Annotated in this window: 57 protein-coding genes (1 of these 57 running past the window's edge); 36 read left to right on the top strand and 21 right to left on the bottom strand. The window is 31.8% G+C overall.

Features of this window, described 5'->3' with window-relative positions; all coding sequences use genetic code 11:
* The 22 genes from AB8B90_RS08820 to AB8B90_RS08715 form a co-directional block, all read left to right on the top strand.
* Positions 1 to 755: the 3' portion of a glycosyltransferase family 2 protein gene (locus tag AB8B90_RS08820; RefSeq protein WP_405335802.1), read on the top strand. Its footprint begins 175 nt before the window's first position; 755 of the gene's 930 nt are visible here — the last part of the coding sequence; its start codon lies beyond the left edge, outside the window; its stop codon occupies positions 753 to 755.
* Between the two features lie 5 nt (positions 756 to 760).
* Positions 761 to 2,608: an asparagine synthase (glutamine-hydrolyzing) gene (asnB, locus tag AB8B90_RS08815; protein WP_405335799.1), complete on the top strand. Its 1,848-nt coding sequence runs from the start codon at positions 761 to 763 to the stop codon at positions 2,606 to 2,608.
* A 75-nt stretch (positions 2,609 to 2,683) separates the two neighbouring features.
* Positions 2,684 to 4,066, top strand: coding sequence for an asparagine synthase-related protein (locus AB8B90_RS08810; RefSeq protein WP_405335796.1), 1,383 nt, complete (start codon positions 2,684 to 2,686; stop codon positions 4,064 to 4,066).
* Between the two features lie 3 nt (positions 4,067 to 4,069).
* A complete protein-coding gene (gene asnB, locus AB8B90_RS08805; RefSeq protein WP_405335793.1) occupies positions 4,070 to 5,926 on the top strand; it encodes an asparagine synthase (glutamine-hydrolyzing) in 1,857 nt (618 codons plus the stop codon).
* Complete coding sequence (locus AB8B90_RS08800; RefSeq protein WP_405335790.1) at positions 5,902 to 7,035, top strand: glycosyltransferase; 1,134 nt, start codon at positions 5,902 to 5,904, stop codon at positions 7,033 to 7,035. The genes asnB (AB8B90_RS08805) and AB8B90_RS08800 overlap by 25 nt, the downstream gene beginning before the upstream one ends.
* The gene (locus AB8B90_RS08795; protein ID WP_405335787.1) at positions 7,028 to 7,948 is read left to right on the top strand and encodes a glycosyltransferase family 2 protein; all 921 of its coding nucleotides are present in this window, start codon (positions 7,028 to 7,030) and stop codon (positions 7,946 to 7,948) included. Before AB8B90_RS08800 ends, AB8B90_RS08795 begins: the two co-directional genes overlap by 8 nt.
* Positions 7,948 to 8,823 carry a sulfotransferase domain-containing protein gene (locus AB8B90_RS08790; RefSeq protein WP_405335784.1) on the top strand — a complete coding sequence of 292 codons (876 nt, stop codon included), beginning with the start codon at positions 7,948 to 7,950 and terminating at the stop codon, positions 8,821 to 8,823. Before AB8B90_RS08795 ends, AB8B90_RS08790 begins: the two co-directional genes overlap by 1 nt.
* Before the next feature lie 3 nt (positions 8,824 to 8,826).
* A complete protein-coding gene (locus tag AB8B90_RS08785) occupies positions 8,827 to 9,600 on the top strand; it encodes a glycosyltransferase family 2 protein (protein ID WP_405335781.1) in 774 nt (257 codons plus the stop codon).
* A gap of 103 nt (positions 9,601 to 9,703) precedes the next feature.
* Positions 9,704 to 10,579, top strand: a complete 876-nt coding sequence (locus AB8B90_RS08780; RefSeq protein WP_405335778.1) for a polysaccharide pyruvyl transferase family protein — start codon at positions 9,704 to 9,706, stop codon at positions 10,577 to 10,579.
* 75 nt (positions 10,580 to 10,654) lie between these two features.
* Positions 10,655 to 11,836, top strand: a complete 1,182-nt coding sequence (locus AB8B90_RS08775) for a glycosyltransferase family 4 protein (protein ID WP_405335775.1) — start codon at positions 10,655 to 10,657, stop codon at positions 11,834 to 11,836.
* Complete coding sequence (locus AB8B90_RS08770) at positions 11,833 to 13,014, top strand: glycosyltransferase family 4 protein (RefSeq protein WP_405335772.1); 1,182 nt, start codon at positions 11,833 to 11,835, stop codon at positions 13,012 to 13,014. The genes AB8B90_RS08775 and AB8B90_RS08770 overlap by 4 nt, the downstream gene beginning before the upstream one ends.
* Before the next feature lie 45 nt (positions 13,015 to 13,059).
* Entirely contained in the window at positions 13,060 to 14,109 is a 1,050-nt protein-coding gene (locus tag AB8B90_RS08765) for an exostosin family protein (RefSeq protein WP_405335769.1), read from the top strand.
* A 97-nt stretch (positions 14,110 to 14,206) separates the two neighbouring features.
* The gene (locus AB8B90_RS08760; protein ID WP_405335767.1) at positions 14,207 to 14,941 is read left to right on the top strand and encodes a class I SAM-dependent methyltransferase; all 735 of its coding nucleotides are present in this window, start codon (positions 14,207 to 14,209) and stop codon (positions 14,939 to 14,941) included.
* Positions 14,942 to 14,974: 33 nt separating this feature from the next.
* On the top strand, positions 14,975 to 15,697 hold the full coding sequence (locus AB8B90_RS08755; RefSeq protein ID WP_405335764.1) for a sulfotransferase family protein: 723 nt from the start codon (positions 14,975 to 14,977) through the stop codon (positions 15,695 to 15,697).
* Positions 15,698 to 15,760: 63 nt separating this feature from the next.
* Positions 15,761 to 16,594 (top strand): FkbM family methyltransferase, encoded by an 834-nt coding sequence (locus AB8B90_RS08750; protein ID WP_405335761.1) that lies wholly within the window; start codon positions 15,761 to 15,763, stop codon positions 16,592 to 16,594.
* Between the two features lie 23 nt (positions 16,595 to 16,617).
* Positions 16,618 to 17,922 carry a glycosyltransferase family 2 protein gene (locus AB8B90_RS08745; RefSeq protein WP_405335758.1) on the top strand — a complete coding sequence of 435 codons (1,305 nt, stop codon included), beginning with the start codon at positions 16,618 to 16,620 and terminating at the stop codon, positions 17,920 to 17,922.
* On the top strand, positions 17,919 to 19,019 hold the full coding sequence (locus AB8B90_RS08740) for a glycosyltransferase family 4 protein (RefSeq protein WP_405335755.1): 1,101 nt from the start codon (positions 17,919 to 17,921) through the stop codon (positions 19,017 to 19,019). The genes AB8B90_RS08745 and AB8B90_RS08740 overlap by 4 nt, the downstream gene beginning before the upstream one ends.
* Positions 19,019 to 20,155 carry a glycosyltransferase gene (locus AB8B90_RS08735; RefSeq protein ID WP_405335752.1) on the top strand — a complete coding sequence of 379 codons (1,137 nt, stop codon included), beginning with the start codon at positions 19,019 to 19,021 and terminating at the stop codon, positions 20,153 to 20,155. The genes AB8B90_RS08740 and AB8B90_RS08735 overlap by 1 nt, the downstream gene beginning before the upstream one ends.
* An 84-nt stretch (positions 20,156 to 20,239) precedes the next feature.
* Complete coding sequence (locus tag AB8B90_RS08730) at positions 20,240 to 21,049, top strand: hypothetical protein (RefSeq protein ID WP_405335749.1); 810 nt, start codon at positions 20,240 to 20,242, stop codon at positions 21,047 to 21,049.
* A gap of 72 nt (positions 21,050 to 21,121) precedes the next feature.
* Complete coding sequence (locus AB8B90_RS08725; RefSeq protein ID WP_405335746.1) at positions 21,122 to 22,477, top strand: O-antigen ligase family protein; 1,356 nt, start codon at positions 21,122 to 21,124, stop codon at positions 22,475 to 22,477.
* Positions 22,437 to 23,453 carry a glycosyltransferase family 4 protein gene (locus AB8B90_RS08720; protein ID WP_405335743.1) on the top strand — a complete coding sequence of 339 codons (1,017 nt, stop codon included), beginning with the start codon at positions 22,437 to 22,439 and terminating at the stop codon, positions 23,451 to 23,453. Before AB8B90_RS08725 ends, AB8B90_RS08720 begins: the two co-directional genes overlap by 41 nt.
* Positions 23,454 to 23,502: 49 nt before the next feature.
* Positions 23,503 to 24,897 (top strand): sugar transferase, encoded by a 1,395-nt coding sequence (locus tag AB8B90_RS08715; RefSeq protein WP_405335740.1) that lies wholly within the window; start codon positions 23,503 to 23,505, stop codon positions 24,895 to 24,897.
* Between the two features lie 2 nt (positions 24,898 to 24,899).
* Here AB8B90_RS08715 and AB8B90_RS08710 read toward each other — a convergent pair whose 3' ends face one another.
* Both AB8B90_RS08710 and AB8B90_RS08705 read right to left on the bottom strand, forming a co-directional pair.
* The gene (locus tag AB8B90_RS08710; RefSeq protein ID WP_405335737.1) at positions 24,900 to 26,069 is read right to left on the bottom strand and encodes a DUF4105 domain-containing protein; all 1,170 of its coding nucleotides are present in this window, start codon (positions 26,067 to 26,069) and stop codon (positions 24,900 to 24,902) included.
* Positions 26,070 to 26,082: 13 nt separating this feature from the next.
* Positions 26,083 to 27,120, bottom strand: coding sequence for a PorV/PorQ family protein (locus AB8B90_RS08705; RefSeq protein ID WP_405335734.1), 1,038 nt, complete (start codon positions 27,118 to 27,120; stop codon positions 26,083 to 26,085).
* 154 nt (positions 27,121 to 27,274) lie between these two features.
* Between AB8B90_RS08705 and AB8B90_RS08700 the strand changes: the two genes are divergently transcribed.
* The 5 genes from AB8B90_RS08700 (at position 27,275) to AB8B90_RS08680 (ending at position 32,448) form a co-directional block, all read left to right on the top strand.
* Positions 27,275 to 28,030 carry a CDP-alcohol phosphatidyltransferase family protein gene (locus AB8B90_RS08700; protein WP_405335731.1) on the top strand — a complete coding sequence of 252 codons (756 nt, stop codon included), beginning with the start codon at positions 27,275 to 27,277 and terminating at the stop codon, positions 28,028 to 28,030.
* 9 nt (positions 28,031 to 28,039) lie between these two features.
* The gene (locus AB8B90_RS08695; protein ID WP_405335728.1) at positions 28,040 to 28,849 is read left to right on the top strand and encodes a TerC family protein; all 810 of its coding nucleotides are present in this window, start codon (positions 28,040 to 28,042) and stop codon (positions 28,847 to 28,849) included.
* 25 nt (positions 28,850 to 28,874) lie between these two features.
* On the top strand, positions 28,875 to 29,552 hold the full coding sequence (locus AB8B90_RS08690) for a DUF4956 domain-containing protein (protein ID WP_405335725.1): 678 nt from the start codon (positions 28,875 to 28,877) through the stop codon (positions 29,550 to 29,552).
* Positions 29,553 to 29,642: 90 nt separating this feature from the next.
* Complete coding sequence (locus tag AB8B90_RS08685; RefSeq protein ID WP_405335722.1) at positions 29,643 to 31,805, top strand: right-handed parallel beta-helix repeat-containing protein; 2,163 nt, start codon at positions 29,643 to 29,645, stop codon at positions 31,803 to 31,805.
* Positions 31,786 to 32,448 (top strand): VTC domain-containing protein, encoded by a 663-nt coding sequence (locus tag AB8B90_RS08680; protein WP_405335719.1) that lies wholly within the window; start codon positions 31,786 to 31,788, stop codon positions 32,446 to 32,448. The genes AB8B90_RS08685 and AB8B90_RS08680 overlap by 20 nt, the downstream gene beginning before the upstream one ends.
* Before the next feature lie 8 nt (positions 32,449 to 32,456).
* Here AB8B90_RS08680 and lptB read toward each other — a convergent pair whose 3' ends face one another.
* From lptB to AB8B90_RS08660, 4 genes are read right to left on the bottom strand one after another with little or no spacing between them, the layout of a single operon-like run.
* Positions 32,457 to 33,200, bottom strand: coding sequence for an LPS export ABC transporter ATP-binding protein (gene lptB, locus AB8B90_RS08675; protein ID WP_405335716.1), 744 nt, complete (start codon positions 33,198 to 33,200; stop codon positions 32,457 to 32,459).
* Positions 33,201 to 33,251: 51 nt separating this feature from the next.
* Entirely contained in the window at positions 33,252 to 33,599 is a 348-nt protein-coding gene (locus AB8B90_RS08670; protein ID WP_405335713.1) for a carboxymuconolactone decarboxylase family protein, read from the bottom strand.
* Positions 33,592 to 34,419 (bottom strand): twin-arginine translocase subunit TatC, encoded by an 828-nt coding sequence (gene tatC / locus AB8B90_RS08665; protein WP_405335710.1) that lies wholly within the window; start codon positions 34,417 to 34,419, stop codon positions 33,592 to 33,594. The genes AB8B90_RS08670 and tatC overlap by 8 nt, the downstream gene beginning before the upstream one ends.
* On the bottom strand, positions 34,419 to 35,384 hold the full coding sequence (locus tag AB8B90_RS08660) for an SIS domain-containing protein (RefSeq protein WP_405335707.1): 966 nt from the start codon (positions 35,382 to 35,384) through the stop codon (positions 34,419 to 34,421). Before AB8B90_RS08660 ends, tatC begins: the two co-directional genes overlap by 1 nt.
* Positions 35,385 to 35,470: 86 nt before the next feature.
* Between AB8B90_RS08660 and recQ the strand changes: the two genes are divergently transcribed.
* Positions 35,471 to 37,672 (top strand): DNA helicase RecQ, encoded by a 2,202-nt coding sequence (recQ, locus tag AB8B90_RS08655; RefSeq protein ID WP_405335704.1) that lies wholly within the window; start codon positions 35,471 to 35,473, stop codon positions 37,670 to 37,672.
* A 3-nt stretch (positions 37,673 to 37,675) separates the two neighbouring features.
* Here the strand turns inward: recQ and AB8B90_RS08650 are convergent, their stop codons facing one another.
* The gene (locus AB8B90_RS08650; protein WP_405335701.1) at positions 37,676 to 38,131 is read right to left on the bottom strand and encodes a hypothetical protein; all 456 of its coding nucleotides are present in this window, start codon (positions 38,129 to 38,131) and stop codon (positions 37,676 to 37,678) included.
* A 158-nt stretch (positions 38,132 to 38,289) separates the two neighbouring features.
* Here AB8B90_RS08650 and AB8B90_RS08645 point away from each other — a divergent pair, with 158 nt between their 5' ends.
* Positions 38,290 to 39,222: a peptidylprolyl isomerase gene (locus AB8B90_RS08645; protein ID WP_405335698.1), complete on the top strand. Its 933-nt coding sequence runs from the start codon at positions 38,290 to 38,292 to the stop codon at positions 39,220 to 39,222.
* A gap of 46 nt (positions 39,223 to 39,268) precedes the next feature.
* Here AB8B90_RS08645 and AB8B90_RS08640 read toward each other — a convergent pair whose 3' ends face one another.
* From AB8B90_RS08640 to recF, 3 genes are read right to left on the bottom strand one after another with little or no spacing between them, the layout of a single operon-like run.
* Positions 39,269 to 39,565 (bottom strand): DUF721 domain-containing protein, encoded by a 297-nt coding sequence (locus AB8B90_RS08640; RefSeq protein ID WP_405335695.1) that lies wholly within the window; start codon positions 39,563 to 39,565, stop codon positions 39,269 to 39,271.
* Between the two features lie 6 nt (positions 39,566 to 39,571).
* On the bottom strand, positions 39,572 to 39,994 hold the full coding sequence (locus AB8B90_RS08635; protein WP_405335692.1) for a hypothetical protein: 423 nt from the start codon (positions 39,992 to 39,994) through the stop codon (positions 39,572 to 39,574).
* A gap of 3 nt (positions 39,995 to 39,997) precedes the next feature.
* Positions 39,998 to 41,077, bottom strand: a complete 1,080-nt coding sequence (gene recF / locus AB8B90_RS08630; protein WP_405335689.1) for a DNA replication/repair protein RecF — start codon at positions 41,075 to 41,077, stop codon at positions 39,998 to 40,000.
* A gap of 121 nt (positions 41,078 to 41,198) precedes the next feature.
* Between recF and AB8B90_RS08625 the strand changes: the two genes are divergently transcribed.
* From AB8B90_RS08625 to AB8B90_RS08595, 7 genes are all read left to right on the top strand, one after another.
* A complete protein-coding gene (locus tag AB8B90_RS08625; RefSeq protein WP_405335686.1) occupies positions 41,199 to 41,963 on the top strand; it encodes a tetratricopeptide repeat protein in 765 nt (254 codons plus the stop codon).
* A gap of 2 nt (positions 41,964 to 41,965) precedes the next feature.
* Positions 41,966 to 42,448, top strand: a complete 483-nt coding sequence (gene ribH / locus AB8B90_RS08620) for a 6,7-dimethyl-8-ribityllumazine synthase (protein ID WP_405335683.1) — start codon at positions 41,966 to 41,968, stop codon at positions 42,446 to 42,448.
* 384 nt (positions 42,449 to 42,832) lie between these two features.
* Positions 42,833 to 43,138 carry a hypothetical protein gene (locus AB8B90_RS08615; RefSeq protein ID WP_405335681.1) on the top strand — a complete coding sequence of 102 codons (306 nt, stop codon included), beginning with the start codon at positions 42,833 to 42,835 and terminating at the stop codon, positions 43,136 to 43,138.
* The gene (mutL, locus tag AB8B90_RS08610; protein ID WP_405335679.1) at positions 43,138 to 44,997 is read left to right on the top strand and encodes a DNA mismatch repair endonuclease MutL; all 1,860 of its coding nucleotides are present in this window, start codon (positions 43,138 to 43,140) and stop codon (positions 44,995 to 44,997) included. The genes AB8B90_RS08615 and mutL overlap by 1 nt, the downstream gene beginning before the upstream one ends.
* A 9-nt stretch (positions 44,998 to 45,006) precedes the next feature.
* On the top strand, positions 45,007 to 45,780 hold the full coding sequence (locus tag AB8B90_RS08605) for a rhomboid family intramembrane serine protease (protein ID WP_405335842.1): 774 nt from the start codon (positions 45,007 to 45,009) through the stop codon (positions 45,778 to 45,780).
* Positions 45,777 to 46,649, top strand: a complete 873-nt coding sequence (locus AB8B90_RS08600) for a rhomboid family intramembrane serine protease (protein ID WP_405335677.1) — start codon at positions 45,777 to 45,779, stop codon at positions 46,647 to 46,649. The genes AB8B90_RS08605 and AB8B90_RS08600 overlap by 4 nt, the downstream gene beginning before the upstream one ends.
* 14 nt (positions 46,650 to 46,663) lie before the next feature.
* Positions 46,664 to 47,686 (top strand): endonuclease/exonuclease/phosphatase family protein, encoded by a 1,023-nt coding sequence (locus AB8B90_RS08595; RefSeq protein WP_405335676.1) that lies wholly within the window; start codon positions 46,664 to 46,666, stop codon positions 47,684 to 47,686.
* A 2-nt stretch (positions 47,687 to 47,688) separates the two neighbouring features.
* Here the strand turns inward: AB8B90_RS08595 and AB8B90_RS08590 are convergent, their stop codons facing one another.
* The 11 genes from AB8B90_RS08590 to AB8B90_RS08540 form a co-directional block, all read right to left on the bottom strand.
* Positions 47,689 to 47,997, bottom strand: coding sequence for a DUF6122 family protein (locus AB8B90_RS08590; RefSeq protein WP_405335674.1), 309 nt, complete (start codon positions 47,995 to 47,997; stop codon positions 47,689 to 47,691).
* On the bottom strand, positions 47,997 to 48,617 hold the full coding sequence (locus tag AB8B90_RS08585) for a WbqC family protein (RefSeq protein ID WP_405335672.1): 621 nt from the start codon (positions 48,615 to 48,617) through the stop codon (positions 47,997 to 47,999). The genes AB8B90_RS08590 and AB8B90_RS08585 overlap by 1 nt, the downstream gene beginning before the upstream one ends.
* Positions 48,618 to 48,643: 26 nt before the next feature.
* Positions 48,644 to 50,224: a signal peptidase I gene (gene lepB, locus AB8B90_RS08580; protein WP_405335670.1), complete on the bottom strand. Its 1,581-nt coding sequence runs from the start codon at positions 50,222 to 50,224 to the stop codon at positions 48,644 to 48,646.
* A 58-nt stretch (positions 50,225 to 50,282) separates the two neighbouring features.
* Positions 50,283 to 50,984, bottom strand: a complete 702-nt coding sequence (gene dapB, locus AB8B90_RS08575; protein WP_405335668.1) for a 4-hydroxy-tetrahydrodipicolinate reductase — start codon at positions 50,982 to 50,984, stop codon at positions 50,283 to 50,285.
* Positions 50,985 to 50,987: 3 nt separating this feature from the next.
* Positions 50,988 to 51,578, bottom strand: a complete 591-nt coding sequence (locus AB8B90_RS08570) for a DUF5683 domain-containing protein (RefSeq protein ID WP_405335666.1) — start codon at positions 51,576 to 51,578, stop codon at positions 50,988 to 50,990.
* Entirely contained in the window at positions 51,568 to 52,467 is a 900-nt protein-coding gene (locus AB8B90_RS08565) for a ParB/RepB/Spo0J family partition protein (protein WP_405335664.1), read from the bottom strand. Before AB8B90_RS08565 ends, AB8B90_RS08570 begins: the two co-directional genes overlap by 11 nt.
* Positions 52,467 to 53,231 carry a ParA family protein gene (locus AB8B90_RS08560; RefSeq protein ID WP_405335662.1) on the bottom strand — a complete coding sequence of 255 codons (765 nt, stop codon included), beginning with the start codon at positions 53,229 to 53,231 and terminating at the stop codon, positions 52,467 to 52,469. Before AB8B90_RS08560 ends, AB8B90_RS08565 begins: the two co-directional genes overlap by 1 nt.
* Before the next feature lie 119 nt (positions 53,232 to 53,350).
* On the bottom strand, positions 53,351 to 55,474 hold the full coding sequence (scpA, locus tag AB8B90_RS08555) for a methylmalonyl-CoA mutase (protein ID WP_405335660.1): 2,124 nt from the start codon (positions 55,472 to 55,474) through the stop codon (positions 53,351 to 53,353).
* Between the two features lie 18 nt (positions 55,475 to 55,492).
* Complete coding sequence (locus tag AB8B90_RS08550) at positions 55,493 to 56,134, bottom strand: hypothetical protein (protein ID WP_405335658.1); 642 nt, start codon at positions 56,132 to 56,134, stop codon at positions 55,493 to 55,495.
* A gap of 11 nt (positions 56,135 to 56,145) precedes the next feature.
* On the bottom strand, positions 56,146 to 57,525 hold the full coding sequence (locus AB8B90_RS08545; RefSeq protein ID WP_405335656.1) for a methylmalonyl-CoA mutase subunit beta: 1,380 nt from the start codon (positions 57,523 to 57,525) through the stop codon (positions 56,146 to 56,148).
* Positions 57,518 to 57,649 (bottom strand): hypothetical protein, encoded by a 132-nt coding sequence (locus tag AB8B90_RS08540; protein ID WP_405335839.1) that lies wholly within the window; start codon positions 57,647 to 57,649, stop codon positions 57,518 to 57,520. Before AB8B90_RS08540 ends, AB8B90_RS08545 begins: the two co-directional genes overlap by 8 nt.
* Positions 57,650 to 57,671: the final 22 nt, after the last annotated feature.

Here is a 57,671-nt window from a genome sequence, read left to right as displayed (position 1 = left end):
ATAAAGGTCCAGGTTATTCTCGTAATTTTGGCATGCAAAAAGCGAAAGGTGATTATATCGTTTTTTTAGATGCAGACGATTATTGGCATGAGGATTATTTATTGAAGACGGTTGCTGCTTTGAAAGAGAATCCTGATTGTATAATGGCCTATGCTAATGGTTTTTACGTGGATGATAAAGGGAATGAGCTTCAGGAAATGCGTGATAATGCTATTAAACCAAACATAATTTTGCCTAATATTTTTTTAGATGGTAGGCCTTGGGGAACAGCAGCTTGTTTATGGGACAGGTTGAAAATTAAAGATATTCGTTGGGTCGATACACGTTGTTGGGAGGATTATGTTTTTGATACAAATGTCGCAGTAATTTGCAATAAGATTATATATGTTGATGCTTTTTTAATTTATTATGATTTATCTAATGATGAGCAAAAGTTATCTAGAGAGAAAGACTTAGTTGCATTAGAGATTAATCGAAATGAATCTCTTATGCATATTACTAAATTGATAGAGGGTACGGTTTTTTTTGAAGATAAATTATTAAAAAGCAAACTAATTTATTATGCATTTACCAATGCTATTGCCTTTATAAAGCTGGGTTATAAAAATAAGGTTTACTACCATAACATAAAAAATAATATAAAGGGTTTAGGAGGAAAAACTAAGTTTATGAATATTAATATTATTTTAGGACTTAATTCGAAGATTGGTTTGAAATTAATGAGGTATTTTCGAAAAATCAATTCATTAAACTAAAGCAAATGTGTGGTTTTTTAGGAGAGTTTTGTTATTCAGAAAAAAAGGAGCTAACACCAACTCCAACGTTTTTTAAGCTTTTAGAATTGTCTAAACATCGTGGGCCAGATGCTACCGATGTAAAGCGAGGAGAATACTATCAACTAGGATTTAATCGTCTAGCGATTTTAGATCTTTCACCTAACGGGAATCAACCAAAACAAAGTCCTTCTGGTCGATACCAAATAGTTTTTAATGGCGAAATTTATAATTACTTAAACTTAATTGATCAATACCAATTAAAAGATTTACAGTCTACTTCAGATACTGAAGTACTCATTCATTTGATAGACAAAATTGGTGTAGAAGAAGCTATAAAATCTTTAAATGGAATGTTTGCTATTGCAATTATAGATAGTGAACAAAATGAATTATATCTCACAAGAGATTTCGCTGGGATAAAGCCTCACTTTTACGGAATGTCAAATGAAGGTATAGTATTTGCTTCACAGTACGATCAATTATTTAAGCATCCATGGTTTAAAGACGGTTTGAAGTTACGACCAGAAATTATGAAAGAGTATTTCGGGTTTGGCTATATGCAAGCTCCAAATACAATTTATGAATCTTTGTTTCAAGTAAATCCTGGTGAATTGATCGTTTTTAGAAATGGGAGTTCGGTTAAAAAGCAACTAGTGTCATTTCCAAAATCTCCTAAACAACAAACTAAAGAAAATGACGAGACTCCTAAGCAATATAACAAACTTTTAGACCGAATTATTAAAAGACAACTGTTAAGTGATGTGCCAATTGCCAGTTTTTTAAGTGGAGGAATTGATAGTCCGTTAATAGTTGCTCATGCTAAAAACAATAAAGACGACATTGAAGCATTTACCTTAAAGGTTGCAGATAAGCATATGAATGAAAGTGATATTGCCAACGAATATGCTGAAGTTCTATCTGTTAAACAAAAAGTTATTGATGCAAAAACTTCTGATCTTTTAGAACTCATGGATGACTATTTTGATAAGTGTCCTGAACCTTTTGGAGATTATTCTTCGTTACCAACGTATTTGCTTTCTAAACATGCAGTAAAAAATCATAAAGTGATGCTGTCTGGTGATGGAGGAGATGAGTTGTTTTATGGTTATCCAAGATTTAAACACATAACCGATAATAAAGCATGGTTTAAAATTCCGTTTAAACTTAGAAGGCCAATTGTCTCATTTTTAAACAAATACAATATTAGTAGTACTCCAGCGCCATATTATTACAAAACAATTTCCGAATGGCAAATTGCAAAAAACCTTCAGATTTTTCCAGATATTCTAAATAAAGTCATACCAAATACATCATTTTCTGAAGAGCTTTCTAAGCTTTATAATTTGGAAAATTTAAACTCTAAAAAATCGCTTTTAGAAGCCTTACGTTACAATGAATTCTACGCGCATTTACAAAGAGTGTTAGTAAAAGTAGATCGTTCAAGTATGGCTAATAGTCTTGAGGTTCGTGTGCCTTTTTTAGATAAAGAAAGCATTGATTTTTCATGGCAATTAGAATCTGATTTTTTGAAGCATAAAACCTACAAAAAAGTATTAAAAGATTGTTTGAAATATTTTATTCCTAATGCACTTATAAATAAGAATAAAATGGGATTCACAGTGCCTTTGGATAATTGGCTAAGGAACGAATTAAAAGATGATGTAATGCATCACATTTTTGAAATACCTTTTTATGGAGAAGAATTCTTAAATACAGATTACATAAAATTTGGAATAACTAATTACTATAAATCAAAGACACCATTTTCGGCTTGGGCTGTTTGGCATATTTATGCTTGGCAAAAATGGGCTGTGAAACATTTAAACCACTAAGTTTCAATTTGTCAATTAACAATTATTTATTTAGGTCAAGTAGGTTTCATTTTTTATCTTGCTTGTAATATTTATATGACCACCTTAACCACACCAATATTACCAAATAAGCAAACCTTTGCTAGGTTAGATAAGCCACACAAAATCAATTACAAAGCTATTTGTGTATTTGTCGCAAATGGCTTTTTTCTCGATCAGGATACCTATTGGGAAGATCAAACATGTTTGGCTCCTGGCTCTAATCATATTTTTGATGATAATGGTCAATTGTTAAGTAGTAAGTCTTGGTTTAAATGGCATTACAGTCCTAGAGAAATAACCTTTGATCAAGTTCTTGAAGAATATGTGGCTTTATTAACAGAAATTACTAAAGAACAAATAAAAAACCATCCTGTAGTTTTGCCACTTTCTGGCGGATTAGATAGTAGAAGTCAGGCTTTAGTGTTGTCCAAACTCAATAATCCCGTAACTGCATACAGTTATTCTTTTAAAAACGGCTATCCAGAACATAAGATAAGTAAAAAGATTGCGAATACTTGTGGTTTTGACTTTCATTCGTATACTATTAAAGATGGGTATTTATGGGAAGTTATTGAGGATTTAGCAAAAATCAATAAGTGTTATTCTGAATTTACACATGCTAGGCAAATGGCAGTTTTTGAACCTTTATCTAAAATGAAAGGGGTGATGTCTCTTGGTCATTGGGGAGATGTATTCTTTGATAAAGGTGCTCCTGATAGTATTACTGAAGCTACAATAGTGCCTTACCTAATGAAAAAAATGGTAAAGGAGAAAGGTTTTGAACTTGCTGAAAAACTTTGGCAAGCTTGGGATTTGGAAGGAGATTTTAAAAGTTATTTAAGAACTCGTATTGAAGATGCTGTGTCTAAAATTGAAATTGATAACGTAAGTGCCAAAGTACGTGCTTTTAAAACATCACAATGGGCGCATCGCTGGACAACCACTAACCTTAGTATATTTGAAGCTGCAAAGCCTATAACTTTGCCATATTATGACAATCGTATGTGTGAATTTATTTGCTCAGTTTCTGAGCAGTATTTAGCAGATAGACAATTGCAAATAGCACATATTAAACAACATAAAGAACTAGCGAGCATAACTTGGCACGCTAATAAACCATTTAATTTATTAAATTATCAGTATAATAAATCACCCTATAATCTTCCGTATAAGATTGGAAATAAGGTGTCAAGGGAGTTTTCTAATATGATGGGTAAACCTTATATTCAACGTAATTGGGAGCTACAATTTTTAGGAAAAAAGAATGATGCAACTTTAAAATCTTATCTTTTTTCTGAAAGCTTTAATGCGTTCATTCCTAAAGAAGTCACTTCTTTTGTATACAATCAGTTTCAAAATGATAATGCTATAATTTATGCACATCCATTAAGTATGTTGCTAACATTGGCATTATTTAATCAACAAAATAATCTGTAATATATGTGTGGTATTTACGGAGAGTTTTTTAAAAAGAATCAATTATCATCAAAGGATTTATTCCTAACACGAAATGATTTAAATAGCTTTAGAGGTCCAGATATGTCTGGTTATTGGAGCAATGACAGTAATTGCCAATTAGGTTTTAGAAGATTGTCGATTCTTGATTTATCAGAGAGAGGAAATCAACCGATGACGTCTTTTGATTCAAGATATGTTATCGTTTTTAATGGTGAAATATATAATTTCCAAGCGCTAAAATCTGATTTATTAAAGCAAAGTATTCCATTTAAAACTGAAACAGATTCCGAAGTATTAGTAAATTCAATAGCACATTATGGTTTAGATAAAACTTTAAAAATGTTGGATGGTATGTTTGCATTTGCTGTTTTCGATACCAAAGAGAATAAGTTAGATATGGTCAGAGATTTTGCTGGTATAAAACCTTTATTCTATAGTTTTGATGAAGGTGATGTGGTATTTGGCAGTCGTTATGATCAAGTAAGTAAGCACGATCTAAATAAGCATAATGGAATCGATAATTCTGTATTACGCATGTATCTAAAACGACACTACATGCCAGCGCCATATGGTATTATAAAAAAAACATTTCAACTCAGGCCAGGTGAACATGTTAGTATTCATACGGATGGCTCAATTCATAAAAATATATATTGGGAATTTCCTGATTTAAATACTTCAAGTTTAATTGAAGATCAAACTAAAGCTGTTGATTATATTAAAGAGGAGCTCTCTGCTTCTGTAAATGCACAAATGGTTTCAGATGTCAAACTTGGTACATTTCTTTCTGGCGGAATAGATTCTCCTTTAATTACTTATCTGGCTAAACAAAATGACCCAGAAATTCAATCGTATTCTATTGGCAGCGATAGTAATAAACATGATGAGTCTCAAGTTGCAACTGCATATGCTGAAAAAATTGGCTGTAAGTTTCGTTTAGATAAAATGAATGCTGAATCAGCTTTGCAGGTTCTAGATGATAGTATGAAGCATCTGAAAGAACCCTTTGCTGATTTTTCTCTTATTCCAACATATTTACTATGTCATCATGCCAAAAAGATAGGAACAGTAATGTTATCTGGTGATGGAGGAGATGAACTTTTCTATGGTTATCAGCGTTTTGAATCGGTGAGTAAGAATAGAAAATGGTTCAAACTTCCTAAGCCTTTGCGATATATCGCCTACGGAATTGATAAACTTTTATTTAATAAAAAGCATATAAATGAAGTCTTGTTGCAAGATAGTTTAGCTAAAGCACATCAAGGTTTACATTCTAGAAGTAATGATACAGATATTGAAGCATTATTTCCAAACTTAAAATCGGTTGATAATATTGATTTGCCTCATTACAGTTACAAGAATGATTTGAGTGAAACTGAATTGTTGCATGCTATGCGAAAAGCAGAATACTATGATATGATGCAGAAAACGCTGATCAAAGTTGATCGTATGAGTATGGCAAATTCAGTTGAAGTAAGAGTACCTTTTTTGAAGAAGTCCTTTATTGAAGCAGCATTAAAAATTCACCCAAAACTAGCGTTTAAAAAGAAAGAAAAAAAACTAATATTAAAGCGTTTATTAGGGAAATTAATCCCAGGAACACCTATAAGTCACGAAAAGAAAGGATTTTCAATTCCTTTAACCGATTGGCTAAAAAAAGACCTTAAATTACCTGTTCAAGAGTCCTTGCTTGATAAGGATTTTATCGATACCTTTCAACTTTCAGAAACCGAGTTAAGACGTATATGGAATATGCATCAAAACGGAGAAAAAGATTATAAGTGGGTGTTGTTTACCCTATATTCCTTAGCAAAATGGCACAAGCAACAAAACGAATAAAAATATTATATACCATTCCTAATTTTGATTCGGCAGGAAGTGGGAAAGCACTTTTGCATGTCGCTAAACGATTAAATCCAGATCAATTTGAAGTTCATATTGCTTGCTTTCATAATCGAGGTGCATTTTTCGAAGTTGTTAAGAATAGCGGTATTCCAATTCATATTTTACAATATACTACACCAATGAAACCTTATATAAAAGGCATAATTCGTTGTTTTAAGATAAGTAGGCAATTCAAAAAAATCCAACCAGATATCATACATAGTTTTCATTATTCAGCAGATTACTCTGAAGCTTTAGCTGCAAAAGTTGCTGGCATTAAATGGGTGTTTACAAAAAAGAATATGAGTTGGGGTGGATCGTCAAAAAATTCATGGAGCCTCAGAGTGAAGCTTGCTAGTGGAATTGCTGTCCAAAATACAGATATGATACGACAGTTTTTTCCGAATAGCAACAAAACAGCTTTGATTCCAAGAGGTGTTGATACCAATATGTTTAAGCCCCAAGATGTAAATGAAGCCATTAAAAAAGAGTGGAATATTTCATCAAATAATCATGTGTTAATGTGTGTTGCAAATTTGGTTCCTGTTAAGGGAATTGAAATATTACTTAAAGCATTTAGTCATGCGATTAAATTATACCCTAAGTGGAAATTATTATTAGTTGGCGATTACGAAAATGATTACGGACAAGAGATGGTTGCTTTAAAAACAAAATTAAACCTTCAAGATTCAGTTGCGTTTTGTGGAATTCAAAAGAATATCCCAGGTTATTTGAGTATTGCAGAAATTGTAGTGTTACCAACACTTAATCAGGGACGTAAAGAAGGATCTCCAGTATCGCTTTTAGAAGCGATGTCATCTGGTAAAAACGTTTTAGCATCAAATATTTCTGGTATTAATGACCAGTTAGCAGATTTTCAAGATCACCTAGTAGAAGCAGGCAATATAGAGGCGTGGATAAAAGCTTTATCCACTAATTTTGAATTGCCGACTACACATCATCAAAGTAGAGGTATGGATTTTAGAAATCATGTTTTGAATAATTATCCAATAGAACTGGAAGTAAAGCGTTGCGAACAATTATACACTAAATTATATGCATAATAACAGTTTTATTGTTAGTGTTATTATTCCAGTTTATAATGGAGGTAAAACACTTGCAGCTACTTTAGAAAGTCTAGTAAACCAGAGTTTTCAAGATTTTGAAGTGATTGCTTGCATTGACGGTACTTCTGATAATTCTGAAGACATTCTAAAAAAATATACAAGCAAATTCAAAAAATTCACTTTACTTAAAAATAATAGAAATAGAGGTTTGGGTTCAACAATGAACCGATTGGTTGCTGCTGCTAACGGAGCACTTATTGCAATCGCTGAACAAGATGATTTTTATTATCCTGATCGACTAGAAATACAAGTTAAAGTTTTAAATACTCAACCTGACGTAGGAATGGTTTCTGGAATAGCAGAATTTTATGACGGAACTAAAACCATGTCCAGATTTCCTGGCATCTTAGATAGAGGGAAGCAATATCCTACTGGAGAAGATATGTTTCTTTTAAATTATAGAGAACAAATTAAGGTCGTAAATACTTGCTTGATGTTTAGAAAGCAAATTCATGTCGATAATGGTTTGTATTTTTCACAGCATTATCCTAGTATAAGTATAGACTGGTCTTATATTCTGAGGTTCTCATTAGTTTCTAATATATATGGAGTTCATAACGTTCTAGTTAAAGTTGATCGCACCCAAAACAGAGATTCAGTAACTTCAAATAAAGAAAAACAATTTATGGCTGCTCATGAGTTGATTCGATCTTTTGCTTATGAATTCCCATCTTTAATTAAAAGACAAGATTATTTGTATGCTAAACGAACACAAAAACTCATCGAACTTTCACAACATTATGGAATTAGCTTTTATTTTAGAGCAATAGGTCAAACTTTTTTAAATTGGACAGATAATAGGTTTTATAAAAAACTCATTTCAAGATTAACTAAAAAAGTAAAAAATTAATGAAAGCAAATTTGTTTATAGCTGGAGCTTGTAAATCTGGAACTACTTTTTTGCATGATGTATTATCGCAACAAGATGATGTTATTGGCGCAAATCCAAAAGAGCCTTACTTTTTTGAATTACCAAAACGAATAAGAGATGTACAAGAATATCATTCTAAATATTTTGAGGCTTATACCAATCAAAAATATCTTTTAGATTCTAGACATCGAACCATGTTTTTTTCTTGGATTCCTAAGGATTTATATGACTATAATCCAGAGTCTAAGCTTATTTTTATGTTAAGGAATCCAATTGATAGAGCTTATTCTCATTGGTGGATGTGGTATTCAAGAGGTGTCATTAAAACATCATTTGATGAAACCATTAAAAATGAAATGAAATCTATTCAAGACAATGGTAGCTTTATGGATATTTCTCCTGAAGATTATCATTCATTTGTACGTAATAATTCGCATCAACAACGATTAGCATATGCAGATGCTAATACGGTTTTGGAGTCAGGTTATTATTTTGAACAAATAAAACGGTTCCAAGACTATTTTGACAATAGTAATATGCTTATTCTAAATTTTAATATGGTATTTGATCTTCCTAAAATGAATAAAACTTTGAGTGAGTTTTTAGATATTGAAATTACAGATTCAGCAATAAATAAAAGACAAAATAAAGCAAAAAACTATAAACAAACTAAGCATGTTTTAGCTCCTTTTTTGCCGAATTGGGTAAAAAGAAAGGTAAAGGATGTCTTCTTTAAAAAGCCAAAAATATCTTCGAAAACTTATACTTTACTTCAAGAGCATTATAAAGAGCACAATAAAAAACTTATTAGTGAATTCAATTTACAATTTGTAAAAGAATGGCAAAGCAATTAATTTATGTTAAGTATTCTAATTACACATTTTAATAGACCAGAAGCCCTAGCAATATGTATTGAGGCAATTATAAAAATTGAGTTTCCAATACCAATTGAACTTGTTGTAAGTGATGATGGAAGTCAATTGAAATATTTAGACCAACTTCAAGATTTACCAATAGATACGCTTGTAACTACACCTGTAAATAAAGGATTAGCGTCTAATTTAAACCGAGGTATTAAAGCTTGCAAAGGTGATTATATATTATATGTTCAAGAAGACTTTATTATTAAGCCAGAAATTTTAAATGTATTACCAGAAAGCTTTGAATTGTTAAACTCGAAGCAATTAGATATGGTTAGATTCCGAGCTAATTATGTGTTTAGTCACTTGATTCCTTTAACTAATCATGTATCAAGAATCCCGAAATTTTCAATCAGGAACTTCAATATCAATACATTTCAATACAGTGATAATCCTTTTTTAAGCACACCAGCTTTTTTTGAAAGACTTAATTATTTTTTAGAAAATTCTAGTGGGCCATATGGTGAAACAGAGTTTGCGATTAGAGTTTTAAAAAGCAAATCGAAAATTGGTATTGCCGATAAAAATTATTTTGGAGCTAATGTAGAATCTAGTTCTGTTATGGTTACCGAAACTGTTAAAAAACGTTTAGGATTTAAACGTAAAATTTGGCGATTTGCAAGAGCTTTGAGACAACATCTAGAATGGATTTTATACCAGCCAAACAAGAGGAAATTATTCACTTACAAAAACAAAAAGAAACTTGAATAGTAAATATCCGTACTATTAAGTGTTTCTTGTTTTTTGAGAGTTTTTTAAAATAAAAATACTATTTTTACTCTTCATTAAAGCTTCACTGCACTTACACATTTTTATGGGCTTACGCCAACAATTACGCGGAATTAATTTTATAAGAATTGCTTATCGAAAGCTACGTAATACCCTTTTAATCACTGGTGATAAAATCTTAAAACTTTATTATAAGCTATTTAGGATTCCATTTATAGAATCACACTTTGCTCGGGTTAATAATTTTGGAGATCTTTTTAGTGCAGACTTGTTAAAGTTTTTAGGGTATAAACTTTTATATGTTGATGATTATAAAAAAAGTCAAATGTCATTGACTGGATCTATTTTACAAATGTATCATCAAGATTTTTCGTCTTATGTTATGGGTAGTGGTTTTATTCATGAGCGTTTCGACAGATCTAATAACAATTGGAACGTAAAAATTATTCGTGGACCTTTAAGTAAAGCGCAGTGTGATTATACTGGTGATTGTGTTTTTGGTGATCCTGGCATTCTTGCTTCTGTAATATTCCCAAAACATAATCTAAAAAAATATACTTTAGGAATTTTACCTCATTGTGTAGATTATGAATATGCCAAGCAGTTAAATTTTAATGGAAAAGTTAAAATTATTAGTGCAAGGCAACCAGCAAATATGGTAGCGAAAGAGATGCAAGAGTGTGAATATATTGCATCTTCGTCATTACACGGACTTATTTTCGCTGATGCGTTTAGAATCCCAAATATACATCTTCGTTTTGGTGACAAATTGATAGGTGGTAATCATAAATTTCAAGATTATTATTTAGGAATGGATTCTGAACATGAATTGATTACTTACAATAATCATTCAGCGAATGATATTATCGGTCAATGTAAATCCAGATTTACCGATGCTTACATAAAAAACAAACAAAACAATATGTTAGAGATTTATAAAAATGTTCTAGCAAGTTTATGATTAAATTTATTCCCAAGTATAAACTTCGCTAAATATTCAACAGAATTTTTAAGGTCTTATTAGTAAAAGTAATAATTGAAGAAAATACATAAAATAGCTATTTATTCTGGAAGTATTCCTAGTACAACATTTGTTGAACGTCTTATTTTAGGCTTGTCTAAAAATGAATGTCAGATATATCTTTTTGGTTTACTCAATAAAAAAGTAAATTATAATTCTTCTATTAAGTTATATGCTTATAAAAACACAAAGTCGTACAAAGCTTTTTATTTACTCAAATATACTTTGCTACTACTATGTTTTAAGTCTAAGGATAAGAGAAAACTAGATAATATTCTCAATTCTAAATCACAAAACACACTTTTGGATAAAGTGAAATGTTATCCTGTATTGTGGCATCAACCTGATGTGTTTCATGTACAGTGGGCAAAAAGCTTAGAGTATTGGTCATGGGTTCAGGATTTTAATATTAAACTGGTGTTGAGTTTGAGAGGTGCTCACATCAATTATTCGCCAATAGCTAATGCTACTCTGGCTGATTCGTACAAAACGTATTTTCCTAAAGTGGATAGATTTCATGCAGTTTCAAAGGCGATATCAAAAGAAGCTGAAAAATATGGTGCACCACCTAATAAAATTGATGTCGTTTATAGCGGATTAGATTTAAAGGCATTTAAAAGTTCATCAAATCCTGAAAACCCTAATTTTAACATTGTTTCTGTAGGAAGATCACACTGGAAAAAAGGATATCACTACGCTCTTGATGCATGTAAAATATTGAAAGAACGTAATGTCTCATTTGCCTACACAATTGTTGGTGCCAAAGATTATTTGGAGGTAATGTATCAAATCAAAGATTTAGATTTAGAAGATGACGTGGTTTTATTAAAATCAATGCCAATAGATGAGGTAAAACAAAAAATTCAATCTGCTAGTGTATTGTTATTACCCAGTGTTGAAGAAGGTATAGCCAATGTTGTTTTGGAAGCTATGGCATCTAGAACCATTGTGCTTACGACCAATTGTGGTGGTATGGAAGAGGTTGTTCAAGACAAGATTAATGGTTTTGTGTGTCCAATTCGTGATGCGAAAGCTATGGCCGAGCAACTCATTAAAATCGAAAAAATATCAAATGCGGAAAGAGAATCAATTCTTGATAAAGCTCAAAGAAAAATAGAAGAACAGCACACCGAAGCTCAAATGGTTAGTAATATGCTTAATCTTTATGGTAAAGTGCTAAATGAAGAAAGGGTATGAAGAACAAACATATAGGATTAGTTTTATCTAATGTGCCAGGTTATTCAGAGACTTTTTTTAGAAATAAGATAAAAGGTCTCCAAGAAAATGGCTTTAAAGTTGTGTTATTCGTCAACGAAAATCAATCGCAGCAAACAAGATTTCTTTGTGATGTTATTGTAGCTCCAAATTTTAATTTAAATCCATTTGGGAAATTTTTAAATGTATTTCGAGTATTAATTAAAGCATGTTTTGCGACTCCTAAAGAAAGCTATCGATTGTATGTTTTAGATAAAAAAGACGGTCTTCCATTTAAAACTCGATTAAAGCGAGTATTGGCCAATCAGTTTTTGCTTTCACAAAAATTAGATTGGTTGCACTATGGCTTCGGAATGCTTGCAGTAGATAGAGAGAATGTAGCTGAAGCTATTGGAGCTAATATGGCAGTAAGCTTTAGAGGTTTTGACTTATACTTATCTCCATTGAAACATAACAATTGTTATATTAATTTGTTTTCAAAGCGAGTAAAGTATCACGTGCTATCTGAAGAAATGAAGGAAGATCTAAAAGCATACTCAGTACTTGAAAGCAAAATAAAAGTTATTACACCTGCCATAGATGTTCATTATTTTGACTATAATCGCAACACTAATAAAAGTGAGATTGTAAATATTTTAACAGTTGCCAGATTACACTGGAAAAAGGGAATAGAATATACATTAGAAGCATTATATTACCTCAAACAGGAAGGTGTGAAATTTCATTATACTATTGTTGGAGAAGGGATTGAGCTGGAAAGATTGAAATTTGCAGTGCATCAACTAGATCTAATAGATGAAGTTACGTTTAAGGGTAAATTACCTCATAATGAAGTGAAAAAGCAATTACAGCAATCTCAAATCTATTTGCAATACAGTATTCAAGAAGGGTTTTGTAATGCTGTTCTTGAAGCACAAGCTATGGGATTAATGTGTGTGGTCTCAAATGCAGAAGGTTTATCTGAGAATGTTTTACACAATAGAACAGGTTGGGTTGTGCCAAAAAGAAATCCGAGAGCATTAAAAGATACTATTAAGACCGTAATTGAGATGTCTTTAGATGATCAGAATAAAATAAGAGAAAAAGCGATTAGTCGTGTTAAAAATGAGTTTCATATATTGAAGCAACAAAACGATTTTGTCGAATTTTATTCAGAATAAAATAAGTCTCATAAAAATATCAACCAAAGAGAATAAGTGATAATAATGAATATTTATATTCCTAGTATTAATTTTAATTTAGCAGACAAGCGACAACTTTTTATTGCCACGCGTCCGTTTTTTTTAGAAACGTCTTGGGGAAATAATTCAGCTCAAAAAACTAAATGGAATGTTACAGACAATTATGTCGATGATATTAATAAGGCTCAAGTGTTATTTATTCCAGATCCTATAAATAATTATAGTATTAAAGCTCTTAAAAGTATAAATGAATTATGTAAAAAACATAATATTAAGGGTTATGGTTATATCACTGGAGATTATGGATGTCTCTTTCCAAATTTTGATTCCATTGTTTATTTTAGGGTAGGTGGTTTTACTCAACAGTTGCCCGAAAATAATATTGGTTTGCCTGTTGCATTATCAGATATTTTTGAAAACTTATATAAGGATATTGATTTTGAAGCTAGAAAAAAACAAGAATTGCCAAATATTGGTTTTTGCGGACATGCAAGTATGTCTTTTAAAAAGAGATTTAAAGATAAATTAGTATTCGCAAAGAAGAACGTATTCCGTTTTTTTCAGAACCCGTTTAGAATTGATTATGAAACACTATTTGCTTCAGCTTATGAGCGTTTTAGATTACTAAAAACTTTAGAAAATTCATCTAAAGTAAAAACTAATTTTATCTACAGAAAAAAATATAGAGCAGGAGCAACCACTAAAGAAATACGTATTCAGACTAACAAAGAATACTATGAGAATATTCGACAATCAGACTATGTCTTATGTGTTAGAGGATCTGGAAATTTTTCTGTAAGATTTTACGAAACTTTAATGATGGGGCGAATTCCAATATTTATTGATACAAACTGTTTGCTTCCTTTTGTTGATCAAATAGATTGGGAAAAACACATGGTTTTTATTCCGTGGAAAAAAAGGCATGAAATTGCACGAATAGTTTCTGAGTTCCACAATAGTATGAGTGAAGAAGAATTTAAGCAGCTGCAACATTCTAATCGATCACTTTGGAAAAACTCACTTTCGGTATCTTGCGTTTTTCAATATATAAGAAAAAAGACAATCAAAGAATAATACAATATTAGCTTACATATTTCACCAAATATTATGCGCTTTAGTATATTATATCTTATTATTGCATAGTTAACAATTGTATAGCAGAAAACCTTTTATGACAAATTACGAATTCATGCGCTGGTTAACTTTTCCTATTATGACAACTCATTTAGTTAGAGTAAGAAAAGACATAAAAAACCTTTTAAAAGGTAGTTCTAAAAGCAATAGAGTAAGTGTATTAGATGTTGGAGGTCGTAAGTCACCTTATACAATAAATCTTCCGGCTGATATCACTTTGTTAGATGTTCCTCAAGAAAGTGGTGATAAAGAAAAACTCAACCTAGGGTTCACTAATACGCTTTTAGAAAATGTAAAAAAACAAAGATCTAATATTACAGATGTTATTATCGAAGATATGACCAAGTCTACACTAGCTGATGGTTCATATGATGCTGTTGTTTGTGTTGAAGTTATTGAGCACGTGCCCGAAGATGATTTGTTTGTTAAAAACATTTCTAGAGTCATAAAAAAAGGAGGTTGGGCTTATTTTACAACACCTAATGGAGATTTTATTAAAAATGAAGGACCAAATAAAAATCCAGATCATATAAGACACTACAAACGACAAGAGTTACATGATCTCTTAGAAAAGTATTTTGAAAAGGTCGATGTGCATTATGCAGTTAGAACTGGAAAGTATCGTGTTTGGGGTTTAAGAAGTTTTAAATTGAAACAACCTTTACTAATCTTTAGAACTTTACTCGGTAATTTTATTAATAAAATCCAATCTAAAGGTGTTTCAAAATCACCAAATAAAACAGCTCATCTAGTTGCGATAGTTCATAAATAAGTATTTTTGAAAATTAATTGATAGTATTGATTTATGGTTAACAAAAAAAAATTAATTTTTATTTCTGGAACAGGACGATCTGGTACACACCTTGTTGGTAGATCAATTTCTAGTCATCCAGATATTACACCTAGAATTGAAGCGCCTGAAACATTTGGTTTAGTTACTCGAATAGCGACTACCCAAGATATTGCTTTTCCACTTAAAACATTTCTCTTTAAAACTTTATTGAAGTACAGGCTTACTAAAATTTTTAAAAACTCAGATAATCACATACTCGAAAAATCACATCCTTCTTTATGGTTGGTAGATTTCTTGTTTAAAACTTATAAAGACTCAAAATTCATTTTTGTTTATCGTGACCTTGAACCAACTGTTAGTAGCATGTTAGAACATAAAGGTGTTAGAACATGGTACAATAGATTACCTCAAAATAAGAGCAATAGATTTTTAGGGATTAATAAGCAAAACGTAAATGAATTTGATACATATAACATTGAAGAGAAATGTGCTTTACGTTGGAAATCACATTGCGATGAAATTTTTAGGTTAAAAGAGAAATATCCTGAACAGATTTTTGTGCTGAAATATGATGATTTCTTAACTAATCCTGATAAATTTCTTGAAGAGATTTCTGGATTTTTAGATATTCCAAATACGTATACTCCTGAAACTTTTAAAATTGAATCGTTAGATAAATGGAAAAATAAACTTAGTAAAGATCAATTAGATAAAATCAGAAATGCTGTGAAATAGTAATTGTATGATATTTATGAATTATATAGAGTACAGAACAAAATTATATTAAGACTTTTAAAAATGAACTTGAAAAAAACTATAAAAGGATTGTTATATCTCTTTAAAAATAAAGAGATTAAGTTTACAAACACTTCGTTGTGTGGAAGTCCTTTAAGTCTTATAAAGAATACCACACGTAAAAATCCAGATCAAGATGATGCTTGGTGGTTTTACTTAGCCAAACATCACGATGTTATTTTTGACGTTGGTTGTAATATAGGTTACACTGCTTTATTAGCATTAATTCAAGATCCTAACAAACAAATGGTTTTAGTAGATCCCAATCCAACTGCTTTACAAAAAGCAGCTATGAATATTATAAATAACGGCCTAGGGAGTAGAGCGCAATATATCACTGCATTTGTAGGTGATACTATAGATGATACAATTAAGTTTTACACTGTAGGTTCTGGTGCAGCCGGCAGTATGCACGCTTCACATGCTGAGACTGCTGCAGCTATAAACTCTTATATGGAAGTTAAAACAGTAACTTTAGATTACCTTTATACACTTTACGGAATAAAGCCGGGTTTAATTAAAATAGATGTTGAAGGTGCCGAAACTTTAGTTATGAAATCTGCTACTAAGCTTGCAAAAGAAGCACAGTGTGCTTTTTTTATAGAAATGCATGATGTAGAAAATTTAGGAATGGAAGCAGCTGGTGATTCAATGGTTGACTGGTGTATTCAAAATAATTATAAAGCTTGGTATCTTAAAACAGGAAACTCAATAACGTCTGGAGCTCCTATAGCAACAAGAGGAAAGTGTCATTTACTGTTGTTGCCAGAACACCATCCTTATCCAGATTATTTAAAAGGTGTAGCGCAGAATAGTCCGCTTCCAAAATCAATTTGATGCTGTTTAGTTGTCTAAAATATTTGCAACCAACACATTATTTTCAATGTTTTACAAAAACTGGTCAATCTATTTTTCCTAAAGTTAGTGAGCTGCCTAAAGAGATTATTAATCAATTAAATTTAGATAATAGTTATCTCTCTGAAGACGCTAAGGCATACGACCTATCATGGCAAGCAATTCAATCAGGTTATATCGGAAATGCTAGTAGGTATAAAGAATTTGTAACATTGCCTGTGCAAGATAATTACCGTTTTTTAAGAAAAAACTTTCATTTTGCTTGGGTTTTTTTCGTGTTGTTATTTCGAATTATCACCTTTAATAATCCGTTTAAAGAAATAAGTGCTTGGTTAAAGACTAGAAGCGTTAAACGTCAAGAAGTATCAGATCAAATAATAATTTATGAAGATTGGGAATCTTTCGAGTCTCAACTTATTCAAGCAAAACCTCTGGTTAGTATTGTAATTCCAACATTAAATCGATATGAATATTTAAAGTCTGTTTTAAAAGATTTAGAGGCTCAAGATTATTCAAATTTTGAAGTGATTGTTGTTGATCAATCTGATGATTTTAATGAGAATTTTTATTCAGAATTCGACCTCAGTTTTCAAATTATTAATCAGAAAGAAAGAGCCTTATGGTTAGCAAGAAATACAGCTATTAAAGCGAGTAGAGGAGAATTTATTGCCTTGTCTGAAGATGATGTTCGTATAGATTCTAATTGGATAAGCATGCATTTAAAATGTCTGGATTTTTTCAATGCAAAAATTTCCGCTGGTGTTTTCTATCCTGAAGGACAACAAATTCCGAAATCACGATCCTTTTTTACGGTAGCTTCTCAATTCGCAACCGGTAACGCAATGCTATATAAAAACGTTTTTAAAGAAGTTGGTTTATTTGATCGTCAGTTTGAAAGACAACGAATGGGAGACGGTGAGTTTGGAATGCGAGTTTATCTTGAGGATATAAAAAGTATATCAAACCCATTTGCTTCATGTATTGACATTAAAGCAGGAACTGGAGGGCTCAGAGAAATGGGAAGTTGGGATGCTTTTAGACCTTCAACTTTTTTTGCTCCGAGACCAATTCCCAGTGTGTTATATTTTTTTAGGCGTTACTTTGGGAATACTCCATCTCGATTAGCTTTGTTAAGAATCGTACCTATTTCAATATTTCCATATCAATTCAAAAAAAACAAACCTTTATTGTTACTTGGTTCAATCATAAGTATTTTAATTTTGCCTCTTGTTGTATTTCAAGTATGTAAATCATGGTATTTGTCTAGTAAAAAAATAAAAGACGGTCCATTAATTGATCCATTAGTATGAACACTATAAAATCAAATATTGTTATAGTATCATCTGAGTTCCCTCCACAACCTGGAGGTATAGGTAATCATGCTTATAATTTAGCACTACACTTAAGTAAGAGTGGGCATGATGTAAGAGTTATCGCTGATCAACGTTCAAAATCTGGTAAAGAAGAACTAGACTTCGATGCCTCTTTGCCTTTTTTAGTAGAACGAATTAAGTTGTATGATTTTAGAGTTATCATGTATTTTAAACGAATTATCCTTACGTTTAAGTACCTCAAACTTGCAACACATTGTATCGCAACTGGTAAATTTTCGTTATGGAATGTCGCTTTCAGTAGTCTGTTTTTTAAAAGAAAAACTATTGCTGTAATCCATGGTACTGAAGTTAATTTTAAATCAGCACTTTTACAGAAATCAATTAATATTTCTCTGAAACGTTTTGATGTAATAGTTGCAGTATCTAACTATACAAAAGATCTAGTAGCACATTTGAACAGAGATATTCTTGTTATTCCTAATGGGATAACAATATCTGAATGGCAAAATGTAAAAGAGAAAATTGTACTTAATGGAAGTCCGTCTCTTACAACAGTTGGTCGTGTGAGTTCAAGAAAAGGTCAATTGAATGTAATCAAACATCTTCCAGCTCTTATACAAGAGTTTCCAAAACTGCATTACCATTGTGTTGGTATTCTTGGTGAAAATGACGCATTTATAAAAGTAGCAGAATCTTTAAATGTGGCATCCTATGTTACATTTCATGGCAGTGTAGACAATGATACTTTAAAGCAAATACTAGAAGCAACAGATGTTTTTGTGATGTTAAGTTCTGAGAGTAATACAGGTGATGTAGAAGGTTTTGGTATTGCTGTTTTAGAAGCAAATGCAATGGGTGTCCCAGCTATTGGAGCCAAAGGTTGTGGTATTGAAGATGCTATTGATGATTACAAATCAGGGATTCTAATTAATAATAATGCTCAAGAGTTTAAAATTGCCGTAGTAGAAATTTTAAAGGATATTGAAAATTACCAAAAATCATCTATATCTTGGGCTCAGAAACATTCGTGGAGTAAAATAATACAAATGTATTTGACCTTAATAGAGGATTGATGAAACTGGCTATCATATCACATACCGAACATTACAAAACTACGACTGGAGAAGTTGTAGGTTGGGGACCAACCATAAGTGAAATTAATCATTTGATTGAAGTCTTTGATGTAATTTATCACATTGCTATGTTACACCAAGATACACCACCACCAAGTGCGTTGCCATATACGTCAGACAGAGTGAAATTTGTTGGTTTAAAACCATCTGGTGGAAGAACACTTATGAGTAAACTTCATACGATATTTCAAGCTCCATCTGTGATAAATACGGTTGCAAAAACTCTTGAGGAAGTTGATTGCTTTCAATTGCGAACGCCTACAGGAATTGGTGTTTATTTAATTCCATATTTAACTTTTTTTAGTAAGAAGGAGGGCTGGTATAAATACGCAGGAAATTGGAATCAGAAAAATCCCCCTCTTGGATATAAATTACAACGATGGATGCTTCTTAATCAATCTAGAAAAGTTACAATTAATGGTACATGGAGTGGGCAAGCGAGTCATTGCTATACCTTTGAAAATCCTTGTCTAACAGATGATGAGATTATTGAGGGAGAAAAGGTAAGAGCTCAAAAAAATATTCAAGAACCATTACAATTTTGTTATGTTGGACGATTAGAAAAACCGAAAGGTGTAGAACGAATTATCAAGGCCTTTCAATTATTAACCGATACTGAGAAACAGCGTGTGGGATGTGTGCACTTAGTAGGCGATGGTTCTGAATTTGATTATTTTAAGGATTTAGCTAAAACTACAGGAGTTGCATTTAATTTTCATGGTTTTTTACCGAGACACAAAGTCTTTGAAATTTATAAAAAGTCTCATGTGTTTGTAATGCCCACAACTGCATCAGAAGGGTTTCCAAAAGTAATTGCTGAGGCTATGAATTTTGGTTGTTTGCCAATCGTATCTAATATTTCTTCTATAGGACATTATTTAAAGCATCAACAAAATGGATTTGTATTAAATACAGTTACGATTGATAATTTATTAGAGGAGATTAGAGAAGTATTAAAACTAGGAGAAAATAAATTTCATTCAATGATTAACGATCGAGATCAAATGTTGAATAAATTTACATTTTCTAATTATAAGTTTAGAATACAAAAAGAGATATTAAAAATACAAAGTTGAAGACTTTAATTTTTGATTTGATTTAGTAGGCTAAATAAAAAAAAAGATATATTTTTAGAAGCTATTATTTGTATGGGTAAATTCATGAGTTTTAAAAAATTACGTTGGACTTTTAAAAGGCATCCCTTTTTATACATTGCCCGTTTTAAGTTATTGTCAAAAAACTCTAGCATAGCAGATATAAGCAATTTATCATATAATACAACAAATAAAAAAACCGATATTCCAGCTTATTTTTATGAAATAAACAATCTAATTTTCAAAACTAAAAAACCTAAGGAAGAATTAGAAATTGTAAAGCAAATTGCAATTTGGATGCATAAGAATATAAAGGGTGGAAGAGGACTAAGTGAACCGTCTGAAAAAGCCCTCAGAATGATGATTGATGGAGATGGAGGCGTTTGTAGTGATATGGTCCAAGTATTCAATAATTTTTGCATTATTAACGATATAAAAGTTAGAGAATGGGGCGTTACTCGCGCACCATTTGATAGGGTTTTCGGAGGCCATTCATTTAATGAAATTTTTTGTACTAATTTAAATAAATGGGTGTTGATTGATGTTTCTTCAAGTATACTTTTTTATTCGAAAAAGAGCATAGAACCATTTTCAGTATTAGAATTATATCAATTTCTTCGCTCTGGAGAAGACGTGTTTTTTAAGACATTTAATGAAGCTCATAAAATTTCCAAAGCAAACGTAGAAAATAATTTTTTTAATCCTGATATCGTTCCTTTCTTAATTTGTAACTATTCAAATAAAAGGTATGACCTGTTATTAAAATATTCTCGACCTTACATACCTATTTTCGTATCACATTTTATACTCTATGTTTTAAATAAAAGTTATCATTATAAATTTCCTATAGATAACTATAAAAATATCTTTACGTAATTGATTTTTATTTCAATACGTAACTTGTAATAAAACATTAAGTAAGTTAAACTATTCCTAATCAAAATTTAATTGAAGCAGAATTTAACATATATAAGCGCTATTGGCTTACACATAGTCATAGGGATGTTAATATACCTAAATAAAGATTTTGCTAAAATTTATTTTATTGCTGCTGCAGTCTTTTTTTTATTTCGCATAATAAATGTTAAAAACGAATTAAAAACTTATGAGATTTTAAAAGCTTGTGCATATTTTGTTGGAGCTGAAGTGCTTTTTAGAATGACAAGAGGTGCAATTTCTTATGAGGCAGGAAAGTATATGGTTATCTTCTTCTGTCTCTTAGGTATGATATATAAAGGAATCTCAGGCAGAGGGTATCCTTATTTTATTTATTTAATGCTTTTAGTTCCATCTATTTTTGTGGCTTCAACTACTTTAAGTTTTGATGCAAATTTCAGAACTAACATCGCATTTGTTTTAAGTGGACCAGTGTGTTTGGGTGTGTCTGCTTTATTTTGTTATGAAAAAAAGGTATCAATAAAGCAATTAAAAAATATACTTCTTATCATGGTATTACCAATTATTGCTAATACTACGTATGTTTTCTTCTATACACCCAGTATCAAAGAAACCATAGCCAATACAGCTTCAAATTTTGATGCTTCTGGAGGTTTTGGACCGAACCAAGTTTCAATCATATTAGGTTTGGGGATGTTCCTTATGGTAACAAGATATTTTAATCATTCGTATTCTACTAGGCATAAAGTTTTAAACCTAATTATTCTAGCTGCAATATCCTATCGAGCCGTACTTACTTTTAGTAGAGGAGGAGTTATTACAGCCGTTGTTATTATTATTGCATTCTTGTTTTCGTATTATAAATTTAGTTCAAATAATATAAAAAAATCAATAGTTGTAGAGTTTGGAATGTTGTTTTTCTGTTTGGTTTTAACTTGGACAATCACTTCAAGTCAAACAGGTGGTTATATTGATTTAAGATATGCAAATAAAGATCATTTAGGACGTAGTAAGGAAGATTTAACAACTGGCCGAAGTGATTTATTTATGTATGAGTTAAAAGGATTTATTTCGAACCCTTTTTTTGGAATTGGATCTAGTCGAGCTAAAGATCAACGAATAGAACTTGAAGGGCAGGGAAATATATCACATAGTGAAGTTGGTAGGCTTCTTGGAGAACATGGTATTTTGGGTATAATCATACTACTCATTTTAATCTTCAAGCCTCTGTACTTTAGGTCTAACAACAAAAAGAATTACTATTTTTATGCCTTTTTGGGCTTTTGGTTTGCTACTATTAATCATGCTTCCATGCGAATTGCAGCACCATCATTTATTTACGCATTAGCACTTATAAATGTGACTTATGAAAAACGTCCTATACATAGGAAACAACTTAATAAGTAAAACATCTAATTTATCTGGAATTCAAATTCTGGGTCCTTTACTTGAAGCTGAAGGAGTTGATGTTTACTATGCTTCTTCGATATCTAATAAAATTTTAAGATTATTAGATATGGTATGGTCATGCTTAAAATTATCAAATAAAATTGATGTTGTTTTAATAGATACCTACAGCACACAAAATTTTTATTTTGCATTAGTAATTAGTCAGATTTGTAGGTTTTTAAATTTGAAATATATTCCAATTTTGCATGGAGGGGATTTACCATCAAGATTAAAAAATAATCCAGGTTTGAGTGGTCTTATTTTTAATAATGCTAAATGTAATGTCTCGCCTTCAATGTATTTAAAAACAGCTTTTGAAAGCGTTGGGATTACTAATGTAATTCATATTCCTAATACGATAAAGATTGATGATTACAAATTTGAAACTAGAGCTTACAAGGAACCAAAGTTACTTTGGGTACGTTCGTTTTCTGAAATTTATAATCCTGAATTAGCTATAGATGTCTACAATATTTTAAAGAAATCTTATCCTGAAGCAAGCTTGACTATGGTTGGTCCTGATGCTGATGGATCTCAAATAAAGGTAGAATCACTTGCTAGAAATTTAAATTTAAAGGTCAATTTTACTGGGAAATTAGAGAAGAAAAAATGGTTAGAATTGTCTAAAGTTTGCAATGTTTTTATAAATACAACAAACTTTGATAACACTCCGTTGAGTGTTATTGAAGCCATGGCACTTGGCCTTCCAGTAGTTTCCACTAATGTCGGAGGAATGCCATATTTAATAGATCATGATGTGGATGGAAAACTAGTTCATCCTAATCAGCCTCAATCTATGAGCTCTGCAGTTATTTCAATAATAAATGATTTTGAACAAAGACAAGGTTTGATTGAAAACGCAAGAAGTAAAGTAGAAAAGTTTGATTGGAGCCAAGTAAAATTACTTTGGTTCAAAGCATTAGATTTAAATTAATGTAAGAAGTTGTTTTTAACTTATTATATTTATCCTTTAATTTCAATAAATGACCAAGAAGAAAGGTATACACTTTGAAATATCAGAACGTAAGATTCTCTTACGCCTTTTTGATATCCTGTCTGTTTTTTTTGGACTATATATCATTGAATTATGCCTCGATTTTGATTATTTAAAGATCAATAATCAAAACGGTATAGCGCTTTCTGTTTTGGTCTTATACCTGTCTGTGTTTGGAACTATTTTTGAAATCTATGACCTTCAAAAATCTGATAAACTTGATGTTACATTCAGAAATATCGTCATTACTGCTTCAACAACGGTTCTGTTTTATTTGTTAACTCCTTTCTTGACACCGTCTTTACCAGAGAATAGGCTTCAAATCCTTTATTTTTATCTTACGATAATACTGATGTTGTTTTTGTGGCGCTTGGTGTATACTACGCTTATTTCTTCCCCTCGTTTTTATAAAAAAGTATTGTTGGTAGGTGAAATTTCAAACATTGAAAATATTATAAAGCCTTTAAAAGAAACAGATCCAAACTATAAAATAATTGGTTTTATTAATTGTGAGCAAGAAACAAATGACCCTATTAAATTTAAAGGGCTAAAGGAATTTCAGCCTCAAGAACTTATGGATGTTATTCAGAAGCATAAAATTTCAGAAATTCTTGTAGCTAGCTATAATTCAGAAACGATTACGTCTGAAATTTATCATGATTTAATCAATTTATTAGAACATGGTTTTACAATTAGAGAATATACACAGGTGTATGAAGAGATAACTTATCGTGTGCCAATACAATTTGTTGGTAAAGATTTTTATAAATATTTTCCGTTTAGTAGAAGTAACCAAAATACATTGTATTTGTTTTTTCATAGAACTTTTGATGTTATATTTTCTGTCATAGGCTTGTTAATAGGTGTATTACTTCTTCCTTTTATTCTAATCGGAAATATAATCGCGAATAGAGGTCCATTGTTTTATTTTCAAGAACGTGTTGGTAAAAACGGAAATGTTTTTCAAATTATGAAACTGCGAAGTATGATTGTTAATGCTGAAAGTGATGGCGCCAAATGGGCAGTTAAGAATGATGTTAGAATTACTAAATTCGGTAAATTTCTCAGACGTTCAAGGTTAGATGAAATCCCACAATTTGTAAATGTGTTAAAAGGGGAGATGAGTATCATTGGTCCTAGACCTGAACGTCCCTTTTTTGTGAATGAATTATCTAGAATTATACCTTTTTACGAAACTAGACATATTGTTAAACCAGGACTGACAGGTTGGGCTCAGGTAAAAACTCGATACGGATCTTCAGTTGATGACAGTTTGACAAAATTACAATACGATTTATATTATATCAAACATAGAAGTATGTTCTTAGATTTAAATATTGTCGTAAAAACCTTAAGTACTATTTTATACTATCGTGGACAATAAAACTAAGTTTTGTTAAAATGTTTTAGGATATAAATATATCTTAAAAACAAAGCCACTAGTAGTGGAATTAAAGCAATAGCAAATACCTGAACTCCAATCATCCAATGCAATGTTAATAGAAAAAACAGGATGATTAACAATTTTAAATAACTTTTAAACCAGTTTTTTACTTTTGGTTTTAATAGCTGTCCGATAATTAAAATGTTGAGAGGAAAGGCCCATAAGATGTTGTAATTATGGGCAGTTGCTGTATGGTTAGTGCCAAACCATAATAACAACATTAAAACTCCTATTATTCCCGTGATTCCGAAAATAAATACATCTAACCATTTACTACGACGGTTGTGTTTTTTATCCTTGTAGGTTATAAAAAGAATAAGTGAAGCTATTAAAGTCATAATTATTATCGGACTCAATAAAAGGTTTCCGCTATAACCTTCCTTCTTTTTTTTGTAAATGGTTTTACTTTCTTTAACTAAAGGATTTGAATTGACTAGTGTGGTTGCTCCATAAAACTCATGAATATACTTAGGTAAAAACATGTATTCATAAGGCTTAGCTTTTATATCAATCACAGAGCCTAAAGCTAAATCTATTCCAAAACCTCCCCAAGTGTTCAGGCCAACATGATCGTGAATAAGTTGTCTAAATGTTTTAACTTCAAAAGGTTGAGGTGATGTAAATGTGATGTGATTATCTCCAACTTCTTGAGTTACATCTCTTATTCTTGTAGCGCAATTATCATAAAAGAAATCATAAAGGTATCTTCTGTTTTCCGGTTTATAATTGTTTACTAAATAGTCATATAGTTTTTGTTTTTCAGAAACTGAAATATCTAGAATCTGTTCATCAATAGTTCTATCATAGTACTTGTAGGTTCTGTAAAAATCAGAAAATGAATGTTTACTTATGAGATAGTTTAGTTTTCCTTGAGCAAATTTCAAATAAAAATTAGGTGTGTCAAAATCATATTCTCCATAACCATAGACAACATCAAGACCTAATGATCTGTCTTTTATCCTGAATCCATTGTGTCCAAAAGCATCATTTAGGTTTTCACCAGGACCAACTGTTAATACAGAAATCTCTGTTTGAGTTGATAACTGTCTTTGTTGTCCGTAAGAAATTGTAGAAATTAAAAAGGTTAGAAAAAATAGAATATTAAGCTTCATGAGAATCTATTCGTTATCTAAAGATACTAAAATCGAGCTTTAAAGAAAAGACATTACTGTAAAGCGCTACACTTTGGTCGCCAATATCTGTAAATGCATAATCGACGTATATGCCTTTATATTTAAAACCTAATCCTAAACTAGGCTGAAAGGTTAGACTTTCAGAATTATCTAATTGTAATTCATTTTGAAAATTTCCTAAACCAGCTCTTAGGAAAACTAAATCAGTATAGCCAAACTCGAACCCTAAAGCAGGATTAAAACTAGCAAAAGAGGTAGATATTAAATCATTGTTTTGCTCAAACCTTACATTTAAATCAAAAGAAGCTAATAAAGAATAATCATAGTGAAATATGAATTTCTTTGACATTCCAATTTGTAATTTCGGAATCGTTAACTCAGTTCCTTCAGGCTCTGTTTGATTTTGACCTTCGATAGCATTTTGAATTTCTTCAAGTTTATCATCATCAAAAGACCAAGCATTAAAGGTGGTCGTAATATCTCTAGCCATGATACCAAACTTCCAATCATTATCATTTTCAAATTGTATTCCTAAATCTAATCCAAATCCCCAAGAATTTGCAAAGTCACCAATAATTCGTCGTACTACTTTTGCATTAACACCATAACTTAAACCGGGTATTGGTAAGTTTCTAGCATATGAAAATGTAAGGGCATAATCTGCCGTTGAAAATAAGCTAACACGATCGTAATTAATATTACCTTGGTCATCTATTAATTGAGTGGTATCTAAAATGTCATCAACACCAAAACGAATTAAAGACACAGCTATCGCACTATTATCGTCTAATGGCTTTGCAAAAGCAATGTAATTGTAGTTTGCAATATTCGCAAAGTAACTAGAGTGCATGGCTGCTAATTGATTGTCTTCTAATTGAACTAGTCCAGCAGGATTCCAGTATCCCGAATTAACATCTGAAGTGTGAGAAACTACCGCATTACTCATACCTAAAGCTGCTGCATCAACACCAATATTTAAAAACTCATTTGAGTATTTACGTGTGGTTTGGGCAGAAAGTACCAATGTCATTAATGACAAAATAAGGAGTAAGTAATTTTTCAATAGCAAAATTTTTACAAAGATGCACAATATTTTTCACCTATTAAACTGCAAAATGATGTAGTTATTGTATGCATCTTGTATTAGTATAGAATAGTTTGCTATTTTTACACAAATTTCATGTATGTCTGTAAAAAAGTACATTCCTAATTTTATTACACTTCTTAATTTATTCTGCGGAAGCATTGCCGTAGTATTTGCTGTTCATAATAATTTTATTGCAACAGCTATCTTTGTTTTTCTAGGTATTTTCTTTGATTTTTTTGATGGCTTATTGGCGAGGAAATTCAATGTACAAGGTCCGTTAGGAGTCCAGTTAGATTCTTTAGCAGATATGGTAACCAGTGGGTTAGTTCCAGGAATAGTAATGTATAAATTGATTGCTATGAGTATGAATATTCCAGAAATGGCGACAGAAACCGAGTGGAGTTCGAATTTGACACTAGATTTATCATCAATAAGCATGATCCCATTAATAGGATTGTGTGTTACCTTGGCTTCAGCATATCGTTTGGCTAAATTCAATATTGATGAAGATCAACAGTCTTACTTTAAAGGTTTGCCTACACCAGCAAATACACTGCTTATAATATCCTTACCATTAATTATAGAATTCCAAAATAGTGGAATTTTTAATGCATTGATTTCAAATCAATGGTTTTTAATAGCAGTGACAGTGGCTTGCTGTTATTTATTGAATTCAAATATAAAATTGTTTGCTTTAAAGTTTAAAAATTTCAGTTTTAGAGATAACACATTTCGATATGCCTTAATTGTAATCAGTATTCTTTTATTAATGCTTTTTCATTTTGTTGCTATACCTTTAATCATTGTACTTTATATTATACTTTCAGTAATCAAAAACCTTACAACCAATTAATTTAATTTTATGTTAGAAGTTGTTTTTACACTATTAATGCTTGTATTGCTTCAAGCTGTCTTAGGATTTGATAATCTCCTTTATATATCATTAGAATCTAAAAAAGCACCATTAGAAGATCAAAAACGTGTTCGGAAGATGGGGATTTTAATTGCAATCATTCTCAGAATTGTTTTATTATTTGTCTTAGTGTCAATTATTGATTTTTTTCAAGAACCTTTTTCATGGCTTTCTGGCAAGATTGGTGATGTGTTTCATTTTGCATTTAATGGACACAGTCTAATTGTACTTGCAGGAGGTGCTTTTATTATTTATACAGCCATAAAAGAAATATGGCATATGATAGGGAAAACCGATTTGAATGAAGCTGTTGGTGATGACCATAAGAGCCGTAAGACTTCTAATGCAGTTATTACTAGTATTGTAATAATGAATCTAGTATTCTCATTTGATTCTATTTTGGCCGCTATCGGTTTAACAAGTGATATTGAAAATTCAACAACAGCATTTATAGTCATGGCTATTGCTATTGTTGCGAGTGGACTTCTTATGTTATTACTAGCTGATAAAATCTCAGTATTTTTAGCTAAAAATAGAATGTATGAAGTACTTGGTTTGTTTATACTTTTTATTGTCGGAATCATGTTAGTTACAGAAGGTGGTCATCTAGCACATCTGAAAATTTTTGGAAACGAAATTGTTCCTATGAGTAAAACAACTTTTTACTTTGTAATTGCTATTTTAGTTATTGTAGATATTGTTCAGGGTCGCTATCAAAAGAAGCTGATTTCTGAACAAGAAGAGAATTTAAATCATTAAAAACACCACAAATTAATAGTACAATATGGACGATATTAAAGCACAATTATTAGATCTATCAACTAATGCTGAAGTTGCATTAGGCGAATGGATCCTGAGTCTAGCCATTTTACTTGTTTTAATTACAGCGATTAAATGGGTGTATGTGAAACGGTCTAATACAGTGTCTAATCGCGTGCTTTTTGCAAACACGTTTTATGCTTTTGCTTTAGCAATTTTTTTAATCATAACGTCTATAAAAGTGTCGTTGGCACTGTCGCTAGGTTTAATTGGAGCGCTATCAATCGTTAGGTTTAGAACAGCAATAAAAGAGCCAGAACAATTGGTTTATTTACTCATGATTATTGGTGTTTCTATCTCACTTGCTGCACAACAAATTATCCCTTCAGTAATTATAACTCTTTTGTTTCTTGTTTGGCAGTTTACATCCAAACAAAGCAATTCGTATATTAATAAAGATTTGATGAATATATCATTAGACTTTAGTACTAATACTGATTTAGAATATGTGTTTTCTGAATTGAAAAAAATTAAGAATGTTAATGGGTTTGAGAAAATTGTAACCGATAGTAATTCAGCCAATTTAACCTTGTCGGTGTCTTCAATGCATGATTCAGATTTTTTAGACATTAAATCAAAGCTTGAACAAAACGTCGGACTCAAAAATGTTAGCATTTCATTTATTTCGTCACTGACCTTCTAAAATGTTTATCAAAAGACTCATAAAAATTATTGTGTTGTTTGCTATAGGGTGTTTACTCGGTATGCTATTGATGCGATTAATGCGATTTATATGATTCGTTTTAACAGAAATACATCCAATGATAAAAAAGATGAAAAGCGTTTTTTCTTTTTAATCTATGCGCTTGTGTTAGTTTCGGGAATGTATACTGGAATGTATGCTTTGCGTTTTGGTGTCCTTGTAGATATAAAGCAACATCTTGAAGCAGCTACTCACGATTTCTCATCATATTTTAAATATTTAACAGCAAGTTCAGACAATAACTTTGATGATGTGCATCTTAATTTTAAATTCAATGAATACATTAAATTGAGTAATCAACGATCTCGATTTGTCTACGGTAAACATCATTTTATTAAAGGTAGACAGTGGATTCAAAGAGAAAATATTTATGCTAAAGCTACGCTGAAACACAATGGTAAAAAATTTAAAGTCAAAGCAAAATTATTTGGTAAAAATAATGATCATTTTAGACATCCTTATCGATGGAGTTTTAGAGTGAAAGCCAAAGATTATATTAAAGATTTTGATAATGGTAGATTTAATTTATTACAACCTAACACACGTATGTATGTCACAGACGCACTATGTAATTTGATTCTAAAACGACATGACGTATTAAGTTTAAAATACAAGCCTATTAATCTGAAAATTAACGACCGAAAAGAAGATGTTTATTTTGTTGAAGATTTTTTTTCAAAATATCTTATTGAACGCAATGGATATAGAGATTCATATATTTTTACATTTAATGATTTAAAACATCCAAATTCTGAGGACTTAAATGAAAATCAATTACAGGATCTAATTACACTGAAAGATGATATTAGAAATCAACCTCATATTATATTAGATGAAAATAAGTTTGATATTTTTTTAGCAGTTTCATTTTTAGCTCAAAATAAGCATTCATATTTGGTTGATAATTTTCATATGTTTTATAATGGTGTGACCAATAAAGTTGAACCAATAATTAGAGAAGTTTGGTTTAAAGATGAAATTTCAATTTCATCAAAACAAGATTTTGAGAATCAAGTTAAACGTTTTATCCGTCATATTATTCGTTACAATAAGAATCTTACAGTACATCTTGAATCTATTTTAGATGATAGAAAATATTTAGAAAAAATCATGAATGATATCCGTACAGTTGCTATGGATGCAAAAGAAATTAAAGCCACAAATGAATGGAATTCATTTCAAGATGGTATTTACTCAAGGTTTCCACAAGCCATTCATTTGTGCAAAAACATTGAACCTAATATCAAGGCAGTAACAGAACTTGATTTCGAAATAAACAAGAGTGACTTGAAAATCAATCAAATTAAAACGATTACTGTAGATACAGTATTACAAGAAGATTTATTTTTGAATAGTACAGATTTGATATTGTCGTCTGGCATTACATTAGATTTAAATGGTCATGATGTCGTTGTGGATTCTGGTCTTATATATGCGGTTTCAGAGGCATTAAATAATATCGTAATTACCAATTCATCTCAGGAATCTTCGTCAATTGTTGTTAAAAACTCAAAAACTAAAAATATTTTCAAACACGTAACCTTCAGTAAGCTTTCAAATTTTGATAAATCTTACTGGCATCTACCTGCTGGAATTACTTTTTATGAATCTACAGTAGAAATGGATAATGTAGTTTTTGATTCTAATGTAACTGGAGATGATTTTGTAAATTTCTTTAGATGTGATAATTTTAAGTTGAATAATGTGAAATTTATCAATGTAAATTCAGATGCCATTGATTCTGATTTCTCTAATGGTACAGTTGATAATTGTTCGTTTGTTAACGTTGGAAATGATGCAGTTGATGGTTCAGGAAGTCAGATTATAATTCGTAATAGTACTTTTGATTCAGTTGAAGATAAAGTGATTAGTGCTGGTGAACATTCATCGATGGAAATTTATGATTCTACCATCTCAAATTCTGAAATATCTTTTGTGTCTAAAGACGATTCAAAATTGATTGAAGAAAACAATACATTAACTAACAATACATTAGATTACTGTTTGTTCAACAAAAAAAAGGAATTTGATTTCGGTTTATTATATACAGATAAGGATATTTCAAAATTTAACTATCTCATTGAAAAAGGATCAAAAGTTTTTAAAGGTGATGAAGAACTTTTAAATTTAAAAGTTGTGGACAGTGTTAAAGAAAGTTTATATGGTATAGAGTATGGCAAAAAAAGTAGATAATAAAGCTTGGAGGTTTGAGCGAAAGTATCAATTATCGCTTGAAGAGTATTTGCAATTTGAAAAATTAATGATGCTTTCAGATATGCAAACGCTTCATCCTGACCGACAAATTAATAATTGCTATTTTGATAATGTTACCAATAATGCTTACACAGAATCTGTTGAAGGTTATAGTGAGAAAATGAAAGTAAGGATTCGTTGGTATGGAGATTTATTCCATACAGTTACACCGAAATTAGAGTTTAAGCTAAAACAAAACCATTCTAATAAAAAAGAAACATTCAAACTTTTTAAAACAACGATTACTAAAACTTTTGATTGGGAAAACTATATTAAAGAAGTGCAAAAATATATTTTTGACACGTTTAATATTACTATTTTAAATAGATTAGAACCTGTGTTAATTAACACTTACAGACGCTCATATTATTCAAATTTCGAAAAAACTTTTAGATTAACAATAGACAGAGATTTAAAGTTTATATCCCCTTCAAATAGATTGAGTAGTCTGTCACCCCAAACCGTAGATGCTTATATAATTGAATTAAAATTTAACAATAAGGATATGATTAAAAGTTTTCCTTTGGTTAAAAATTTAGGTAAGTTTTCTAAGTTTACAGCAGGAGTTGAATTGGTGCGTTAATTTGTGAATTAAAATTCCAGTTTCTTTTTACGTAGTTCAAAATTCTGACCTAAATATACTTTTCGTACCATTTCGTCATTTGCTAATTCTTCTGGTTTTCCAGCTTTAAGAATACTTCCTTCAAACATCAAATAGGTTCTGTCCGTAATTGCTAAGGTTTCTTGAACGTTGTGGTCAGTAATTAAAATCCCAATATTCTTTTTAGTAAGTTGTGCTATAATACGTTGAATGTCTTCAACAGCTACAGGATCTACACCTGCAAAGGGTTCATCTAATAAAATAAAATCTGGATCTGTTGCTAAAGCTCTTGCAATCTCGGTACGACGACGTTCACCACCAGATAATAAATCACCTCTATTGGTTCGGATATGTCCTAAGCTAAATTCTTCAATAAGAGATTCCATTTTATGTTCTTGCTCTTTCTTACTAAGTTTAGTCATCTGTAACACACTCAAGATATTATCTTCAATGCTAAGTTTTCTAAATACTGAAGCCTCTTGAGCTAAATATCCAATACCATTTTGAGCACGTTTATACATCGGGAACGATGTAATTTCGGTGTCATCAAGAAAAATATTTCCACCATTAGGCTTTATGAGTCCAACAATCATATAAAATGAAGTCGTTTTACCAGCGCCATTTGGTCCAAGTAATCCAACAATTTCACCTTGATTAACTTCTAACGATACATCCTTAACGACTTTTCTTCCGCTATAAGATTTCATTAAATTATCGGCTCTTAATTTCTTCATGATTGCTAAAATAGTAAAATAAGAAGTGCTTTCTTTGTCTTTATTATAAGTTTAACGCTGAGTGTCTAAAGCATCCCAATATTCATAAGCTTTTCTTAAATGAGGAATTACAATTGTTCCACCAACCAAAGTTGCAATTCCTAAAGCTTCAACAACTTCTTCTTTACTAAGACCTTCTTTATGGCTTGATTCTAGGTGATACTTGATGCAATCATCACACCTTAAAACAGTAGAGGCAACTAAGCCAAGAAGTTCTTTAGTTTTTTTATCTAAAGCACCTTCAGCAAAGGCGTTTGTGTCTAGATTGAAAATTCGCTTAATAATTTTATTATTATCTGCTAAGATGGCATCATTCATTTTTGAACGATAGGCATTGAATTCAGAAACGATATCAGACATTTACTTTTTGTTTTTTATTTAGATTTTTTAATACAATCTTAGATATATAGATACTTACTTGGTATAATATCAAAATAGGAATTGCAACTATAACCTGACTTGCTAAATCTGGAGGTGTGATGATTGCTGAGAGGACTAAGACTATTACCAGTGCAAACTTTCTGTATTTTTTCATTATTTGAGGAGTTACCAATCCAACTTTGGTCAAGAAATACACAATAATTGGCAATTGAAATACTAGTCCTGATGCTAGGCTTGATGATCGTATGATTGAAATATATGAACTAATATCAAACTCATTTGAAATCTCTGAACTTACGCTATAATTACCTAGAAAGTTAATCGATAATGGTGTAACAACATAGTAACCAAATAGGACTCCTAAGAAAAATAAAAACGTTGTCATGAAGATAAAACCTTTTGAATATTTACGTTCGCTACTACGTAACCCAGGACTAATAAAACTCCATAGTTGATAAATCACATAAGGAAAAGCAATGATAAGTCCAGCAAAAATAGAAGTCCATATGTCTGCTGAAAACTGACCAGCCATGGTTCTACTTTGAACCTTAAACGGAAACTCTGTTGCACAAAACGTTGTATCATTAATTCCAAGGACTTGTGACACTTTGCACAACCATTTGTAAGTTGGAAAGTCCATACGTTTAGGTGCGAAAATGATGTTTTCGAATACAAAACCACTAAATATAAATGCTACTGTTGCGCAAATTAGTATAGCTATTGTAATACGAATTAAATGCCATCTTAAGTCTTCAATGTGATCCAAAAAAGACATCTCATTAGGATTGTTCTTTGCCATTATATGATACCTTCTTTAATTAAATCATGAATGTGAATGACGCCTGCATACTCTCCGTTTTTTTCAACTAGTAGTTGAGAAATCCCATATTCTTCCATAAGCTCCATAGCATCAATTGCCATAGCATCTTCGTCTATTCGTTTTGGGTTGCTTCCCATTATATCTTTTGCTGTCAAGTGAATAAAATCATCACTTTTTGTTAGCATACGTCTTAAATCTCCATCAGTGATAATTCCAGCGATTTTGTTGTTGTCTACTACAGCCGTTACACCTAACATTTTCTCAGAAATTTCTACAATCACATTTTTTGCTGTAGTATTAAGTTCTACTTTAGGTTTTTCGTTTACAGATGATAAATCACTCACGCGTAAGTATAAACGTTTTCCTAGCGCACCACCTGGATGATATTTCGCAAAATCTTTACTCGAAAACCCACGTAATTCTAAAAGACAAACTGCTATTGCATCTCCCATCACTAATTGAGCTGTTGTACTTGTTGTTGGTGCTAAATTATTCGGACAAGCTTCTTGCTCTACATATGTATTGAGTATGAAATCAGCTTGCTGTGCTAAAAATGAACTGTCATTCCCAGTAATTGCAATCATTTTATTTTTTGCGTTTTTAATAAGAGGGACAAGCACTTTTATTTCAGGTGTATTTCCACTTTTAGAAATGCAAATTACAATGTCATCTTCTAAAATCAAACCTAGATCACCATGAATGGCATCAGCAGCATGCATAAATACAGCAGGAGTGCCTGTTGAATTTAGCGTGGCGACAATTTTATTTGCGATTATTGCACTCTTGCCAATTCCAGTAATGATAACACGACCTTTAGAATTATATATTAAAGATATCGCATTAGCAAAATCATCAGTTAATAAATGGCTGATATTTGCTATAGCATCACGTTCTAAATCAATGGTTTTTCTTGCAGTTTTTAAGATTGATTGTGTACTGTTCAAAATTAAATTTTTTTGAGTTTGACGGGTTTAAAGAAATTGTTATCTTTAGTCTTATGCAAATGTATCAAAAATACTAATAGGGATTAATGAGTACAAAAGAAATTGATATACATTCTGCACTCAAACAATACTTCGGTTTTTCAAAATTTAAGGGACTTCAAGAAAGTGTCATTGAAAGTGTTGTTGCTGGTGAGGATGTATTTGTTATAATGCCAACAGGAGGAGGAAAATCATTGTGTTATCAGCTTCCAGCATTGATAAAAGAAGGCACTGCCATAATTGTTTCTCCATTAATTGCCTTGATGAAAAATCAAGTTGATGCTATTAGAGGTGTTTCCAATGAAGAAGGTGTTGCTCACGTTTTAAACTCTTCTCTCAATAAAACTGAGGTTAAACGTGTTAAAGAAGACATTACTAATGGTGTTACCAAATTACTTTATGTTGCACCAGAGTCACTCACTAAAGAAGAACACGTAGAGTTTTTGAGAACAGTTACGATTTCATTTATGGCAGTTGATGAAGCACACTGTATTAGTGAATGGGGTCACGACTTTAGACCAGAATATAGAAACCTTAGACATATCATCAAGCGTATTGGAGATAATATCCCAATTATTGGATTAACAGCTACAGCAACACCAAAAGTGCAAGAAGATATTTTAAAAAGTTTAGATATTACAGATGCTACTACATTCAAAGCTTCATTTAATAGACCAAATTTATACTACGAAATTCGTCCTAAAACCAAAAATGTAGATGCTGATATCATTCGATTTGTTAAACAAAATGATGGAAAATCGGGTATTGTCTATTGTTTAAGTCGAAAACGAGTTGAAGAATTAGCTCAAGTATTGCAAGTCAATGGTGTTAAAGCAGTTCCTTATCACGCTGGACTAGATCCTAAAACTAGAGTGAAACATCAAGACATGTTTTTAATGGAAGATGCCGATGTTGTCGTTGCTACAATTGCCTTTGGTATGGGAATCGACAAACCTGATGTGCGTTTCGTCATTCATCATGATATGCCTAAAAGTATTGAAAGTTACTACCAAGAAACTGGCAGAGCAGGTCGCGATGGTGGTGAAGGACATTGTTTGGCATTTTATGCTTATAAAGACATTGAAAAGTTAGAAAAATTCATGTCTGGAAAACCTGTAGCAGAACAGGAAATTGGACAAGCATTACTTCAAGAAGTAGTTGCTTTTGCTGAAAGTTCAGTGTCCAGACGAAAATTTATTCTGCATTATTTTGGGGAAGAGTTTGATAATAAAACAGGAGATGGTGGAGAAATGGACGATAATGTCCGTAATCCTAAGAAACAACACGAAGCAAAGGCTGAGGTAGTTACATTGTTGCAAACTGTAGAAAAAACTAAAGAAAAATATAAGTCCAAAGACTTAGTTAATGTCATTACCGGAACATCAAATGCATTAATTTCTTCTCATAAAACAGACACGTTGCCTTTTTTTGGAATAGGAAAAGAAAAAGACAAACGTTATTGGATGGCACTTATCAGACAAGTTTTGGTAGCTGGTTATTTAAAGAAAGACATCGAAACGTATGGCGTATTAAGATTACCAACTGCTGGTCATGATTATATTAAGTCTCCGAAGTCATTTATGATGACTGAAGACCATGTATTTGATGAAACGTCTGACGATAGTATTATTACAGCAGCAAAAGGTAGTGGTGGTGCTACTGATGAGAAATTAATGACAATGCTCAAAGATCTCAGAAAGCGAAATGCAAAAAGAATTGGTGTGCCGCCTTTTGTTATTTTTCAAGATCCTTCCTTAGAAGATATGGCATTAAAATATCCAATTACTATTGAAGAATTAAGTCATGTTCATGGTGTTGGAGATGGAAAAGCAAAAAAATATGGTAAAGATTTTATCTCACTGATTGAAACCTATGTGGAAGAGAATGATATCATGAGACCTGACGATTTTGTAGTCAAGAGTACGGGTTCAAATTCTGCAATTAAATTATATATTATTCAGAATGTAGATCGAAAACTACGCCTAGATGATATTGCGTCATCTAAAGGAATGAATATGGCAGACTTTATTAAAGAGATGGAAGCTATTGTTTTCTCGGGAACAAAGTTGAATATCAATTATTGGATCGATGAAATTTTAGATGAAGATCAACAAGAAGAGATTCATGATTATTTTATGGAATCGGAAACTGATAAGATTTCTGATGCAGTTGAAGAATTTGAAGGTGATTACGAAGAGGAAGAACTTCGTTTGTATCGTGTCAAATTTATGAGTGAAGTGGCTAATTAATAACTATTCCTCTTCGTCATTTAATTCATAGATTGAAAAAGTTACATCTTGTTTTTTACAAGTCAAAACAAACCCTTTTAAATTGGAACGGTCTAGTTTTGCAGCATCTGCTTCGTCTATTTGAAAATCTATTTTTGATATACTTCTGTTTGATACATTAGAATGATCAGATTCTAATTCAATCATGTCTGATTCTAAAAATAATTCAAAGTCGTTTCCTGTAATTTTTAGTTGTGCTCCCTTCATTGTTTTAATATGAAAAGTTCCAACAATAACAGTTTGAAAAAAATAATAACCACCTAATTCATTAAGCCCAGCATAAAGTACATTAGATTCAGATATCGCTAATGGCTCATTTTCTATATCATTAATAATCGTCTCTACATTATCTTTTATTTGAAGTTTTTCTTTTGCTTTTTGATTTCCGAAGGCTGTCTTTATTTTACTAATAAAACTCATATAACTAATTTTTGTAAAATTAGGTCTAATAAAATGGAGTTCAAAATTTGAATGATCTTTATATATCTGATTTATAATCCATCTTTCCCTATTTCAATTTACTATTCGTATATCATAAATCATTGTGTATCTTTGCACCTCAATTAAAATAAAATACAATGCAAGACGGTTTATACGCAAAATTTAATACAACAAAAGGCGAAATCTTAGTCGCTTTAGAATTTGAAAAAACACCAGGAACAGTTGGGAATTTTGTAGCTCTAGCTGAAGGGAACATGGATAATTCAGTGAAGCCTCAAGGTAATCCTTACTATGACGGATTGAAATTTCATAGAGTGATTCCTGATTTTATGATTCAAGGTGGTTGTCCTCAAGGCACAGGTACTGGAAATCCAGGTTATAAATTTGATGATGAGTTTCATCCTGATTTAAAGCATGATGGACCAGGGGTGTTGTCTATGGCTAATGCTGGACCAGGAACAAACGGAAGTCAGTTTTTTATAACACATATTGAAACACCATGGTTAGATAATAATCATACGGTTTTTGGAAAAGTACAAGAAGGACAAGATATTGTAGATGCAATAGCTCAAGGTGATGAACTTCAAACTTTAGAAATTATTAGAGTAGGTGATGCTGCTGAAAAATTTAATGCTATTGAAGCCTTTAGAACTTTTGAAGGTGCTAGAGAAAAGCGAGTAGCGGCAGAACGTGACGCAGCTAGAGCTGAATTAGATAAATTAGCATCTGGATTTGAAGAAACAAAAAGTGGATTACGTTATCAAATTATTCAAAAAGGTGAAGGCAAATCTGCTGAAGCAGGTAAAACAGTTTCAGTACATTATAAAGGTCAGTTAGCTGATGGAACTGTATTTGATTCTTCATACAAAAGAAATGCACCATTAGATTTTCAAGTTGGAGTCGGACAAGTTATTCCAGGGTGGGATGAAGGCATTTGCTTATTAAATGTTGGTGATAAAGCACGTTTAGTTATTCCTAGCGATTTAGGATATGGTTCTGCTGGAGCTGGAGGTGTTATTCCTCCAAATGCTACTTTAGTATTTGATGTTGAATTAATGGATGTAAAATAGCATACACTTTAAATAATAAAAAAGCACCTTAACTAAGGTGCTTTTTTTATCTAAGAACTAATTTATTTATAATCTCTTTACCTAAAGATTCATTGAGCATTTTTATGATTTTTTCTTTGCCATAACTCAATTCTTCACGTAATACACTTGAACTTAATTGCACAAATAGTGTGTCACGCTCTAAAACAATATTAGTAGTGTAGTTATTTACACCATTGCCCATCATTTTAGCCCAAGCCTCTTTCACATTGACTTTATCTAGACCATTCTGAAGATTGTTAGTATCAACAAACTCTTTTAGAATATCACTAATTGGTAAATGTTCATTATTACGTTTTGCCATTTGAAATTAATCTAAGTTTATTGCCTCATACCTTCTATAAAGATACATATCTTTATTGGTATTAATGATTAGTAACTGATCTTTAGTTGCATTTAAAACAGTTTCTTTCCAATTCATATACGGAGTTGAATACATAAGGTGAAGACTGTCATTTTCAATTTTAATATCTATGCGTTCTTTATTGGTTGATGTTTCATAGGTTCCAGTTAAATTAGGTTTTAATTTAGTTCTAAAACCAATTAAACTATCTGAGATTTCAATATAATCTATAGTGTCATTGTAATTATATGATTTTTTTGTTCCGTCAGAAAGAGTGACTTCTTTAATTTCCCAATAACCATTTAGATGAGGTACAAAAGATTTAGGGTCTTTTGAACATCCTAAGCACACAACTATTATGACTAAGATATAAAGGTGTTTTAAATTCATATATTATAATTTAAAAATTTTATAGGATTGATGAATCTGCTTAACCACATTTTCCGTACGTTCAGCATGCGTATCGCTAATGAATAATTGTCCGAAATCTTCATTGTCAACTAAACCAATAATTTGAGCAACACGTTGTTCATCCAATTTATCAAAAATATCATCTAAAAGTAATAAGGGTGTTACACCACTTTGTTGCTTAATAAAATCGAACTGTGCTAACTTTAATGCAATTAAAAATGATTTTTGCTGACCTTGACTACCAAACTTTTTAATAGGATGTGTTTCAATTTCAAAACTCAAATCATCCTTATGAATCCCTACACTAGTATATTGAAGAGCCTTATCTTTATTTATGCGTTGTAATAAAAGTGTATTTAGATCATTTTCAAACAAATCACTTTTGTAATTCAGATTTACAATTTCATTATTATTACTAATAGCTTTGTAACGTTCTTTGAATATCGGAATAAATGCTTCTAAGAACGTGTGTCTAGTCTTGAAAATTTCAGAGCCATAGGTGTTTAGTTGTTCATTATATACCTCTAATGTTTGCTGATTAAATGTGTTATTAAGTGCAAAATATTTCAAAAGCGCATTACGTTGAGTCAGTACTTTATTGTAATTAATTAAATTATTGAGATAAACTTTATCACTTTGCGATATCACGCTATCAATAAATTTACGTCGCGTATCACTGCCTTCGATAATTAAATCCCGATCTGCAGGTGATATGATTACTAAAGGAATAAAACCAATATGATCGCTAAATTTATCGTACATTTTTCCATTACGTTTGATCATTTTTTTTTGTCCGCGTTTAAGGGAGACAATAATTTTTTCAGAACGTTCGTTTTTATCGAAAACACCATCCACCACAAAAAAATCAGCATCATGGTTGATGTTTTGAGTTGCTACAGGATTAAAATAGCTCTTGCCAAAAGACAGATGATATATAGCATCTAATACATTAGTTTTTCCTACACCATTGAAGCCTACAAAACAATTTATCTTGTTATCAAAATCAAAATTTTGACTTTCAAAATTCTTGTAATTGACCAAGCTGAGCGTTTTTAAAATCATAAAACTGACTGGAATATTCGTGTTTAGGTTTAATTTATAGTTGGAAGAAGTAAAAATAACAAATAATTTACCTTTTAAATCCCAATAAAAATTTTATTTTTGCGGGCACAAATAAAGAATTATGGCAACTTATAAGAAAAGAGGTTACAAACCAAAAACAAAAGTTGAGAAGGTTGAAGCGATTGAAGAAAACTCAACAACTGCTGAAGTTTTTAATACCTTAGATGAAGGAGCTTCAAAAGCTGAAGACTGGGCTGTTAAGAATCAGAAAAATATTTTTATTGTAGTTGGTCTTGCCGCTGCAATAGTATTAGGATATTTAGGTTATAACAAATTTATCGCTGAACCAAAAGCAAATGAAGCTATGAACGAAATGTTTACAGCTCAAAAGTATTTTGAAGAAGCTGTAAACGGAACTGCAAAAGATTCATTATACAATTTAGCATTGACAGGTGGAGAAGGTAAGTATGGAATGTTAGATATTGTAAGCGAATATGGAAGTACTCCAGCAGGAAATTTAGCTAATTATTATGCTGGAATGTCATACTTAAATCTTAAAGATTATACGAATGCAGTTAAGCATTTAAGTGATTTTAATACAGATGATGCTGTTTTAGGCCCTGTATCTAAAGGTGGAATAGGAGATGCTTTTGTTCAATTAAATCAACCTGAAGATGCTTTAGGTTATTATGAAAAAGCTATTGCTGCATCTGCTAATGATTATACAACTCCAATGTATTTGTTTAAAGCCGCTAATGTTGCTTTAGGATTAGGTCAATCTGAAAAAGCATTAGGGTATTTCAAAAGAATAAAGGAAGAATTTTCAAGCGCTGCAGAAGCTACTAATATTGATGTATTTATAGGTAGAGCAGAAGCAAAGAATTAAATATGGCAACTGCAAACCATAATTTATCAAATTACGATAAAAACACAATCCCAAACGCGAAAGATTTTCGGTTTGGGATTGTTGTTTCAGAATGGAACGATAAAATAACTAACGGACTTTACCAAGGTGCGTTAGACGCTTTAGTTGATTGCGGAGCATTGCCTGAAAATATTATTAAATGGGATGTTCCAGGAAGTTTTGAGTTGATCTATGGTTCTAAAAAAATGATTACTCAAAATGTTGATGTTGTCATAGCTATTGGTTGCGTAATTCAAGGTGAAACCAAGCACTTCGATTTTGTTTGTGATGGTGTTACTCAAGGAATTAAAGAATTAAATTTAACTACAGATACACCTGTCATTTTCTGTGTGCTTACCGATAATAATCAGCAACAGTCAATAGATCGTTCAGGTGGTATACATGGGAACAAGGGTACTGAAGCTGCTATTGCTGCAATTAAAATGGCTGAACTAAATAAGCTTTAAATATTCAAATTCACTAGTGATCGTATTTCAATTATAATTTTTCCTTTTCATTTCATACCATTCTGCATTTTAGATGTTAACAATTTTTAGGACTTCAACATCTGTTTTTCCTTGTAAATTCAGTACTTTTGAGATATAACAATTGTAATTTATTAGTCAATTTGTTTAATCAAAGAAAAAATAAACGTTTTAATTTTAAGTCTCGCTATGAAGGTTCAAAAGAAATGACCCCTCATGACGCTTTAGAATCGAAATGGAATGAAATTAGAGATAATACGCAACGTAGAGGAAATATATTTACCTCATTACCCGTTTTACTTATAATTTTAGCAGCAATTTTTTTTCTAATTTATATCCTTAACAGATATATTTAATAATGATATTATGGGTCCAATAAAATTTACTTTATTTAAAGGCTTGTCCAAAAATAAAAGGTTTAATTATACGCCAATGCATTATGATGGTAAAGAGAATGTTGATGCTTCTCAATACCAAACCAAGTTTGATGCTTATGCTGAGACTTATAATAAAAATGATATTTCTGGGATATGGCATGAGAATAGACTAAAAAATAGAAATAGAAATAATTCTGGGTTTAACAGAACTATTTTAGTTTTAATAGGTGTTTTCATTTTGATTTTTCTTTTTATTATTGATTTTGATCTCTCTATTTTCTATTTAGATCGCTAATGACAGACATTATTCAACTTTTACCTGATCATGTTGCTAATCAAATTGCAGCAGGCGAAGTCGTACAACGCCCAGCTTCAGTAGTTAAAGAGCTTCTCGAAAATGCAATTGATGCAGATTCTAAGCTCATTAAACTTATTGTTAAAGATGCGGGAAAAGCATTAATTCAAGTTATTGACGATGGTAAAGGAATGAGTGTTACTGATGCTCGTTTAAGTTTTGAGCGTCATGCTACCTCAAAAATCCGTAGTGCAGAAGATTTATTCAGTTTAAATACCAAAGGGTTTCGTGGTGAAGCTCTAGCAAGTATTGCTGCAATCGCTCACGTAGAGTTAAAAACAAAGCGAGATGAAGATGAATTAGGCACTCAAATTGAAATAGAGGGAAGTGAGGTCAAATCTCAAGAGGTTGTCGTGACACCTAAAGGAACATCGATTGCCGTAAAACATTTATTTTTTAATATTCCAGCAAGACGAAATTTTTTAAAATCGAATAACGTAGAACTCCGACATATTATTGATGAATTTCATCGGGTAGCTTTAGCACATCCAGATATTGCTTTTGTGATGTTTCATAATGGAAGTGAAAGTTTTAATCTTCCTAAAAGTAACTACAGACAGCGTGTGGTAAATATTTTTGGTGGAAAAACTAATGAAAAATTAGTTCCTGTTGAAGAAGAAACTGAGGTGCTTAAGATTTCCGGTTTTGTTGGGAAACCAGAGTTTTCCAGAAAAACACGTACCGAACAATTTTTCTTTGTTAATAATCGCTTTATAAAAAGCGCTTATTTAAATCATGCCATTAACGCAGCTTTTGAAGGTTTGCTCAAAGATGGAAGCCATCCAAGTTACTTTTTAAATTTAACGGTCGATCCTAAAACTATTGATATTAATATCCACCCAACAAAAACGGAAATTAAGTTTGATGATGAACATACGTTGTATGCAATTTTACGTTCCTCAGTAAAACATAGTTTAGGACAATTTAATATCGCGCCAGTTTTAGATTTTGATCGTGACAGAAATTTAGATACTCCTTACAATTTTGAAGGAAAACGAGTGTCTAATCCTACAGTTGAAGTTGATAAAGGTTTTAATCCCTTTAGAGAGGAGAAACCATCCGGAAAAGCTGGTGGTTTTTCAACTTCTTATAAAAAGGAACCAGCTTCACAATGGGAGAGTTTGTACGTAGGTTTAGAAAGTAAAGGAACAAAAACTACGCAAGAGTTTAGTGAAATCGAGTTGGAGAGCCAACCAGAAAACACATCGCTTTTTAGTGATAATACTGAGGTCGAATCAAAACAAACAACATATCAATTACTCAATAAATATATAATAAGCACAATTAAATCTGGAATGTTAATTATTGATCAACATCGTGCTCACCAACGCATACTTTATGAAGGGTTATTGAAACATACAACTGTACAAGAAGCCGTAAGTCAGCAGTTATTATTTCCATTACAGTTGCAATTTTCATCTTCTGAGATGGAATTGTTAGAACAACTCAAAGAAGATTTAGAGCTCACTGGTTTCGTGTTTTCAAAATTTGAAGAAGGCAGTATTGAAATTACAGGAGTGCCAGTTAATGTTCCTGAAAGTGAAGTGTCTATAATTTTAGAGCAACTTATTAGTGATGTAGAGCAAGAAGTGCCAGATAGTAATTTTAGTGCAACCGATTTATTGGCAAAATCTTTATCAAAAAGCTTAGCGATTAAATCAGGACAATCATTAACTAATATGGAACAAGAACATTTGGTAAATAGTTTGTTTGCTTGTAAAGATCCTTCAGTATCACCAACTAATAGAACAACATTTATCACCATGAGTGTAGATGATTTTGATAAAAAATTTATGTAATAAACTATGATGAGAGGTATAACAGATACGGTAAAACATTTAATTATTATCAATGTACTTATGTTCATAGGAACATTGTTTGTTGGTAATGGAGAACTGTTTTATAAGTGGTTTGCATTATATTTTCCTAATAATGACATGTTTCAGCCGTGGCAAGTGATTACACATATGTTTATGCATGGTGGAGCGAACCTGCAAAACTTAAGTATAACACACATCTTATTCAATATGTTTGCTCTATGGATGTTTGGTACTGCAGTTGAAACACAATTAGGAAGTAAAAAGTTTTTATTTATTTATCTATCTGCTGGATTTGGTGCGGTTTTATTTCAATTAGGATATTATTACTTTAATTATATGCCAATATATTCTGAATTAATCTCTAGTGGATTATCAGGTTCAGAAATTATTCAGATGTTCACAACTAATGAGTTGATTCAAGGCATAAGCCAAAGTCAATTGGCATTGTTGCAAGAGGCATTTCCAATTTATAATGCTTCTATGGTAGGTGCATCTGGCTGTATTATGGGAATTTTAGCAGCTTTTGGTATGATGAACCCTGATGCAAAACTCATGCTTATTTTCTTGCCAGTACCTATAAAAGCTAAGTATTTTATTCCAGGAATTATTCTTTTAGATGTTATTTCGGCCGTGACTGGTCAATCATTTTTTAGTCCGAGTAATACCGCTTACATGGCTCATGTTGGTGGCGCACTAACGGGTTTTATTATCATGTGGTATTGGAAAAAAACACAGTTTAATCAAAATCGTTGGGACCAATGACATCGTTAACTCAAGACATAAAAGAGAAATTAAAACATCTTAATGTTTTTGAAAAGATCATAGCTATTAACGTTGGTGTTTTTCTTATAGGTTGGTTAATTCAGGTTTTTACTAATATCCCAAGAGCTAACACATTAACTTGGTTAGAATTACCTAAACCATTTTTTGATTTTTTAACGAAGCCTTGGTCTATTATCACTTATGGTTTTGCTCATTATGGGTTATTGCATTTAGTATTCAATATGTTTGTTTTGTACTTTATCTCAAGAAGTATGGTCAATCTATTTCCACCAAAACAATCACTTTCAATTTACTTTATGGGTATATTTTCTGGCGGCTTATTGTTTTTACTGGTATATAATGTAGTGCCTCAATCACTTTTAGTAAATGCTGGGCCCTTAGTTGGTGCATCTGCTGGTGTGAATGCTTTACTAATATTTTTATGTGCTTATATGCCTAATCGAGAGGCTAAGTTTTTTGCGATAACCATAAAACTTTGGCACATTGGTTTAGCTATTGTAATTATTGATTTTATTGGTCTTTTCGGAATTAATCAAGGTGGAAAAATTGCTCATTTTGGAGGCAGTATTTTGGGGTACTTATATGCAACACAATTACTTAAAGGCAATGATATTGGTAAAGGGTTTTCGAAATTCATGGATGGTTTAACCTCCGTTTTTCAGTCTAAATCCCCCTTAAAAACAGTTCATAAAAACAGAAAGAAACCATTTGCTGGTCATAATAAAGAGCAGTTTAATGAGTTTAATAATCAAAAAAAGATAGATCTTATTCTCGATAAAATAAGTAAAAGTGGTTACGATAGTTTAACCGAAGAAGAAAAAGCATTTCTGTTTAAGGCAGGTAAATAATAGCCATGATTTAAATGAAAAAACTTAAAGGTTTTGACAAGTTAATATTTGTCATCAATTCGTTGATGGCATTCGTCTTGTTATTGTCTTATGTTTTGCCTTACATGGCTCCAAAGCAATTTGCATTTCTGTCTGTGTTAAGTCTAGCTGTTCCAGCGTTAATTATAATTAATATTTTATTTGCAATGTATTGGTTGCTCAATGTGAAGCGTCAACTCTTGTTGTCACTTATTGTATTAATTATTGGTTATAATCATGTGTTTTCACTTTATAAGTTTTCTTCGTCAAAGAATGTTGATGACAGTGAGAATATTTCTATAATGAACTATAATGTACGTTTATTCAATGTTTTTGATTGGATTAAAGATGTGAATGTTACGCAAGATATTTCTGATTTTATTTCAGAAAAGCAACCAGATATTCTTTGCTTGCAAGAATATAGACCTGATGAAACTATTATCCTTACCGAGTATTATAAATATGAAGAATTATCAGGTAAACAAGTTAAAAGTGGGCAAGCTATTTTTACTAAATTTCCTATTATTAATTCTGGCTCTATTGAGTTCCCAAACACTTCTAATAATGCTATTTATGCTGATATTGTTAAAGGGAAGGATACCATAAGGGTTTATAATGTGCATTTGCAATCTCTTGGAATTGACCCAACCGTTGAAAAACTAGCAAATGAAGATTCTCAAAACTTATTAAACCGAGTGAGTAATACTTTTAAAATGCAGCAATTTCAAACAGAATTGTTTTTGATGCATAAAAAACAGTCTCCTTATAGAATGATTATTTGTGGTGATTTTAATAATACGGCTTATTCTTATGTATATAAAGAGGTAAAAGGAGATCTTAAAGATGCTTTTAAAGAGGCTGGTAATGGTTTTGGAAGAACGTTTGATTTTAAATTTTTCCCAGTTCGAATCGATTTTGTTCTTGTTGATGATGATTTTAAAGTGAATTCGTTTAAAACGTATGATGAAAAATTATCAGACCACTATCCAATAATTGCAAAAGTGAAACTAGGAAAATAATATTACATCATCCAACAATCTACTGCATCTGCTAATATATGGATGATGCATCCAATACCTAGAAGTCTTGTTTTTTTTATGATTGATAACAGGAAATATAGTCCAATTGCATAATAGGAGTGAAGTGGGTGAAAATTTATGCTACAACGATTAGGATCAAAAGTTGGATTGGCAAGTAAATGATCTAAATCTATTAGCATTGTACTTAACATAATTATGGTGGCAACTTTCCATTGTTTTTTAAAAAACAACAAAGCCACAACTAGTGGTATTATAAAATGAATGCCGTAATGAGTCAGTGTTTGAAACATTATAATGTAAGTATTTGGGCTTCTAAATAGAGAATTGTGTTTGGACCTTCATTAAATAATAAATCTAAAATACTTAAGTTGTTAAAGAATCCATGTTTATCATCAAATACTTGGGCATAATATTGAAAGTCTTGAGTAATCTCTTTTCTACTATTTGCTAAAATTCTTCCATCAATAATAGCTTTTGGTTCTTTTTCAAAATGCGTTGTAGTTTTATATTCAAACTGGACTTGTAAACATTCAAAGATGATTTCTAAGCACTTAAAGTTGAAATCCATTATACTTATGAATTCAGTGTTAAATAATGGTTTTAAATCATCTATATAAAATTCGAAAAAAGGAGAAGCGCGATATGCAGATTCTAAGGATTTAAAATGTAAATCTTGCCAGTTATCAATATTTGAAATGGAAACGTCTTTATATAATTGACGGTTTTTCTGTGAATAATGTACAGGAACATTGAGGTCTAACTTGCCATTAGCACCAAAAATTGTTGCTCTATTTCTGTAGGTTTGTTTTTGATAGTTATCAAAAACTTCAAACACAATGTCTTCAGCTTTTACCATCGCTACAAAATGTGCAATACTAGGAAAGTATGTAGGATGTAATAAGACTTTCATTCGTCTATTTGGAATTTAAAAACGAATTAACTTTTCGCTTTTTTATGTTTTCGCCATTTATTAAAACCAATGATACCAAATAAAACAACTAAGAAAGGAATGAAATATGATGTTGCTTTGCCGCTTCCACCAACAGTCGTAAAGAAACGTTCCCAACGCGGATTTTTAAGTCCGTCCCAACTCATCCATATAAGTACGGGTTTTCCAACAACATGATCAAAAGGCACAAATCCCCAAGCTCTAGCATCAATAGAATTGTCTCTGTTGTCACCCATCATCCAATAATAGTCTTGTTTAAAGGTGTAAGTGTCTGAGGGAGTTCCGTTGATTAGGATTTGATTTCCATTTACGGTTACAGAATTACCTTCATATTCTGAAATTAAACGTCTGTATAAAGGTAAAACCTCTAAGTTTATATCGATTGTCACACCTTCTTTTGGAATATAAACAGGTCCGAAGTTATCATAATTCCACGGGTATTGTGGGTCTCTAGGAAATAGGTTTCCGTCAGTGCCTTTTGGTGTGATACGCCTTGTAATACTTGCAAAATATGGATTGTTCTTAGCTTTTGCAACCGATTCTACGGTAGCCTGAACGACAATCGTGCCTTGTTCTAATTGATAAGGGTTGTCAGTAATATCATAGCGTTTTAGAGCTTCGAGAATTTGCTCTCCAGTATAGTTGCCTTTCAGAACAATATCATAAGCAAACTGTAGCTTAGCTCTGTCTGGTAATTGATTTTGTTTACCATTAATGTAAACATAACCATCTCTTACTTCTAACGAATCTCCAGGAACGCCTACACAACGTTTAACCAAATTTGTTTTCTTGTCAATAGGTTTGTAATAATTACGATCTGGTTTAAAATTATTCATATCCAACAAGGTGTCAGCTGGTTGGTTAAATACGACGATGTCATTACGTTCAATACTCTCAAAACCTGGCAACCTTAAATAAGGAAGTTGAAGCTTATTCTTCCATGAACTCTCTTTCTTATCGATGCGGTCATCAAATAAATAGGATTTTTTATTTAGTACAGGAATGGTGTCATGAACCATAGGAGCTGCAACGGTAGTCATAGGTATTCTAGCTCCATAATGAAACTTACTCACAAATAGAAAATCGCCAACAAGCAATGATTTTTCTAATGAAGAACTCGGTATTGTAAAGGGTTGAATAAAATAAGTGTGCACAATAGTTGCAGCAACGATGGCAAATAAAATTGAGCTAACCCAATCTCCAGAACTCGATTTCGGATTTAAGTCTCTATTTTCAACATAAGATACATCAGCTACATAATTGAGGTAGAAGTTGTAAAATCCTAAGCTGATAACAGCTAAAATAGTGTCTTGAAAACTGTTTTTTCCGAAGCTTCTTGCAGTTTCAACCCAAACTACAGGAAGCATGATAAGATTAACTATTGGAACAAACAATAAGATGGTCCACCACCAAGGTCTGTTAATAATTTTCATTAAAATCACCGAATTATAAACAGGAACAAACGCCTCCCATGCTTGTCGTCCAGCTTTAATGTATAGTTTCCATGTTCCAATTCCGTGAATAACTTGAATTACTAAAATGAAAATTAACCACTGTGTTATAGTCATAATATTTTGTTTGTTGTTGGTTTAAAAAGATACTTAAACGTTACTCTTAAATTTTAAATTAACCTATGTTTAACACATCTTTCATTGTGTAAACTCCAGTTTTATCATGAATCCATTCAGCTGCTATCACTGCGCCTAAGGCAAAACCTTCTCTGCTATGTGCTGTATGTTTTATTGAAATACTATCGACATAAGATTTATAATTGATTTCATGAGTTCCCGGAACGTTTTCAATTCGTTTTGCTAAAATACCAATCTCATTTGGTTTTGGTGTCTCTAGTGTCCAATTTTTATAGTCTGATTGTTTAATAATCGCTTCAGCTAAAGTAATTGCTGTGCCACTTGGAGCGTCAAGTTTTTGAGTGTGATGAATTTCTTCAAGATCAACATTATATTCTGGTAAACCTTTCATCAGTTTTGCTAATGTTTTGTTTACTTCAAAAAAGATGTTAACTCCAAGGCTGAAATTGGAGGCATATAAAAAAGTACCATTGTTTTTGTTGCATTGAGATACGATGTCATCATATTTGTCAAGCCAACCTGTAGTACCTGATATTACCGGTGTTTTGTGATGAATGCAATTGCTAATGTTTTCATAAGCTGAAGATGGTAAACTAAAATCAATAGCTATGTCAATATTTTTGAGGTTATAGTCTTTGGTGGTTCTAGACACTTTTAAAGCGATATTATGACCTCTGCTTATTGCAATTTTTTCAATAGCTTTACCCATTTTTCCATAGCCTAATAACGCAATGTTCATGACTTAGAATTTAAAGTTGAGAGTGAGGCCTAAATCTGAAGAGTTCTCCATTTCGTTATATTGAAAATGAGGTTTTATAGCAAGATTTTTATCGACGTTGTATTGTAATAAATGTGCGTCAACATTAGCGTCAATGATATTTAAAGCATACAATCCAATTGTAATGAGTAAAGATAGTTCTTTACGACGTTTAAGCGTTTTTTGAGCGTTAATAAGACCTTCGTCACTTACACCAGGAAATTCTCCTAAAAGAGGACTGTTTCCGGCTAAACGACGTTTGTATTCGTCTCTATAGCGATTGTATTCCTTGTCGTTAGAAACATAGAAGTAAACACTTGTACCCATGAGTGCATAAACAATAGGTATTTTCCAATATTTTTTATTGTAAGCTTGTCCTAAACCAGGTAAAACAGCAGAGTAGAAGGCAGCTTTTGAAGGTGCTAAAATGTTTATGGGCTTTCTTTGAATGGTATCTGCAACAACTATCAAATCAGTATCAACCTTTAGGCTATCACTGTCTTTTTTGTTTTGAGCAAAACCATTGTACCCAAAAAGAATAATGAAACATATGATGTAAAGCTGCTTATTTGGCACTTTGAACTAGTTTTTTAATGCGATTAAAATCTTCTTCAGAATGAAATGGGATTGTGATTTGACCCTTACCATTCTTAGATACCTTAACGTTGATTTTGTGTCCAAAGTATTCAGAAAATTCTTTAACTCCTTTTTTGATATACTTAGGTAACTCTTCTTTTTTTGGAGACTTTATGGTGTTTGTGTTGTGAAAACTTTTCACCAATTGTTCAGTGGCTCTAACTGATAATTTATCAGTTATGATTTTTTCATAAATATCTAGTTGTGCACTTTGATCTTCGATATTAATAATAGCTCGACCATGTCCCATTGAAATAAAACCATCGCGTATTCCTGTTTGAATAATAGGATCTAACTTAAGTAAACGTAAATAGTTTGCAATAGTTGAACGTTTTTTGCCTACACGTTCACTCATTTGTTCCTGTGTTAGCTTGATTTCGTCAATTAAGCGTTGGTAGGAGAGTGCAATTTCAATAGGGTCTAAATCTTGCCTTTGTATATTTTCAACCAAAGCCATTTCTAAAGACTCCTGGTCGTTTGCAATTCGAATATATGCTGGAATTGTTTCTAGGCCAATAAGTTTAGATGCTCTAAAACGACGTTCTCCAGATACAAGTTGAAATTTATTAAAATCTAACTTTCTGACTGTTATTGGCTGAATAACACCCAGCTCTCTAATAGATGAAGCCAGCTCACGTAGTGTTTCTTCGTTGAAATTAGTACGAGGTTGAAACGGATTAATATCAATAGCATTGATATCTAACTCAACAATGTTTCCAATGATAGTATCGGCGTTTTTGTCCTTAGCATTGCTAATGTCGTTTGAAGGGTCTTTCAGAAGTGCTGATAGTCCGCGACCTAATGCTTGTTTTTTTGTTGCCTTCGCCATTATGCGTTCTTATTAATAATTTCTTTAGCCAAACTTAAATAATTTGAAGCACCTTTACTACTTACATCATATTTGATAATGCTTTCACCATAACTTGGTGCTTCTCCTAAACGTACATTACGCTGAATGATGGTTTCAAAAACCATGTTGCTAAAATGCTTTTGTACCTCTTCTACGACTTGGTTAGATAAGCGCAAGCGTTGGTCGTACATGGTAAGTAGCATGCCTTCAATATCAAGTTCTTTATTGTGTATTTTTTGAACACTTTTAACGGTGTTTAATAATTTACCTAAACCTTCAAGAGCAAAATATTCACATTGAATAGGTATGATAACAGCATCTGAAGCCGTTAAAGCGTTTAAAGTCAACAAGCCGAGTGAAGGCGCACAATCTATCAAAATGTAATCGTAAGAAGATTTTAAATGCAATACAGCGTTTTTAAGCATATATTCTCGTTCATCTTTATCGACTAGTTCAATTTCAATAGCAACAAGATCAATATGTGCTGGAATAATATCTACATTAGGAGAGTTAGTGGCTACAATACAATCTTCAGCTGAAGCTGTATGTTCAAGCAATTGGTAAGAGCCAGTTACTACACTTTCAACATCTATACCAAGACCAGAAGTAGCATTAGCTTGAGGATCTGCATCGATAAGAAGCACTTTTTTTTCTAGGACACCTAAAGATGCAGCAAGGTTTACAGAAGTTGTGGTTTTTCCAACACCTCCTTTTTGATTGGCAATTGCAATGATTTTACCCATTAAATGATTTGGTTTAATTGAATGTAAAAATACAATTATTTACGTGTTTTAAAAGGGGAAGTTGTTAACAGGTTATCACTGCGATAATGTTAAAAAAAGACCAATAATTTTAAGATAATTTATTCAATCAAAATTTCTAGAATTTTAATTGCAGCGTCACTTATTTTTGTGCCAGGTCCAAAAACAGCGATTGCTCCAGCATCAAATAAATATTGATAATCTTGCTTAGGAATCACTCCTCCAACGATAACCATAATGTCTTCTCGACCGTATTTTTTTAATTCATCTATCACTTTAGGAACAAGGGTCTTGTGTCCTGCAGCTAAAGAAGATACGCCCAAAATGTGTACATCATTTTCAACGGCTTGTTTAGCGGCTTCTTGGGGTGTTTGAAAGAGTGGTCCAATGTCAACATCAAAGCCAACATCAGCATAGCCAGTTGCAACGACTTTAGCGCCTCTATCGTGACCATCTTGTCCCATTTTGGCAATCATGATGCGAGGACGTCTGCCGTCTTGTTCGGCGAATTTGTCTGCTAATTCTCTTGCTTTCTGAAAGCTCTTGTCGTCTTTTATTTCTTTGCTATACACACCTGAAAATGATTTGATTTGTGCTTTGTATCTACCGAATTCAGTCTCTAAGGCATCACTAATTTCTCCCAAGGTGGCTCTGTTTCTGGCTGCATTTACTGCTAAAGCTAATAAATTTTCTTGACTTGTTTTAGCTGCATTGGTTAATTTTTCAAGAGACTGTTTTACTTCAATGGTGTTTCTGGTTGCTTTTATTTCGTTTAAACGCTCAATTTGTCCGTTTCTGACGGTTTGATTGTCAACTTCTAAGGTAGAAATAGGGTCTTCTTCTTCTAATTTATATTTGTTGACGCCAACAATGATATCTTGTCCAGAATCAATGCGTGCTTGTTTTCTTGCTGCAGCTTCTTCAATACGTAACTTAGGAGTTCCGGCTTCGATGGCTTTTGTCATTCCGCCGAGTTCTTCGATTTCCTCAATAAGAGACCATGCTTTTTGTGCTATATCGTGTGTTAATTTTTCCACGTAGTAGCTTCCAGCCCAGGGATCAACCGTTTTTGTGATATGTGTTTCTTCTTGGAGGTAAATTTGAGTGTTGCGAGCAATCCTGGCAGAGAAATCAGTTGGCAAGGCAATAGCTTCGTCTAGTGCATTCGTGTGTAGGCTTTGGGTGCCTCCAAAGGCAGCAGCAGTTGCTTCGATAGTAGTTCGAGCCACATTGTTGAACGGATCTTGTTCGGTTAAACTCCATCCAGAAGTTTGGCAATGTGTTCTTAATGCTAGTGATTTTTGGTTCTTTGGATTAAATTGACTTACTATTTTTGCCCATAACATTCGGGCTGCTCTCATTTTTGCAATTTCCATGAAGTGGTTCATGCCAATTGCCCAAAAGAAAGAGAGGCGAGGTGCGAAGGTGTCAATGTCCATGCCTGCTTCTAGACCCTTTTTAATGTATTCTAATCCGTCGGCTAATGTGTATGCTAATTCTATGTCGCAAGTGGCTCCAGCTTCCTGCATATGGTATCCGGAAATGCTAATGCTGTTGAATTTTGGCATATTCTGACTTGAATATTCAAAAATATCAGAAATAATTTTCATAGATGGTGTAGGAGGGTATATGTAAGTGTTTCTGACCATAAACTCCTTAAGAATATCATTTTGAATTGTTCCAGCTAATTGTTCTGGCTTAACGCCTTGTTCTTCAGCTGCAACAATGTAAAACGCCATAATTGGGAGTACTGCGCCATTCATGGTCATAGAAACTGACATTTTATCTAATGGAATCTGATCAAAAAGAATCTTCATGTCTTCAACGCTGTCAATAGCTACGCCAGCCTTACCAACGTCACCAACTACGCGTTCGTGATCAGAATCGTAGCCTCTATGTGTTGCTAAATCAAAAGCGACAGAGAGTCCTTTTTGTCCAGCAGCAAGGTTGCGTCTATAGAAGGCGTTACTGTCTTCTGCGGTTGAAAAACCTGCATATTGTCTGATGGTCCAGGGTCTTCGGACATACATAGTTGAGTATGGTCCGCGTAAATTTGGAGCAATTCCGGCAACAAAGTTTAAATGCTCTAGGTCTTCAATATCTTCTTTAGAGTATGTTGATTTTATTTCAATGTTCTCAGCGGTTTGAAAATGATTTCCCCGTTTATTTGCTTGTTGATTAGATGTTTGGTCTAATTTGATATGTTGAATGTTTTTTCTTTCCATGTCAATAGATTTCTGTTTCTAATCGTGATTATGTCCAGCGTGTGGGTCTTTTTGTGCTTTAGTGTTTGTGTCTTTTGTTGTTACCTGTTTTTTTGACAGGTCTACCTTTGAAAGTTTTGAATAGTAGAGTTCAAGAGCGACAAAAGTTGCTAGGTATTTATCTTTGACAAGCCTATAACTTTTACTCATGAGTAAGTCGTTCATCATTCTCATACTTAGGCTATTCGTGCTTAGTAGTGCGTTAAAAGTGGTTTTTATATCCTTGTCTTGAATGTTTTCTCCGATACAAGAGAATATTTCATGATTGTAATTAAGTGTGAGTTTGTTGTTTTTTAAAACCCATAAATCATCTATGTTTTTTAGTTCTTCAAAAATATCTAATGTGTGTTGCTCGGTGATATTGTTGTAATTAATTTGGTGTCTTGAGCTTTGTGTTAAAAAACTGCGATACTCATTGTTTAGATTGGGTTTGTTTAGGGTTGAGTATTTAATGATGTTGGTTTCAAATTCATGAAGCGCTTCATTTAATATTTTAGAGTAATTTGGGTTGCAATCAATTACAATTTTTTTGTCTGAATGCTTAAATGTTAATTCGGGTTTTGGTTCTTTGCAATTTACAAGAATTAAACATATTACAAAATAAATGAATTGTGTTTTCATAACAGTAAATTTTATTTTTTTTCTTTTTCTAATCTATTAATATCCAGATTGTTTGAAATTCTTTTTTCAAGTATAGGTTCAATTAATGTTTTAATTGGATTAGTCTTAAGGAAAGGATATATTTCTAATTCATGTTGCATTTTATCCTCTTTGTTTGGATGTTTATTCGTGCCTAAAAGAACAAGTTTTCCTTTGTTAAACTCCTCTAATTCTTTTGCGGCGCTCTCTTTTATTTTTCTTTGAATTGTACCTTCTTTTAACTGGTTTAAAAGTCCATCATTAGCTTCTATGTCTTTAAAAAGTTCTAAAGCTTTTTCTGATAATTGTGTTGTTAAAGATTCAATATAATAAGAGCCATCTGCTGGATTATTCACAGCGTTGAAATAACTTTCATGTTTAAGAATAAGTAATTGATTACGAGAGATACGTTCACTAAATTCATTGTCTTTGTGATAGACAGCGTCATATCCTAAATTACTGATTGTATCTGCTCCGCCAAGAATGGCACTCATACATTCAGTAGTAGTTCTTAACATGTTAGTATTGTAGTCGTAAATTGTTTTATTGCGTTTTGAAGGTGTAGCGAATATGTGGCATTGTGTGTTTACGTTATATTCGGAAGCTAAGTTTTTCCAGAGGACTCTTAAGGCTCTGAGTTTTGCAATTTCAAAAAAATAGTTGGTACCAACAGAAACATTAAAAATAACGTCTAATTGTGCTTTCGAATCTTTATCAAGACGCTCGTTAAGATGATTTAAATACTCATTAGCATGAGCTAGTCCGTAAGCAAGTTGTTGAATGATATTTGCACCAGCATTTTGATATAATGATAGATTGATACTAAGAGTTTTAGTGGTAGAAACAATTGATTCAAAATTTTTATGATCCTCTGTTAGGTTAGAAAACCAATTCCCAGATGCAGAAAGTTTATCAATAATATCAGTGTTAAGTCGTAAGGAGGTCTTATCGTTTTTTAAAGTATGAATTTGTTTCACATACTCTGAAGATAAGAATAGTAGTTCAAAATAGATGTTAATTTTTGTAAGGTCTATGTCTTTGAGAAGGGTTGTAATTAAAATATTTTCTGAAGGAATAATGAATTTTATGGCCTCAGCACCCCGAGAAATAACATCTAAAGCTTTAGTGTTTGATTTTTCAATGTCAGCAACATATATAGTTTGACAAATTTTAAAAGCTGTAGCTTTTGAAGCTGAAACATTAGGTAATTCGTTAAATTCATCTTTATGATAAAATGGCTTTACATCAATACCTTCGTTAGTTTGCCATATTAAAGAATCATTATAGTCTGCACCTTTGAGGTCTGCCTGGATTTTTTGTTTCCACTCTTTAGAGGATACTTCCGGAAATCGTTCAAATAAAGATTTACTCATTCTTAGTTTTAGTTTTTAGGCTATCTTCATATTCAATAATATAGATATCTTCATTGTCTTTCTTCATATAGTATTTTTCACGAGCTAATTTCTCAATTCCATCTTCAGTACTAAGTTGTTTGATAGCTTTTTTATCTTTTTCAATC

Source organism: Psychroserpens sp. (genome assembly GCF_045105015.1).
Lineage (GTDB): Bacteria > Bacteroidota > Bacteroidia > Flavobacteriales > Flavobacteriaceae > Psychroserpens.
Note: the sequence above shows the minus strand (reverse complement) of the source record. Positions and strands in the feature narration are given on the sequence as shown.

Bases quoted from the DNA above. Each gene is read 5' to 3' on its own strand.
- AB8B90_RS08690 (WP_405335725.1), top strand. From the start codon at position 28,875: ATGGACGATATTAAAGCACAATTATTAGATCTATCAACTAATGCTGAA.
- AB8B90_RS08740 (WP_405335755.1), top strand. From the start codon at position 17,919: ATGAACACTATAAAATCAAATATTGTTATAGTATCATCTGAGTTCCCT.
- AB8B90_RS08730 (WP_405335749.1), top strand. From the start codon at position 20,240: ATGAGTTTTAAAAAATTACGTTGGACTTTTAAAAGGCATCCCTTTTTA.
- asnB (WP_405335793.1), top strand. From the start codon at position 4,070: ATGTGTGGTATTTACGGAGAGTTTTTTAAAAAGAATCAATTATCATCA.
- AB8B90_RS08625 (WP_405335686.1), top strand. From the start codon at position 41,199: ATGGCAACTTATAAGAAAAGAGGTTACAAACCAAAAACAAAAGTTGAG.
- AB8B90_RS08705 (WP_405335734.1), bottom strand. From the start codon at position 27,120: ATGACATTGGTACTTTCTGCCCAAACCACACGTAAATACTCAAATGAG.
- AB8B90_RS08735 (WP_405335752.1), top strand. From the start codon at position 19,019: ATGAAACTGGCTATCATATCACATACCGAACATTACAAAACTACGACT.
- AB8B90_RS08785 (WP_405335781.1), top strand. From the start codon at position 8,827: ATGTTAAGTATTCTAATTACACATTTTAATAGACCAGAAGCCCTAGCA.
- AB8B90_RS08545 (WP_405335656.1), bottom strand. From the start codon at position 57,525: ATGAGTAAATCTTTATTTGAACGATTTCCGGAAGTATCCTCTAAAGAG.
- scpA (WP_405335660.1), bottom strand. From the start codon at position 55,474: ATGGAAAGAAAAAACATTCAACATATCAAATTAGACCAAACATCTAAT.
- AB8B90_RS08565 (WP_405335664.1), bottom strand. From the start codon at position 52,467: ATGGCGAAGGCAACAAAAAAACAAGCATTAGGTCGCGGACTATCAGCA.
- AB8B90_RS08750 (WP_405335761.1), top strand. From the start codon at position 15,761: ATGAACTTGAAAAAAACTATAAAAGGATTGTTATATCTCTTTAAAAAT.
- lepB (WP_405335670.1), bottom strand. From the start codon at position 50,224: ATGACTATAACACAGTGGTTAATTTTCATTTTAGTAATTCAAGTTATT.
- AB8B90_RS08595 (WP_405335676.1), top strand. From the start codon at position 46,664: ATGAAAAAACTTAAAGGTTTTGACAAGTTAATATTTGTCATCAATTCG.
- AB8B90_RS08600 (WP_405335677.1), top strand. From the start codon at position 45,777: ATGACATCGTTAACTCAAGACATAAAAGAGAAATTAAAACATCTTAAT.
- AB8B90_RS08715 (WP_405335740.1), top strand. From the start codon at position 23,503: ATGACCAAGAAGAAAGGTATACACTTTGAAATATCAGAACGTAAGATT.
- AB8B90_RS08605 (WP_405335842.1), top strand. From the start codon at position 45,007: ATGAGAGGTATAACAGATACGGTAAAACATTTAATTATTATCAATGTA.
- asnB (WP_405335799.1), top strand. From the start codon at position 761: ATGTGTGGTTTTTTAGGAGAGTTTTGTTATTCAGAAAAAAAGGAGCTA.
- AB8B90_RS08645 (WP_405335698.1), top strand. From the start codon at position 38,290: ATGCAAGACGGTTTATACGCAAAATTTAATACAACAAAAGGCGAAATC.
- mutL (WP_405335679.1), top strand. From the start codon at position 43,138: ATGACAGACATTATTCAACTTTTACCTGATCATGTTGCTAATCAAATT.
- AB8B90_RS08795 (WP_405335787.1), top strand. From the start codon at position 7,028: ATGCATAATAACAGTTTTATTGTTAGTGTTATTATTCCAGTTTATAAT.
- AB8B90_RS08585 (WP_405335672.1), bottom strand. From the start codon at position 48,617: ATGAAAGTCTTATTACATCCTACATACTTTCCTAGTATTGCACATTTT.
- AB8B90_RS08765 (WP_405335769.1), top strand. From the start codon at position 13,060: ATGAATATTTATATTCCTAGTATTAATTTTAATTTAGCAGACAAGCGA.
- AB8B90_RS08770 (WP_405335772.1), top strand. From the start codon at position 11,833: ATGAAGAACAAACATATAGGATTAGTTTTATCTAATGTGCCAGGTTAT.
- AB8B90_RS08650 (WP_405335701.1), bottom strand. From the start codon at position 38,131: ATGAGTTTTATTAGTAAAATAAAGACAGCCTTCGGAAATCAAAAAGCA.
- AB8B90_RS08615 (WP_405335681.1), top strand. From the start codon at position 42,833: ATGGGTCCAATAAAATTTACTTTATTTAAAGGCTTGTCCAAAAATAAA.
- recQ (WP_405335704.1), top strand. From the start codon at position 35,471: ATGAGTACAAAAGAAATTGATATACATTCTGCACTCAAACAATACTTC.
- AB8B90_RS08755 (WP_405335764.1), top strand. From the start codon at position 14,975: ATGGTTAACAAAAAAAAATTAATTTTTATTTCTGGAACAGGACGATCT.
- AB8B90_RS08635 (WP_405335692.1), bottom strand. From the start codon at position 39,994: ATGAATTTAAAACACCTTTATATCTTAGTCATAATAGTTGTGTGCTTA.
- AB8B90_RS08720 (WP_405335743.1), top strand. From the start codon at position 22,437: ATGAAAAACGTCCTATACATAGGAAACAACTTAATAAGTAAAACATCT.
- AB8B90_RS08670 (WP_405335713.1), bottom strand. From the start codon at position 33,599: ATGTCTGATATCGTTTCTGAATTCAATGCCTATCGTTCAAAAATGAAT.
- ribH (WP_405335683.1), top strand. From the start codon at position 41,966: ATGGCAACTGCAAACCATAATTTATCAAATTACGATAAAAACACAATC.
- AB8B90_RS08695 (WP_405335728.1), top strand. From the start codon at position 28,040: ATGTTAGAAGTTGTTTTTACACTATTAATGCTTGTATTGCTTCAAGCT.
- AB8B90_RS08800 (WP_405335790.1), top strand. From the start codon at position 5,902: ATGGCACAAGCAACAAAACGAATAAAAATATTATATACCATTCCTAAT.
- AB8B90_RS08700 (WP_405335731.1), top strand. From the start codon at position 27,275: ATGTCTGTAAAAAAGTACATTCCTAATTTTATTACACTTCTTAATTTA.
- lptB (WP_405335716.1), bottom strand. From the start codon at position 33,200: ATGAAGAAATTAAGAGCCGATAATTTAATGAAATCTTATAGCGGAAGA.
- AB8B90_RS08680 (WP_405335719.1), top strand. From the start codon at position 31,786: ATGGCAAAAAAAGTAGATAATAAAGCTTGGAGGTTTGAGCGAAAGTAT.
- AB8B90_RS08710 (WP_405335737.1), bottom strand. From the start codon at position 26,069: ATGAAGCTTAATATTCTATTTTTTCTAACCTTTTTAATTTCTACAATT.
- AB8B90_RS08590 (WP_405335674.1), bottom strand. From the start codon at position 47,997: ATGTTTCAAACACTGACTCATTACGGCATTCATTTTATAATACCACTA.
- AB8B90_RS08790 (WP_405335784.1), top strand. From the start codon at position 7,948: ATGAAAGCAAATTTGTTTATAGCTGGAGCTTGTAAATCTGGAACTACT.
- dapB (WP_405335668.1), bottom strand. From the start codon at position 50,984: ATGAACATTGCGTTATTAGGCTATGGAAAAATGGGTAAAGCTATTGAA.
- tatC (WP_405335710.1), bottom strand. From the start codon at position 34,419: ATGGCAAAGAACAATCCTAATGAGATGTCTTTTTTGGATCACATTGAA.
- AB8B90_RS08550 (WP_405335658.1), bottom strand. From the start codon at position 56,134: ATGAAAACACAATTCATTTATTTTGTAATATGTTTAATTCTTGTAAAT.
- AB8B90_RS08640 (WP_405335695.1), bottom strand. From the start codon at position 39,565: ATGGCAAAACGTAATAATGAACATTTACCAATTAGTGATATTCTAAAA.
- AB8B90_RS08760 (WP_405335767.1), top strand. From the start codon at position 14,207: ATGACAAATTACGAATTCATGCGCTGGTTAACTTTTCCTATTATGACA.
- recF (WP_405335689.1), bottom strand. From the start codon at position 41,077: ATGATTTTAAAAACGCTCAGCTTGGTCAATTACAAGAATTTTGAAAGT.
- AB8B90_RS08810 (WP_405335796.1), top strand. From the start codon at position 2,684: ATGACCACCTTAACCACACCAATATTACCAAATAAGCAAACCTTTGCT.
- AB8B90_RS08780 (WP_405335778.1), top strand. From the start codon at position 9,704: ATGGGCTTACGCCAACAATTACGCGGAATTAATTTTATAAGAATTGCT.
- AB8B90_RS08560 (WP_405335662.1), bottom strand. From the start codon at position 53,231: ATGGGTAAAATCATTGCAATTGCCAATCAAAAAGGAGGTGTTGGAAAA.
- AB8B90_RS08685 (WP_405335722.1), top strand. From the start codon at position 29,643: ATGATTCGTTTTAACAGAAATACATCCAATGATAAAAAAGATGAAAAG.